This window comes from Moraxella caviae, assembly GCF_002014985.1.
Classification (GTDB): domain Bacteria; phylum Pseudomonadota; class Gammaproteobacteria; order Pseudomonadales; family Moraxellaceae; genus Moraxella; species Moraxella caviae.
Genome location: NZ_MUXU01000033.1, coordinates 1 through 57,671 on the forward strand (window position 1 = coordinate 1; position 57,671 = coordinate 57,671).

The 57,671-nt window shown below is 45.1% G+C and carries 60 protein-coding genes and 3 pseudogenes (1 of these 63 running past the window's edge); 31 read left to right on the top strand and 32 right to left on the bottom strand.

Translation table 11 applies throughout. From position 1 onward, the window contains the following. Window positions 1-293: pseudogene (locus B0181_RS04700) on the bottom strand (IS1595-like element ISEc69 family transposase); the annotation flags it as partial. Window positions 294-307: 14 nt separating this feature from the next. Here B0181_RS04700 and B0181_RS12520 point away from each other — a divergent pair. From B0181_RS12520 to nrdA, 10 genes are all read left to right on the top strand, one after another. Then, entirely contained in the window at window positions 308-721 is a 414-nt protein-coding gene (locus B0181_RS12520; protein ID WP_484197104.1) for a WaaS/CpsH family glycosyltransferase, read from the top strand. A 146-nt stretch (window positions 722-867) separates the two neighbouring features. Then, the gene (locus B0181_RS04710; RefSeq protein ID WP_078276337.1) at window positions 868-2,028 is read left to right on the top strand and encodes a glycosyltransferase family 2 protein; all 1,161 of its coding nucleotides are present in this window, start codon (window positions 868-870) and stop codon (window positions 2,026-2,028) included. Window positions 2,029-2,038: 10 nt separating this feature from the next. Further along, window positions 2,039-4,108 (top strand): glycosyltransferase, encoded by a 2,070-nt coding sequence (locus B0181_RS04715; protein ID WP_078276338.1) that lies wholly within the window; start codon window positions 2,039-2,041, stop codon window positions 4,106-4,108. Between the two features lie 80 nt (window positions 4,109-4,188). After that, window positions 4,189-5,259: an acyltransferase family protein gene (locus B0181_RS04720; protein ID WP_078276339.1), complete on the top strand. Its 1,071-nt coding sequence runs from the start codon at window positions 4,189-4,191 to the stop codon at window positions 5,257-5,259. A 99-nt stretch (window positions 5,260-5,358) separates the two neighbouring features. Continuing rightward, window positions 5,359-6,432, top strand: a complete 1,074-nt coding sequence (gene rfbB / locus B0181_RS04725; protein WP_078276340.1) for a dTDP-glucose 4,6-dehydratase — start codon at window positions 5,359-5,361, stop codon at window positions 6,430-6,432. After that, a complete protein-coding gene (rfbD, locus tag B0181_RS04730; RefSeq protein WP_078276423.1) occupies window positions 6,432-7,343 on the top strand; it encodes a dTDP-4-dehydrorhamnose reductase in 912 nt (303 codons plus the stop codon). The genes rfbB and rfbD overlap by 1 nt, the downstream gene beginning before the upstream one ends. Window positions 7,344-7,537: 194 nt before the next feature. After that, window positions 7,538-8,425, top strand: coding sequence for a glucose-1-phosphate thymidylyltransferase RfbA (rfbA, locus tag B0181_RS04735; protein ID WP_078276341.1), 888 nt, complete (start codon window positions 7,538-7,540; stop codon window positions 8,423-8,425). Further along, window positions 8,425-8,994, top strand: a complete 570-nt coding sequence (gene rfbC, locus B0181_RS04740) for a dTDP-4-dehydrorhamnose 3,5-epimerase (RefSeq protein ID WP_078276342.1) — start codon at window positions 8,425-8,427, stop codon at window positions 8,992-8,994. Before rfbA ends, rfbC begins: the two co-directional genes overlap by 1 nt. Before the next feature lie 341 nt (window positions 8,995-9,335). Then, on the top strand, window positions 9,336-11,168 hold the full coding sequence (locus B0181_RS04745; RefSeq protein WP_078276344.1) for a phosphoenolpyruvate carboxykinase (GTP): 1,833 nt from the start codon (window positions 9,336-9,338) through the stop codon (window positions 11,166-11,168). A gap of 427 nt (window positions 11,169-11,595) precedes the next feature. Beyond that, entirely contained in the window at window positions 11,596-13,872 is a 2,277-nt protein-coding gene (nrdA, locus tag B0181_RS04750) for a class 1a ribonucleoside-diphosphate reductase subunit alpha (RefSeq protein ID WP_078276345.1), read from the top strand. Between the two features lie 169 nt (window positions 13,873-14,041). On the opposite strand, the gene B0181_RS04755 is transcribed toward nrdA, so the two are convergent. After that, window positions 14,042-14,905: a M48 family metallopeptidase gene (locus B0181_RS04755; protein ID WP_078276346.1), complete on the bottom strand. Its 864-nt coding sequence runs from the start codon at window positions 14,903-14,905 to the stop codon at window positions 14,042-14,044. 24 nt (window positions 14,906-14,929) lie between these two features. Beyond that, a complete protein-coding gene (locus B0181_RS04760) occupies window positions 14,930-15,271 on the bottom strand; it encodes a type II toxin-antitoxin system HicB family antitoxin (protein ID WP_078276347.1) in 342 nt (113 codons plus the stop codon). Between the two features lie 108 nt (window positions 15,272-15,379). On the opposite strand from B0181_RS04760, the gene B0181_RS04765 reads away from it, so the two are divergent. From B0181_RS04765 to B0181_RS04780, 4 genes are all read left to right on the top strand, one after another. Then, a complete protein-coding gene (locus tag B0181_RS04765) occupies window positions 15,380-15,949 on the top strand; it encodes a hypothetical protein (RefSeq protein ID WP_078276349.1) in 570 nt (189 codons plus the stop codon). A gap of 30 nt (window positions 15,950-15,979) precedes the next feature. Beyond that, the gene (locus B0181_RS04770; protein ID WP_078276350.1) at window positions 15,980-16,258 is read left to right on the top strand and encodes a BrnT family toxin; all 279 of its coding nucleotides are present in this window, start codon (window positions 15,980-15,982) and stop codon (window positions 16,256-16,258) included. Next, a complete protein-coding gene (locus tag B0181_RS04775; RefSeq protein ID WP_133141457.1) occupies window positions 16,246-16,440 on the top strand; it encodes a hypothetical protein in 195 nt (64 codons plus the stop codon). The genes B0181_RS04770 and B0181_RS04775 overlap by 13 nt, the downstream gene beginning before the upstream one ends. Before the next feature lie 114 nt (window positions 16,441-16,554). Next, on the top strand, window positions 16,555-17,580 hold the full coding sequence (locus B0181_RS04780) for a RelA/SpoT domain-containing protein (RefSeq protein ID WP_078276353.1): 1,026 nt from the start codon (window positions 16,555-16,557) through the stop codon (window positions 17,578-17,580). Between the two features lie 66 nt (window positions 17,581-17,646). Here the strand turns inward: B0181_RS04780 and B0181_RS04785 are convergent, their stop codons facing one another. From B0181_RS04785 to B0181_RS12495, 9 genes and pseudogenes are all read right to left on the bottom strand, one after another. Next, complete coding sequence (locus B0181_RS04785) at window positions 17,647-18,183, bottom strand: hypothetical protein (protein ID WP_078276354.1); 537 nt, start codon at window positions 18,181-18,183, stop codon at window positions 17,647-17,649. A gap of 9 nt (window positions 18,184-18,192) precedes the next feature. Next, complete coding sequence (locus B0181_RS04790) at window positions 18,193-20,859, bottom strand: M23 family metallopeptidase (RefSeq protein WP_078276355.1); 2,667 nt, start codon at window positions 20,857-20,859, stop codon at window positions 18,193-18,195. Between the two features lie 17 nt (window positions 20,860-20,876). After that, window positions 20,877-21,575 carry a hypothetical protein gene (locus tag B0181_RS04795; RefSeq protein WP_143821575.1) on the bottom strand — a complete coding sequence of 233 codons (699 nt, stop codon included), beginning with the start codon at window positions 21,573-21,575 and terminating at the stop codon, window positions 20,877-20,879. Window positions 21,576-21,741: 166 nt separating this feature from the next. After that, entirely contained in the window at window positions 21,742-22,344 is a 603-nt protein-coding gene (locus tag B0181_RS04800; RefSeq protein WP_078276357.1) for a hypothetical protein, read from the bottom strand. A gap of 17 nt (window positions 22,345-22,361) precedes the next feature. Continuing rightward, window positions 22,362-23,255 (bottom strand): hypothetical protein, encoded by an 894-nt coding sequence (locus B0181_RS04805; RefSeq protein ID WP_078276358.1) that lies wholly within the window; start codon window positions 23,253-23,255, stop codon window positions 22,362-22,364. A 16-nt stretch (window positions 23,256-23,271) separates the two neighbouring features. Next, window positions 23,272-24,237, bottom strand: a complete 966-nt coding sequence (locus B0181_RS04810) for a thioredoxin domain-containing protein (RefSeq protein WP_078276359.1) — start codon at window positions 24,235-24,237, stop codon at window positions 23,272-23,274. A 176-nt stretch (window positions 24,238-24,413) separates the two neighbouring features. Then, on the bottom strand, window positions 24,414-25,178 hold the full coding sequence (locus B0181_RS04815; protein WP_078276361.1) for a hypothetical protein: 765 nt from the start codon (window positions 25,176-25,178) through the stop codon (window positions 24,414-24,416). 190 nt (window positions 25,179-25,368) lie between these two features. Then, window positions 25,369-27,681, bottom strand: a complete 2,313-nt coding sequence (locus B0181_RS04825) for a YadA-like family protein (RefSeq protein WP_249024906.1) — start codon at window positions 27,679-27,681, stop codon at window positions 25,369-25,371. Window positions 27,682-27,741: 60 nt separating this feature from the next. Continuing rightward, window positions 27,742-28,038 (bottom strand): annotated as a pseudogene (locus tag B0181_RS12495) (hypothetical protein); the annotation flags it as partial. Here B0181_RS12495 and B0181_RS12360 point away from each other — a divergent pair. Beyond that, window positions 28,031-28,396, top strand: coding sequence for a hypothetical protein (locus tag B0181_RS12360; protein ID WP_242620129.1), 366 nt, complete (start codon window positions 28,031-28,033; stop codon window positions 28,394-28,396). The pseudogene B0181_RS12495 and the gene B0181_RS12360 sit on opposite strands and share 8 nt — an antisense overlap. Before the next feature lie 185 nt (window positions 28,397-28,581). On the opposite strand, the pseudogene B0181_RS12500 reads toward B0181_RS12360, so the two are convergent. The 3 genes and pseudogenes from B0181_RS12500 to B0181_RS12065 form a co-directional block, all read right to left on the bottom strand. Next, window positions 28,582-28,695: pseudogene (locus B0181_RS12500) on the bottom strand (ESPR-type extended signal peptide-containing protein); the annotation flags it as partial. 170 nt (window positions 28,696-28,865) lie between these two features. Further along, a complete protein-coding gene (locus B0181_RS04830; protein WP_158078934.1) occupies window positions 28,866-29,609 on the bottom strand; it encodes an OmpA family protein in 744 nt (247 codons plus the stop codon). 366 nt (window positions 29,610-29,975) lie between these two features. Next, the gene (locus B0181_RS12065; protein WP_158078935.1) at window positions 29,976-30,140 is read right to left on the bottom strand and encodes a hypothetical protein; all 165 of its coding nucleotides are present in this window, start codon (window positions 30,138-30,140) and stop codon (window positions 29,976-29,978) included. 196 nt (window positions 30,141-30,336) lie between these two features. Between B0181_RS12065 and B0181_RS04835 the strand changes: the two genes are divergently transcribed. The 5 genes from B0181_RS04835 to B0181_RS04855 all read left to right on the top strand — a co-directional run bounded on the left by B0181_RS04835 (window position 30,337) and on the right by B0181_RS04855 (window position 34,090). Further along, complete coding sequence (locus tag B0181_RS04835; RefSeq protein ID WP_078276365.1) at window positions 30,337-30,669, top strand: YbaB/EbfC family nucleoid-associated protein; 333 nt, start codon at window positions 30,337-30,339, stop codon at window positions 30,667-30,669. Continuing rightward, entirely contained in the window at window positions 30,669-31,262 is a 594-nt protein-coding gene (recR, locus tag B0181_RS04840; protein WP_078276366.1) for a recombination mediator RecR, read from the top strand. The genes B0181_RS04835 and recR overlap by 1 nt, the downstream gene beginning before the upstream one ends. A 264-nt stretch (window positions 31,263-31,526) precedes the next feature. Next, window positions 31,527-32,846, top strand: coding sequence for a ribonuclease D (locus B0181_RS04845; protein ID WP_242620128.1), 1,320 nt, complete (start codon window positions 31,527-31,529; stop codon window positions 32,844-32,846). A gap of 210 nt (window positions 32,847-33,056) precedes the next feature. Then, the gene (locus B0181_RS04850) at window positions 33,057-33,407 is read left to right on the top strand and encodes a hypothetical protein (RefSeq protein WP_078276367.1); all 351 of its coding nucleotides are present in this window, start codon (window positions 33,057-33,059) and stop codon (window positions 33,405-33,407) included. 2 nt (window positions 33,408-33,409) lie between these two features. After that, the gene (locus B0181_RS04855; protein WP_078276369.1) at window positions 33,410-34,090 is read left to right on the top strand and encodes a hypothetical protein; all 681 of its coding nucleotides are present in this window, start codon (window positions 33,410-33,412) and stop codon (window positions 34,088-34,090) included. Between the two features lie 39 nt (window positions 34,091-34,129). On the opposite strand, the gene B0181_RS04860 is transcribed toward B0181_RS04855, so the two are convergent. The 7 genes from B0181_RS04860 to B0181_RS04890 all read right to left on the bottom strand — a co-directional run bounded on the left by B0181_RS04860 (window position 34,130) and on the right by B0181_RS04890 (window position 40,390). Beyond that, window positions 34,130-35,419, bottom strand: coding sequence for an FAD-dependent oxidoreductase (locus tag B0181_RS04860; protein ID WP_078276370.1), 1,290 nt, complete (start codon window positions 35,417-35,419; stop codon window positions 34,130-34,132). 219 nt (window positions 35,420-35,638) lie between these two features. Beyond that, window positions 35,639-37,048 carry a type I glutamate--ammonia ligase gene (glnA, locus tag B0181_RS04865; protein WP_078276372.1) on the bottom strand — a complete coding sequence of 470 codons (1,410 nt, stop codon included), beginning with the start codon at window positions 37,046-37,048 and terminating at the stop codon, window positions 35,639-35,641. Between the two features lie 119 nt (window positions 37,049-37,167). Next, window positions 37,168-37,473, bottom strand: coding sequence for a hypothetical protein (locus tag B0181_RS04870; RefSeq protein WP_078276374.1), 306 nt, complete (start codon window positions 37,471-37,473; stop codon window positions 37,168-37,170). A gap of 126 nt (window positions 37,474-37,599) precedes the next feature. Continuing rightward, complete coding sequence (locus B0181_RS04875) at window positions 37,600-38,151, bottom strand: hypothetical protein (RefSeq protein WP_078276425.1); 552 nt, start codon at window positions 38,149-38,151, stop codon at window positions 37,600-37,602. Window positions 38,152-38,426: 275 nt separating this feature from the next. Then, window positions 38,427-39,359, bottom strand: a complete 933-nt coding sequence (locus B0181_RS04880) for a branched-chain amino acid transaminase (protein WP_078276376.1) — start codon at window positions 39,357-39,359, stop codon at window positions 38,427-38,429. Window positions 39,360-39,534: 175 nt separating this feature from the next. Further along, complete coding sequence (locus B0181_RS04885) at window positions 39,535-39,984, bottom strand: hypothetical protein (RefSeq protein ID WP_078276377.1); 450 nt, start codon at window positions 39,982-39,984, stop codon at window positions 39,535-39,537. Window positions 39,985-40,192: 208 nt separating this feature from the next. Further along, window positions 40,193-40,390 carry a hypothetical protein gene (locus B0181_RS04890; protein ID WP_078276379.1) on the bottom strand — a complete coding sequence of 66 codons (198 nt, stop codon included), beginning with the start codon at window positions 40,388-40,390 and terminating at the stop codon, window positions 40,193-40,195. 61 nt (window positions 40,391-40,451) lie between these two features. On the opposite strand from B0181_RS04890, the gene B0181_RS04895 reads away from it, so the two are divergent. The 3 genes from B0181_RS04895 (at window position 40,452) to B0181_RS04905 (ending at window position 42,902) form a co-directional block, all read left to right on the top strand. Beyond that, the gene (locus B0181_RS04895) at window positions 40,452-41,243 is read left to right on the top strand and encodes a threonine/serine exporter family protein (protein ID WP_242620131.1); all 792 of its coding nucleotides are present in this window, start codon (window positions 40,452-40,454) and stop codon (window positions 41,241-41,243) included. Continuing rightward, entirely contained in the window at window positions 41,240-41,713 is a 474-nt protein-coding gene (locus B0181_RS04900; RefSeq protein WP_078276382.1) for a threonine/serine exporter family protein, read from the top strand. Before B0181_RS04895 ends, B0181_RS04900 begins: the two co-directional genes overlap by 4 nt. Before the next feature lie 310 nt (window positions 41,714-42,023). Next, window positions 42,024-42,902: a LysR family transcriptional regulator gene (locus B0181_RS04905; protein WP_078276384.1), complete on the top strand. Its 879-nt coding sequence runs from the start codon at window positions 42,024-42,026 to the stop codon at window positions 42,900-42,902. 107 nt (window positions 42,903-43,009) lie between these two features. On the opposite strand, the gene ruvA is transcribed toward B0181_RS04905, so the two are convergent. From ruvA to B0181_RS04925, 4 genes are all read right to left on the bottom strand, one after another. Beyond that, window positions 43,010-43,636 (bottom strand): Holliday junction branch migration protein RuvA, encoded by a 627-nt coding sequence (gene ruvA, locus B0181_RS04910; RefSeq protein ID WP_078276386.1) that lies wholly within the window; start codon window positions 43,634-43,636, stop codon window positions 43,010-43,012. 226 nt (window positions 43,637-43,862) lie between these two features. Continuing rightward, window positions 43,863-44,900 carry a class II fructose-bisphosphate aldolase gene (gene fba / locus B0181_RS04915; protein ID WP_078276388.1) on the bottom strand — a complete coding sequence of 346 codons (1,038 nt, stop codon included), beginning with the start codon at window positions 44,898-44,900 and terminating at the stop codon, window positions 43,863-43,865. Window positions 44,901-45,138: 238 nt separating this feature from the next. After that, window positions 45,139-45,507 (bottom strand): hypothetical protein, encoded by a 369-nt coding sequence (locus B0181_RS04920; protein ID WP_115338193.1) that lies wholly within the window; start codon window positions 45,505-45,507, stop codon window positions 45,139-45,141. Between the two features lie 188 nt (window positions 45,508-45,695). Further along, window positions 45,696-46,898, bottom strand: a complete 1,203-nt coding sequence (locus tag B0181_RS04925; protein WP_078276390.1) for a phosphoglycerate kinase — start codon at window positions 46,896-46,898, stop codon at window positions 45,696-45,698. 358 nt (window positions 46,899-47,256) lie between these two features. Between B0181_RS04925 and B0181_RS04930 the strand changes: the two genes are divergently transcribed. The 6 genes from B0181_RS04930 to B0181_RS04955 all read left to right on the top strand — a co-directional run bounded on the left by B0181_RS04930 (window position 47,257) and on the right by B0181_RS04955 (window position 50,783). After that, entirely contained in the window at window positions 47,257-47,694 is a 438-nt protein-coding gene (locus B0181_RS04930; protein ID WP_078276393.1) for an HIT domain-containing protein, read from the top strand. Between the two features lie 152 nt (window positions 47,695-47,846). Then, window positions 47,847-49,061, top strand: a complete 1,215-nt coding sequence (locus B0181_RS04935; RefSeq protein WP_078276395.1) for a tyrosine-type recombinase/integrase — start codon at window positions 47,847-47,849, stop codon at window positions 49,059-49,061. A gap of 281 nt (window positions 49,062-49,342) precedes the next feature. Continuing rightward, window positions 49,343-49,711, top strand: a complete 369-nt coding sequence (locus tag B0181_RS04940) for a hypothetical protein (RefSeq protein ID WP_078276397.1) — start codon at window positions 49,343-49,345, stop codon at window positions 49,709-49,711. Window positions 49,712-49,752: 41 nt separating this feature from the next. Beyond that, complete coding sequence (locus B0181_RS04945) at window positions 49,753-50,295, top strand: hypothetical protein (RefSeq protein ID WP_174900346.1); 543 nt, start codon at window positions 49,753-49,755, stop codon at window positions 50,293-50,295. Between the two features lie 12 nt (window positions 50,296-50,307). Further along, on the top strand, window positions 50,308-50,595 hold the full coding sequence (locus B0181_RS04950) for a hypothetical protein (protein ID WP_078276399.1): 288 nt from the start codon (window positions 50,308-50,310) through the stop codon (window positions 50,593-50,595). Continuing rightward, window positions 50,592-50,783 carry a hypothetical protein gene (locus B0181_RS04955; protein WP_078276401.1) on the top strand — a complete coding sequence of 64 codons (192 nt, stop codon included), beginning with the start codon at window positions 50,592-50,594 and terminating at the stop codon, window positions 50,781-50,783. The genes B0181_RS04950 and B0181_RS04955 overlap by 4 nt, the downstream gene beginning before the upstream one ends. A gap of 39 nt (window positions 50,784-50,822) precedes the next feature. Here the strand turns inward: B0181_RS04955 and B0181_RS04960 are convergent, their stop codons facing one another. Then, window positions 50,823-51,365: a D-Ala-D-Ala carboxypeptidase family metallohydrolase gene (locus tag B0181_RS04960; protein ID WP_078276403.1), complete on the bottom strand. Its 543-nt coding sequence runs from the start codon at window positions 51,363-51,365 to the stop codon at window positions 50,823-50,825. Between the two features lie 3 nt (window positions 51,366-51,368). Beyond that, on the bottom strand, window positions 51,369-51,695 hold the full coding sequence (locus B0181_RS04965) for a phage holin family protein (protein ID WP_078276405.1): 327 nt from the start codon (window positions 51,693-51,695) through the stop codon (window positions 51,369-51,371). Window positions 51,696-51,828: 133 nt separating this feature from the next. Between B0181_RS04965 and B0181_RS04970 the strand changes: the two genes are divergently transcribed. Continuing rightward, the gene (locus B0181_RS04970; RefSeq protein ID WP_078276406.1) at window positions 51,829-52,083 is read left to right on the top strand and encodes a type II toxin-antitoxin system HicA family toxin; all 255 of its coding nucleotides are present in this window, start codon (window positions 51,829-51,831) and stop codon (window positions 52,081-52,083) included. Between the two features lie 11 nt (window positions 52,084-52,094). Beyond that, entirely contained in the window at window positions 52,095-52,424 is a 330-nt protein-coding gene (locus tag B0181_RS04975; protein WP_078276407.1) for a type II toxin-antitoxin system HicB family antitoxin, read from the top strand. A 10-nt stretch (window positions 52,425-52,434) separates the two neighbouring features. Here B0181_RS04975 and B0181_RS04980 read toward each other — a convergent pair whose 3' ends face one another. The 4 genes in view from B0181_RS04980 to B0181_RS04995 are tightly spaced (at most 10 nt apart) and all read right to left on the bottom strand, a layout consistent with a single transcriptional unit that may run on beyond the window. Continuing rightward, complete coding sequence (locus tag B0181_RS04980; protein ID WP_078276408.1) at window positions 52,435-53,067, bottom strand: hypothetical protein; 633 nt, start codon at window positions 53,065-53,067, stop codon at window positions 52,435-52,437. Next, on the bottom strand, window positions 53,060-53,356 hold the full coding sequence (locus tag B0181_RS04985) for a hypothetical protein (protein WP_078276410.1): 297 nt from the start codon (window positions 53,354-53,356) through the stop codon (window positions 53,060-53,062). The genes B0181_RS04980 and B0181_RS04985 overlap by 8 nt, the downstream gene beginning before the upstream one ends. 10 nt (window positions 53,357-53,366) lie before the next feature. After that, window positions 53,367-57,251, bottom strand: coding sequence for a TipJ family phage tail tip protein (locus B0181_RS04990; RefSeq protein ID WP_078276411.1), 3,885 nt, complete (start codon window positions 57,249-57,251; stop codon window positions 53,367-53,369). A gap of 3 nt (window positions 57,252-57,254) precedes the next feature. Beyond that, window positions 57,255-57,671, bottom strand: partial view of a tail assembly protein gene (locus tag B0181_RS04995; protein ID WP_115338191.1) — the 3' portion only. The gene runs 261 nt beyond the window's last position; 417 of the gene's 678 nt are visible here — the last part of the coding sequence; its start codon lies off the right edge, out of view; it ends in the stop codon at window positions 57,255-57,257.

Below are 57,671 nucleotides of genomic sequence, written 5' to 3' on the forward strand. Positions count from 1 at the left end.
CGTTTTAAAAGACCAAATACGGCAACTTTGCCAGCAGCACCACGCCCACGCTTGCCTTTACGAATGCCACCGAAATAGCTTTCATCCAATTCTACTTCACCGTCAAATAATTCACAAGCTTCAAGGTTTAAGCGATATTCAATCACCAAGCGAATTTTATGATAAAACAAAGCAGCTGAATTGTGATGTATCTCTAACAAATCAGCAGCTGATCTTGCGGTGACTTCAAGCACAAAAAATTCAAGCAGTTTAACTTGAACTTTTTTACTTAATTTACAACGGGTTATCTTCATAAAACTAGTATAGCATTGTTGCTAATCTAGTACAGCCCCAAAAAAAGAGTCGTCAGCAGCTTTACCAAGGTCATGATATTGTATTTTTATCTGATGATGTCAGCTATGATGACAATCTAGCCAAATCAAAAAACTGCGGCGTATTGGTCGACTTTGTTGTCGACGCTCATAAAGGTCTGTCATTTCGCACTTTTGAGGCTTTGGCGTATCAAAAAAAACTCATTACTACCAATAAAGAAGTCATGAAATATGACTTCTACCATCCGAACAATATCTTTGTGTGGGATGGAAAAGTATTAGATGGCAAACAAGTAAAAGCATTTTTAGAAACGCCCTATCAGCGCATTGATGATAAAATTGTCCATAAATATTCATTTGAACATTGGATTTGCAAAGTTTTAGATATTTCAAATCATGCGTCATTCTAACACGATTAAACGCACCGGTTATTGGCGAAATACATAATGGCAAAATGATTGATGCTTGATATTGGCAAACATAAAAAATATTGGCAAGAAGTGGGTATTACAGGAATCTGCGCGCCAATCTAGCTCTTAGTAAGGATGAATATGATATGAATAGTGCAAATAACACACCTTTGGTTTCTATTGTTATCCCGTATTATAACTGCGCCAAATACATTTTAGAAACCTTAGACTCTATCAAATCTCAGACCTACACCAATTATGAAATCATTATTGTTAATGATGGTTCCAATCCGTCCGATACTCAATTTATTGAAAATGTTTTAAAGACTGAATCTAAAATCAAATATATTTATCAAGAAAACCAAGGGGTGTCTGCAGCGCGCAATGCTGGCGGACACATTGCTCAAGGTGAGTTTTTGTTATTTTTAGATGCTGACGATGTCATTAAACCTACTTTTTTGGAAAAAACACTGTCGGCAATGTTGCAAAACCCAAATTGCAAACTGGCTTACACTCGTGTTGAATTTTTTGAAGCGCAAACTGGAGAGTGGAAACTTCCAGCCTATACTGATTTTAAAAATTTATTGATTTCTAACAAAATACCCGCCACTCACGCTTTGCATAAAAAGGTGGATTTTGATGCGGTTGGTGGTTTTGATGAAGGTTTATTAACGCATGAAGATTGGGATTATTGGATTCGTTTATTAAAAAATGGTGGTGATGTTATCCGCCTTGACGAGATTTTATTTAAATACCGTAAACGCAATGATAATTCATCATTAATTAACCAATTATCTGCCAATCCTGATAAAAACCGCCGAAATTGGCAAGCTGTTTGTAACAAACACCAATCTCTGCTGCTTGAGAATAATCTAGGGTATGTGGATTTAACTACCCAAAATTCTGAGCTTCAAAATGAAAAAGAAAATCTACAACAAGATATTGTAAATTTGAATGATGACATTGCTTCGTTAAAAGATCGTATCGGCTCGTTAGAACAAAACAATAAAAACTTAGCTTATCAATTAAGTAAGAATAAGCAGAATCAGATTTCAATACCTGCGCTGCAAAGCATGGGAGGCGGCCGTGATAAATTGAGTTATATTTACAAAACACCGAGCTATAAAATTATTCGTGGTTTTAGACGGTTGAATTGGAAATTAAGAGGAAGACCCAAAAAACCACATTTTAATTCCTTAGACGATCAACAAAATTTTAACGAAGCATTCCGCATCTTAAATTCTTTTGCTTGGAATATTCTATCTCCGATCCACATTTTATACAAATTGTTTAAACGAAATAAATAATCTTATCGTTATGAAAACCTTGCAGCGCAGTCGTCCTATTCAGCCCAGTGAATCCGAATGGACTTCACTAAAAAGCAACTATACTGCCAATTACCGCAATGCGGTTGTTGATGTTTTAATTCCCGTTTATGGCGCCCCTGATGATACGCTTCGCTGCATTTACAGCGTATTAACCGCTCGAACTAAAACGCCATTTAATCTTTTGGTCATTGAAGATAGAGGTCCAGATGATAATTTAAGGGTTAAACTTCGTGAACTTAGTCAGAAATTTCAGTTTGAGTATCACGAACACAAAGAAAATAAAGGTTTTGTACTAACCTGCAACTACGGTTTTGATCTTCATCCTGACCGCGATGTGGTTTTGTTAAACTCCGACACAGAAGTATATGACGACTGGCTGGATAATCTGTTGGCTTGCGCAGACAAAAATCCTACCGCAGGCACAATTACAGCAATGTCAAATAGCGCAACCATTTGCAGCTATCCCACCTTTGTAGAGGATTATCCCTACCAATATGACATTTCCGATGCCGAACTCAGCAAATTATTCATAGAAGCCAATCAACTAGAGGTTGTGGATGCGCCAACAGGCGTGGGATTTTGCATGTATGTCCGCCGGGCATGCCTAAATCAAATCGGTTACTTTGACTATGAATCATTTGGCAAAGGATACGGTGAAGAAAATGACTTATGCGTAAGAGCGGAAAAAGCAGGATGGCGCAATTTAATCGCTGGAGGTGTTTTTGTCCGTCATCATGGCAGCAGTTCATTCAGCTCAGAAGTCAGAGAAGAGCGTGTTAAGCACGCCATACAAGTTATTAAAAAACTGCATCCAAATTACTTAAAAGATGTATCAAGCTTTATTGAATCTGATACACCGTTTGTATTTAGAAATCGAGTAGATATGAAGCGCCTAGAAAACTTTATCCAAGATAAACCCGTTATACTATTTGTGACACATAACTTGGGTGGTGGAACAGAAAAACATCATTTGGAAATGGTGGAAAAACTTAAAGCGGAAGGATTTGCCGTTATTTCAATCAAACCAAATAAACGAAAGCGAGCTGCCATTTACCTAGATGGTATCTACGCTTTGCCCAATATTAAAGTGCCTACCGACACCGAGCAACTTGTTGCATTTTTAACCAATTTTGATTTATTACAGTTCGTACACTTCCAGCACATCAAGGGTTATTCTGTTGATTTTATAAATAATTTAATTGATGCACTTGGGCGTACGAATATCGCTTACTATTACACCGTACACGATTACCTACCAATCTGCCCGCAAATCACACTGATCAAACCCAATGAATTTATCTTTTGCGGCGAACCAAAAGAGCAAGAATGCAACGCCTGCATCGCCAGCAACGAAGATGCACAGCCTTTTGGTTGCGATATTCAAAAATGGCGACAATGGTATGACAATATCTTGAAAGGCGCTAAAAAAGTTTTCGTGCCTGATGAAGATGTTAAATGGAGATTGCAGCGATATTTTAAAGATTTGCCAATTTATGTACGCCCTCATTTTGATACTTGGCCATCTGCCACGCATCAAAAACAGCGTTCTGATATGCGCAATACAAGAAGGATTGGTATTCTTGGAGCCATTGGCCCTCACAAAGGTTTTTACCTCCTGTTAAATATTGCGAGAAAATGCAAGGAACTTGATTTAGATATTACCTTTGTTGTAATTGGCTACACCGCAGACAATGATATGCTAACATCATTAGGCAATGTAGAAATTTTGGGAGAATACCAAGATAACGAATTGCAAGAAAAAATCAATCAAGCCAATCTAGATGTAATCTGGTTTCCTGCCGTTTGGCCAGAAACCTATTCTTACACTTTAAGTGCGGCACTTAGCATTCATAATATGCCGATTATAGCGTTTGACTTTGGCGCGATTGCCAGAAGACTTAAAGAGGTTGGCGGTACTCTGATTCCAATTGAAAAAATGCTCAATCCTGCACAGATCATTCCCTATTTACTTTTGGATTTTCAGCATTGCCAATTCAATAATATAACTGTCAGCAATAGTTACAACTCCATGTATGATGACTACTATGCTGAAAAATGATTTTTAAATACAATTTCTTTTATTCAAAGAAAAAAATCAATCGTTTTGGCACTAATTAATAAAGCTTTTAATACACTACCATGTCCCAAGCTCATCACAAAAAGACGCAAGTCCTGTCTTACTTCCTAAAAAAAGGCAATAATAACTTTGATTTGTTAAGATTATTGGCTGCAATCATGGTTATTTACGCTCATAGCTTTCCTTTAGCCTATTCCGAAGGATATAAAGATGTTATTTTATCCTTATCAAAAGGTCTTTCTGATGGTGGGGCGCTAGCAGTTAAATTCTTTTTCTTTTTAAGCGGTTTGCTGGTTACCAATAGTTTATTAAACAACCCCGATATCAAGCGGTTTGTTATCGCTCGATTTTTCCGCATCTATCCAGCCTTTATTTTTGTCGTCCTTTTTGGTGCTTTGGTGATTGGCCCATGGGTTACCACATTGTCTTCTACCGATTATTTCAATCACGAAGGCACTTGGGCGTATATTTGGCATACCATTCGTCTTAAAATAGCATTTTTTTTACCCGGCGTATTTGAAGATAATATTTATCAAAATTCAGTGAACGGCTCGCTATGGACAATTCCTTTTGAAATAGCCGCCTACACGTTATTGCTAGCGTCCTATATATTTACCTTGTTTAGCAAGAACCAAACACGCATTTTAACCTTATGCTTATTAGCGATTATTATTCTGCCAGTATTTAATATTGGAAATGGTCTATTTTTTGATAAAGATAACCTATCTACTTCTCTGTTAGCACCATGTTTCGCATTAGGCGCCCTATTCACCCTACATAAGGATGAGATTGAAGTCTCGTTAAAATACCCCTTAGCTTTTCTGGCGGTTTCTTACTTGACTCATGACCTCTATTTGAAGCATATGATGTTCTTTTTCTTTTGCTCTACTGCATTTTTATATTTAGGCACTACTAAGACTTTTCAAAAAATCAAGATTGAGCATGATATTTCATATGGTGTGTATTTATGGGGCTTCTTGGTGCAACAGACGGTATTTCATCTTATGCCGAACCTACATTTATTTGTCAACCAAATATTCTGCATCGCAATATCCATCGCATTAGCCATTCCAACCTTTATCTTGTTGGAAAAACCAGCAATAAACTTGGGAAGAAAATTAGCTAATAAATAAGTCGATTAAATAAACCTTTTATTTTAGATGAAGGCAATCTTGCTCAATATTGCAAAACCTTATACAATAGATTATATGATATTTTAAATAGGAAACCCCATGAAACTTTTAATCACAGGCGGTGCTGGCTTTATCGGCTCGGCACTGATTCGCCATCTTATCAATCATACCGACCACACGGTTTTAAATGTGGATAAGCTCACTTATGCAGGCAATTTGCAGTCGCTTGCCAGCGTGGCAGATAATCCGCGCTATCAATTTAGCCAAAGCGACATTTGCGATAAAGACAAAATGCGCGCCCTATTTGCCGATTTCGCCCCTGATGCGGTTATGCACCTAGCGGCAGAAAGCCATGTGGATCGCTCCATCACAGGCTCGCAGGATTTTATCCAGACCAACATCATCGGCACTTACACCCTGCTAGAAGCGGCGCGCCAGTATTTTAATGAGCTAGATGACGACAAAAAACGCCACTTTCGCTTTCATCACATCTCCACTGATGAAGTATTTGGCGATTTGCACGGCACGGACGATTTATTCACCGAAAGCACGCCTTACGCCCCAAGCTCGCCCTACTCAGCATCTAAGGCAAGCTCCGATCATTTGGTGCGTGCATGGCACAGAACCTACGGCTTGCCTGTGCTGATTACCAATTGCTCAAACAATTACGGCTCGCACCATTTTCCTGAAAAGCTCATTCCGCTGATGATTTTAAACGCCCTAAACGGCAAGCCTTTGCCCGTCTATGGCGATGGCAAGCAAATCCGCGACTGGCTGTATGTGGACGACCACGCACGCGCCTTGTACACGGTGCTGACCAAGGGTAAGATTGGTGAAACTTATAACATTGGCGGGCACAACGAGCAAAAAAACATTGACGTGGTGCATAAAATTTGTGAACTTTTAGAAGAGCTTGCGCCAAACAAGCCTGCTGGCGTGGCGCAGTATAAAGACTTAATCACTCACGTCAAAGACCGTGCTGGGCATGATGTGCGCTACGCCATTGACGCTGGCAAAATTGAGCGAGAATTGGGCTGGCGACCTGCCGAGACCTTTGAAACAGGACTTCGCAAAACCGTGCTTTGGTATCTGAACAACCAAGACTGGGTGCAGAATGTACAAAGTGGCGAGTATCAAAATTGGCTAAACAAACAGTACGGAGATAAGGTGTGATAACGATTTTGCTACTCGGCAAAAACGGGCAGGTCGGCTATGAATTGCAGCGTGCTTTATCGCCACTCGGCAATCTTATCGCCCTTGACCGCAGCACAAACACACAAGGACTGTGCGGTGATGTGTCAGATTTTGCTGCCATACGCCACGCATTTGATGTTGTGCAGCCTGACGTCATCGTCAATGCCAGCGCCTATACTGCCGTGGATAAAGCCGAAAGCGAGCAAGAAAATGCCAATCTTATCAATCACTTAGCTGTGGCTCATTTGGCAAACTGTGCCAAAAATGCAAACGCCTTGCTCATTCATTATTCTACCGATTATGTGTTTGATGGCACGGGCAGCACCGCTTGGGTGGAAACCGACAGCACCAATCCCATCAATATTTACGGTGCAACCAAACGAGATGGCGAACTTGCTCTTGCCGAGAGCGGCGCGGATTTTATGAATTTTCGCACCAGCTGGGTGTATGGCGTGCATGGCAATAATTTTATCAAAACCATGCTCAATCTTGCCAAAACCAAAGACACGCTTAGCATTATTAACGATCAAATCGGTGCGCCAACATCCGCACATCTCATTGCCGACACCACCGCCCACGCCATCGCTCATTATCTCAATCATGACGATAAAAAAGCGCTTGTTGGGCATTATCACCTTGCGCCACAAGGCGAAACGTCTTGGTATGACTACGCCAAGCTGATTTTTAAAACTGCGCGTTCGTTGGGAGCGGATTTGGCAATTCAAACCGTCAATCCCATCGCCACAAGCGACTACCCCACGCCCGCCAAGCGTCCGCACAATTCACGGCTAAATACCCAAAAACTTGAACGCACTTTTGGTATCGCCCTGCCGAATTGGCAAGATGAAGTGGTGCGCACGGTGGCGCTCTTGGTGCAAAAAGCGGTTTGATTTTTTAGTAAACTTAAATTGCACTGATTGTAAATTTTCGTTTGCCCCAAGTTTGCCAAAGGGTGCGAAAATCGCCATGGTTTGACAAGCTCACCACGAACGGTTTTCTAATTTTGCGCACAGTTTTATTTACGCACAGTTTTTAATTTACACTGACGATTTTCATTATTTAACACTTTTACAAGGAAAATTCAATGACACGCAAAGGCATTATCCTAGCAGGCGGCTCTGGCACTCGCCTATATCCGATCACCATGGGCGTCTCCAAGCAGCTTTTGCCCATTTATGACAAGCCGATGATTTATTATCCGCTGTCGGTGCTGATGCTCGCTGGCATTCGTGAGATTTTAATCATCTCAACGCCAGAAGATTTGCCTAATTTTGAAAAACTTTTGGGCGATGGCGCACAATTTGGCATCAGCCTGTCTTATAAAGTGCAGCCCAGTCCTGATGGCTTGGCGCAGGCGTTCATCATCGGCGAAGAATTTATCGGCGACAGCCCTGTGTGCTTGATTTTGGGCGACAACATCTTTTATGGGCAAAGTTTTGGGCAGCAGCTACAACGTGCCAACGCCAAAGATGGCGCGACCGTGTTTGGCTACTATGTCAATGACCCAGAACGCTTTGGCGTGGTGGAATTTGACCAAACTGGCAAGGCAGTGAGCATTGAAGAAAAACCTGACGCACCAAAGTCAAATTATGCAGTAACAGGGCTTTATTTTTACGACAATGACGTGGTGCAAATCGCCAAAAACATCAAGCCATCACCACGCGGCGAGCTTGAAATCACCGATGTCAATAACGAATATTTACAGCGTGGCAAATTGGGCGTGGAACTTTTGGGGCGTGGTTTTGCGTGGCTTGATACAGGCACGCACGACAGCTTGATTGAAGCCAGCCAATTTGTGCAAGTGATTGAACACCGCCAAGGCTTAAAAGTCGCCTGCCTAGAAGAAATCGCCTATCATCACGGCTGGATTGACGATGACAAACTGCTTGAACGTGCCGAATTGTTCAAAAAAACAGGCTACGGACAATACCTGTTCAAACTCCACCAAGAAAAACTTAAAAAAGGTGCATGATGAACGTCATTGAAACCAAAATCCCAGAATTACTCATCTTTGAGCCGCGCGTGTTTGGCGATGAACGTGGTTGGTTCATGGAAAGTTTTAACGAAAAAACCTTTGCCGCCGCCCTAAGCGAGCGTGGTTTTGACGTGCCGCACTTTGTGCAAGATAACCACTCATTTTCCGCCAAAGGCGTGCTGCGTGGGCTGCATTATCAGCTTAATCCGCACGCCCAAGGTAAGCTGGTGCGTGTGGTGTCAGGGCGTGCGTGGGACGTGGCGGTGGATATTCGTAAAGACAGCCCTACTTTTGGGCAATGGGTGGGTGTGGAGCTGAGCGCCGACAATCACCGCCAATTTTGGATTCCTGCTGGCTTTGCGCATGGCTTTATCGCCCTAGAAGACGGCACGCAGTTTTTGTACAAAACCACCAATTTTTATCACAAAGACAGCGAACGCAGCATTGCGTGGAATGACGCAGATTTGGCGATTGATTGGCAATTTGCTGGCGAGCCGCTTTTGACTGACAAAGACAAACTTGCGCCAACTTTGCACGAAGCCAAAGCCTTGGGCGATGTATTTTGATTGGTTTTTAATCAGTTTTTAATCCGTGTGCAAGCGTAGTAATGCGCCAAGCTGCGCTAAAACCACACCAAAACCGTACCGAAAACCGTCCAAAACTTTGTCAAAATCCGTACCAAATATGACGATTTTATGGCAATTTGATGACGATTTGATAACAATTTAAAAAATACCATCATTTTTTTGCGTGATAGTACTTATCATTTTAGTTAAATTATGGTTTAATATCGCACGAATTGCGCAGTAGTGTATCAACAAAACATTCATGAAAAATGAATTTTTATAATTGACTGCTGCATTTTTGATGGCTTGCCATCGCCCATTTTCACGATTGAGATTTCATCATGACTGCAACGATTACTGCACCAGAATTTGTCAAACATCAAGCCCTGATTGATTGGGTTGCCAAGATTGCCGAACTCACCAAACCTGCGAAAGTTGAATGGTGCGACGGCTCAGAAGAAGAATATCAACGCCTGATTGATCTGATGATCGCAAATGGCACCATGATCAAGCTAAATGATGAAAAACACCCAAATTCTTACCTAGCTTGCTCTGACCCATCAGACGTGGCGCGCGTAGAAGACCGCACTTTCATCTGCTCACAAAAGCAAGAAGACGCAGGCGCGACAAACAACTGGGAAGAGCCAGCCGCCATGCGCGAAAAGCTAAACGGTTTGTTTGATGGCTGCATGGCAGGTCGTACCATGTACGTTGTGCCGTTTTCTATGGGTCCATTGGGCAGCCACATTGCGCACATCGGTATTGAAATCACCGACTCGCCTTATGTGGTTGTCAGCATGAAAAAAATGGCACGCATGGGCAAAGAAGTGTATGACGTGCTGGGCGCAGATGGTGAATTTGTGCCATGCGTACACTCTGTTGGCAAGCCTTTGGCAGCTGGCGAAAAAGACGTAACTTGGCCTTGCAACGATGACAAATACATCGTGCATTATCCAGAAACTCGTGAAATTTGGTCGTTCGGTTCTGGCTACGGCGGTAACGCCCTGCTTGGCAAAAAATGCCTAGCTTTACGCATTGCTTCAGCCATGGGTCGTGAGCAAGGCTGGTTGGCTGAGCATATGCTAATTTTAGGCGTAACCAACCCACAAGGCAAAAAACACTACATCGCCGCTGCATTCCCATCAGCGTGCGGTAAGACCAACTTCGCCATGCTAATCCCACCAGCAGGCTATGAAGGCTGGAAAGTTGAAACCGTGGGCGATGACATCGCTTGGATTAAGCCTTCTGAAGACGGCAAGCTGTACGCCATCAACCCAGAAGCTGGCTTCTTTGGCGTGGCTCCGGGTACCAACACCAAAACCAACTCAAACTGCATGAGCACGCTAAAATCAGACGTAATTTACACCAACGTGGCAGTAACCGCTGATGGCGAAGTTTGGTGGGAAGGCAAAACCAAAGAAACCCCTGCCAACCTGACCAACTGGAAAGGTCAGCCGCACACAGGCGAAGAAAAAGCATCTCACCCAAATGCTCGCTTCACCGTATCAGCCGCACAATGCCCATCGATTGACCCTGAATGGGAAAATCCAGCAGGCGTGCCGATTTCAGCCTTCATCTTTGGTGGTCGCCGTGCCGACACCGTACCTTTGATTGCCGAAGCCTTTGACTGGGTAGATGGCGTGTACAAGGCTGCGACCATGGGTTCTGAAACCACCGCTGCCGCTGTGGGCGCACAAGGCGTGGTACGCCGTGACCCATTCGCCATGCTGCCATTTGCTGGCTATAACATGGCAGATTACTTCACACACTGGCTAGAAATGGGCGAATCGGTAGGCAAAAAAGCCGCTGCTGCTGGCAATGCCTTGCCAAAAATGTTCCAAGTAAACTGGTTCCGCCGTGATGAAAATGGCGACTTCGTATGGCCGGGCTTTGGTCAAAACATGCGTGTACTACAATGGATTATTGAGCGCTGCGAGGGCAATGCCAATGCGGTACACACGCCGATTGGTCTTGTGCCGACTTATGCGGATCTAAACTGGGATCAATCAGACTTCACCGAAGCACAATTCGCCAAAGTAACCAGCCAAGACAAAGAATTGTGGCTTAAAGAACTACAAAGCCATGCTGAGCTGTTTGACAAGCTGGGCGAGCGTATGCCGCAAGCACTAAAAGCACATAATGCCAAATTGGCTGCAGACGTACAAGCGTCTTAATCCGCTCTTTGAGTGAATTTAATCCCCCGACCGTTTGGTTGGGGGATTTTTTATCAGGCTTTTAGAGAATTTTTTACTGCTTGAGTTTTTATATATTGTTAAGAAAAACTTACCAATTCACCTAATTGATAGCCGCTCTTTTTAGTTACAAAAAAGTTTTTTGCCACCTTTTCGCCCCTAGCCCTTGTCTCGTCTTGCTTTTGGCAAAATACTCAAAAATAAATCACAAAGCGCAAAAAAATACAAGTAGAAATTTTTTTGATTTTAGAATATATTGTGCTTCGTAAAAAAGCAATCCACTAGATATAGTGATTAAATTTCGCCCAAGTCCAAGACAAAAAATGACTTGGTTTGGCGCAGAACATATTCATTTTAAACGAATTTTTCTTATATTTAACTCACAATTTATTTTTGCGGACACCAAAAGATGACACACATTGACAAAATCAAAGTAACCAAACGCGACGGCAGACTTGAACCGATTGATTTAGAAAAAATTCACAAAGTCATCACTTGGGCAGCGCAAGGGCTGAACAATGTGTCTGTATCACAAGTGGAGCTAAAATCACACATTCAGTTTTATGATGGCATTCGCACCAAAGACATTCACGAGACCATCATTAAGGCGGCAGCCGACCTAATCTCCGTACAAACGCCAGATTATCAGTATTTGGCAGCACGTCTGGCGATTTTTCATTTGCGTAAAATTGCCTATGGCGAGTACGAGCCACCACATCTGTTTGACCACGTCTCAAAGCTGACCGCAGCTGGCAAATACGATGCGCACATTTTGCAAGATTACAGCCGTGAAGAATTTGATGAGTTAAACGCTTACATTGAGCATGACCGTGATTTAAACCTTGCTTATGCTGCTGTTGAGCAGATGATGGGCAAATATCTGGTGCAAGACCGTGTCAGCAAGCAAGTCTTTGAAAGTCCGCAGTTTTTGTATATGCTGGTGGGTATGTGCTTGTTCGCAGGCTATGACAAAGGTGTGCGCCTTGATTTTGTGAAGCGTTTTTATGACGCTACGTCCAATTTCTACATTTCTTTACCAACACCCATCATGTCAGGTGTGCGCACGCCAACACGCCAGTTTAGCTCGTGCGTGCTGATTGAGTGCGATGACAACCTAGACAGCATCAACGCCACCACGTCAGCCATCGTACGCTACGTTTCTCAGCGTGCTGGCATTGGTGTGAACGCTGGCGCAATCCGTGCGCTGGGCAGCCCAATTCGTGGCGGTGAAGCGCAGCACACTGGCTGTATTCCGTTTTTTAAGATGTTCCAAGCAGCGGTGAAATCCTGCTCACAAGGCGGTGTGCGTGGCGGTGCGGCAACCTTATTCTACCCAATGTGGCATTTGGAAGTAGAAAGCCTTTTGGTGCTAAAAAACAACCGTGGCGTGGAAGACAACCGCGTGCGCCACATGGATTATGGCGTGCAAGTCAACAAAACCCTGTACGCGCGCCTACTTAAAAATGCAGACATCACGCTGTTTTCACCATCAGACGTACCGGGCTTGTATGACGCATTTTTCGCCAATCAAGAAGAATTTGAGCGTCTGTACACCAAATACGAAGCCGACCCAAGCATTCGTAAGCGCAGTATCAGCGCGCGTGAGCTGTTTAGCCTAATGCTACAAGAGCGTGCCAGCACAGGCCGCATTTATATTCAAAACGTGGACCATTGCAACACGCACAGCCCATTTGACCCAAGCGTTGCGCCTGTGCGTCAGTCTAATTTGTGCATGGAAATTGCCCTACCAACCAAGCCACTTGACAACATCAACGATGAAAACGGTGAAATCGCCCTTTGTACGCTGTCTGCCATCAACCTTGGCAAAATCAACAGCCCAAGCGACATCAAAGAGCCTGCCGAGCTGATTGTGCGTGCGCTTGACGCTTTGCTGGATTATCAAGACTATCCTGTGCTTGCCGCCAAAAATGGCAGCCTAAACCGCCGCACCCTTGGCGTGGGTGTGATTAACTACGCTTATTTCCTTGCCAAAAACGGCACACGCTACTCAGACAGCGCAGCGCTTGGCTTGACGCACCGCACCTTTGAAGCCTTGCAATATTATCTATTGCAAGCATCAAACACCCTTGCCAAAGAAAAAGGCGCTTGCCCGTGGTTTGAGCAAACGACTTACAGCCAAGGCATTTTGCCGATTGACACTTATAAGGCAGATTTGGACAGCATTTGTCATGAGCCATTGCATCTAGATTGGGAAGGCTTGCGCAGTGAAATCAAAGCGCATGGACTTAGAAACTCAACCGTCTCTGCGCTCATGCCATCTGAAACATCAAGCCAAATCGCCAACGCTACTAACGGCATTGAACCACCGCGCGGCTTGGTGTCGGTCAAGCAGTCCAAAGACGGCATTTTAAAGCAAGTCGTGCCAGACATTAAAAAACTTGCCCATCAGTATGAGCTTTTGTGGCAAATGCCTGACAACAACGGCTATTTGCGTCTGGTTGGTATCATGCAAAAATTCATCGACCAAAGCATTTCTGCCAACACCAACTACGACCCTTCTAAGTTTGAAGGCAATAAAGTGCCGATGAAAGTGATGATTCAAGATTTGCTCACCGCCTACAAACTGGGCGTGAAAACCTTGTATTACCACAACACCCGTGATGGCGCAGACGACACCCAAAGCGACATGGACGATGGCTGCGCTGGCGGGGCTTGTAAGTTGTGAGCTTGGATATAATTATACTTAGTGCGAATAATTTTGTATAAAAAACACCCAAAAGTTATACGCTTTTGGGTGTTTTTTTCTAATGGTGAATTATTCTAAAGTGTTTTTTGGAACGGATATAATAATATCCAATCTAAGCAAATCTCACATAAAACAGACACTACTATATCTATTCTCTCCCCAAAAGCTCTCTTGCTTTTTGTTTGGCTGTCTTTTTGATGTTGGTAGGCACGACGTATTCGTGCGCTCTGCCTTCTAACGCTGCTTGATAATAAGGCATGGCTGCTTCTTGGTATTTTTTCATGGCTTCAATGCGCTTTTTATCCGATGGGTGGCTTGAAATGAAATCACCCACGCTCACCACTCTTTGCCCATTGACGATTCTTGATTCTTTGGTGTGCACACGCATTTTTTCCCAAAGCGTAATGGCGGCAGCTGGATCATAGCCTGCTTGCGCCATTAAAAGCAGCCCCACTCTGTCAGCTTCACGCTCCTTTGATTGAGAGTTCATCACCAAATCACCTGTTTCTGTCGCCATAGCGATATAGCCTAGTGCACCAACACCTGTGTACGCCAAAGCAGTGTAAAATATCTGTTTTGCAGCTTCTGTGCTCATTTTTTCTTTGCCATGCTCTTCTAGGGCGTGCGCCATCTCATGCCCCATCACTGCGGCAATCTCATCGTCTGTCAAATCCAGCTTTTCTACAATGCCGGTATAAAACCCCATGCGACCGCCCGGCAATGCCCAAGCATTTACTTTATCACTGCGAAAAACGCGCAGCTCCCAGTCAAACTTTTGTCCTGTGTTATTGGCTTTATCCGCATAAGGCAAGATGCGCTGATACACTTGACGAATGCGTTTTGAAGTTTGTGAGGTGTTGTCAACCTCCAGTTCATTGGTGTATTTAGAATACAAGTGCTTGGCACTCATGTTAATGGTTTCTCTGTCAATGCCCATAAACTCTTCATAGGCAGCACAGCCTGATAAACCAAGCGCTGAAGACACGGCAAGTACCGCCAATAACTTTTTCATAAAAAAACTCCTTGTCGTTTTAAATCACGCATTTGTTTTGATGGCTTGGGCAAGTAAGCGCTCTACAGCAGCGTTCATGGTAACACCCTTTTCCATCGCATAGATTTGAATTTGTCGGTGCAAGGCTTTATCAATGCGCACGTTAAACATGCCACTTGCCGGCACCAAAGGTTCTACACCTGTATCCGCGCACATTTGCAAATAGCCATCAACCGCCTGCTCAAACGCACCTATAAGCTCGTTGACGGTTTTGCCAGTATACTTAATGTCTTGCGAAATGAACTGCACTTTGCCAAATAGCATTTTACTCTCTAGGCCGTATTCCACAGAACCGTGATAACCTTTATATTTTAATAATTCGCTCATACTATTGTAACCAAAAAACAGTTACATTCATTGTATTGATTTTTTGCTAAAAATGCAATACTATAAATCACAAATATGCAACTTTTTTATGATTTAAAAGGATTAATCATGAACATCATCAAAACCACCCTTGTAGCAGCCACACTCGCTTTCGCTTCTGTGGCGCAAGCGGCTGACTGGACACCCATGTTTCGTCATTTAGAACAAGGCAAGAAAGGTGATGGTGGGAAGGCTTTGAGAGCTTTTGCTACAAACATTGTATCATACAAAGAAAAACCCAATGCCACGCCTGATGATTACTGGCAGTTTTCATTGGTCAAAAAGTATAAACTTTCTGCGCCATATTCTAAGGATGTGCGCCAAGCTATCACCATTGATAAGACCAGTTATAATGCTCTGGCTGAGGCAATTGGTGGTGGAGGAAGCGAAACTGCTTGGGTGCCGACTCAAGGTGCCACACTCTACGGAAAACCGATTAAAGGTTTTATCGTATGGCAATTCCCAGATTCTGACAATGTGGGTTTTTACGTTAATTTTGGGAAAATGAGCCAAAAGTCATTTAACCTGCTAAAAAGAAAGGCTAAATTTGAGCGTTATTACAACGAAATGTACGGTGAGGTGGATTCTACTGCTGAATTTAAGCGTGTGAATGGTTATGCGTTGTTGAGTGTTGAATAACATGATTTGATGGATTGTCTGGAATTATTCATGATTTTTGAATGGGACGAGAACAAGAACCGAAGCAATATCCAAAAGCATAAAGTGTCGTTTGACCAAGCTAAAGATATTTTTGGTGTTCAAACCACAATCTTTGTGCAAGATGAAATTGTAGATGGTGAGCAACGTTGGAAAGCTATAGGCACATACAATGGCATCAGTTATTTGTTGGTAGTTCACACCTACCATAGTGATGATGGCGAAGAATACATTCGCATCATATCAGCAAGAAAACTTAGTACAGGAGAATTGACAAGATGGCTATCGTAAGAGTGAAGCTTGGCGAACATATCCTAAGCGACAAAGAGCGCAAAGTGCTTGATGAGCGTTTGAACGCTCTAACAGATGATGAAATCGAATACACAGAAGACATGCCCAAACTAACCCAAGAAGATTGGGACAATGCAATCACCTATGCCCAATTCAATAATCTTGGACATACCACAGCATAACATTTTTCTTGATTCAAACTGTGCTACGATAGACCGTGAACAACCAAGCATAAAAAATACCTATCACCGAAAATCACCTGTTTAAAGCTGGTGAAAGTAGGCGATGGAGGTTTAATGAGCACCCTAAGCAAAAAACAAGTAAAAAAAGCAGGTGAACAACTTGTAGCAAACCCCAAAGACTCTAACGCCATGCAGATATTATCGCAATGGCGGTCTTTGCATGCCTATCCCATTAACACATTTCAGGCTTTACTGCGTAAACACATCACCAAGCTAAAGCTAAAAGATTCCATGATTGCTCAGCGACTGAAACGCACGCCATCAATCATTCGTAAAATACAACGCTTTGAAGGTATGAACCTAGCTAGAATGCAAGACATTGGCGGTATTCGCGTGATTGTAAGAAGCGTTGATGATGTTTATCGTTTGCATGACAGCCTTATTAAAGGCAGGCATCAACATGAACCGCTGTTGCCGCCTAAAGACTATATCAGCCAGCCCAAGCCAGATGGCTATCGTAGCCTGCACCAAGTCTTTAAGTATAAAGCAACTGCGCATAGTGAATCAGATGGTTTAAATATTGAACTGCAAATTCGCACCAAGCTACAGCACTATTGGGCAACAGCAGTTGAAACGCTGGGGTTGATTGAAAAATCTTCTTTTAAAACAGGGCAAGGCAGTGACGAATACAAGCTGTTTTTTCGTCTTGCCAGCGTTCTGTTCGCCTATGCAGAAAACCAAGCCGTTATTGATGATTTCAAAAACACACCTATTACAGATGTGGTACAGCAATTCACTGCTCTTGAACAAGAACTACAAGCATTTAGCAAACTTCAAGGGCTGATTATCACAGCGCAGCACGTTAATGCTATCAGCAGCAAAGACGCTTTTTACTACCTGATGCAGTTAGATTCAAACAAAGGCGAGGTAAGTATCACTCCGTTTAGCAAAAAACAGCTGTCCATTGCAGAAAGCATTTACCGCTTACAAGAGATAGAAAACGTGGACAATCCACACATTGAGTTGGTGTTAATGAGTGCAGTGAACTTTAAGGATATTAAAAAAGCCTACCCCAACTACTTTTTAGACACCAAAGCGTTCATTGAGAATTTAACTAGGATTTGCAAGGAATTGCATTGAATGAATTCTGAAAATATAAAACCAGCCCGTAGGCTGGTTTTATGTTATATAGATTGAGCCAGTCGCTTACCAATACTGGATACCTTTGGCAAAGAACGTTTTTTCTGCGGGGTCGTAAGTAATAGTAACAGGGGTGGTTTCATTTCCTATACCATTTGAGTTCAAAACACTGCTTACATCGCCATAAACGTATACAGTATTTTGACCTTTGGTGTTATAAGTTACTCTGGTACCTTGCAAAAATTCAAATGGCGCTGTAATAATCTTTTTTGCCTTGGTGTCAATAAGCGCAAAACCTGACACTTTTTCGCCAAAATCATTCAGTTTTAAACCATCGACAATAGCGACCTTGTATTTGCCAGCCATTAAAGGTTTCTTGTTGTTCGCGATAGCAACCATACCTTTCATGGCTTCATTTGTACAAAAATCCACCACACCATGAAAATGCTTACACTCTTCAACCTTGTAACCTTGATAGGTTCGCGTACCTGGGTTAAATTCTTCTAGTTCAATCCACATAGGAAGTTGACTAAATTCAGCATTTGCTGTACTTGCCACAACAGATAGAAGGGCAGTTGCTAAAGTGGTTTTAATCAAATTCATATACATTCCTTATTTTTGACCTTTGTGGATTTTGTCAGCTTGATCTATCAGCGCCCATACCTTCAAGGTAACACCACATTTTGCGGCATTAGCGCCACCGTAGTAACCACGCATTTTGTCGCTGTCCTTCTTGCAAGAATGCTCCTGCCCCGGCACGCCAAGTGAAGCCCAAGTTCTAGCAAGTTGCACTTTGGCCTGGCGAGCTGACATACCCTTATTGTACATGAAATCACCAATTTTGTACATCATTAGAGCTTCTGCAAATTTATTCTGCACTTCAGGAGTGAATTTCGCAGAATCAGGAAGGCCAGTTAGTTTTTGTGTATGCTCAAAGGTGTCTTTGATGAACTGGTATCTACCGGCTGCAAATAATCGACTGCAATCGTTTACGCTCCTTGGACGAGATTGCCCGCTACCACGATAAACCCTCTTCATCTCCCCCAAAGTCATGTTTGTTAGATTCCAAACACCGCCACTTGGTCGTGAACATACGATTTTTTTACCGATAGTCCCGTTGTTAGAGGCGTTCCAGCCACCTGCATTGTTAGCTGATTCTGCCAAGAAAATTGTTTGTAACAGTGCTTGTTTGACACCTTCAAGATCTGTAGGCAGAGGGCCGTTATAAGCACCCATTCCCGGCTCACAATGCACCGCAGATGTAGACCCTGGCGCAGGTAATGATTTAAGACCAGCACCGTATTTCGGATGCGCAGTATCACCGTTTGATGCACCAATCGGTTGATATGAGAATCCAAATTCTGCGGCCAGTTTTCTTAGTTCATCATTGACAGCTTTTGCTTGTGCGCGTGCTTGCGCTTCAGGAATTGCGCGTGAACCTGCCAAACGCTTGACGTTAAAATCGTCCACGATACCTAGCACAACCACATTTGCCACACCAGCATTCTTCAGTGCTTGTAGCTGATCTCTCACCAGTTTGATTGACTTGTTTCTATATTTTGTGGTCTCAAATGGAACTACTGCGTTATTCGCTTCAAGGCGGTAGTTCGCCAAACTGTTGGTCAGACCTGTTGAAAGTACAACGGTTTTACCTTTTAGGTGAGGAGCGGCGCTCTTAATCGCAGTATCCAAAATCCATTCGCCAGATTGTCCGCCATAAGCGTAAGAACCATATTGTTTGCCTGCATTATGACGACCTTTAGGATCGATAGCACCGCCATAACCAACAGCGATAGAATCCCCGATGTAAACAGCACCATCAGAAGATACAGTTTCACCAGAGCCAGCAGTAGGAACACATTGCGCGCCACCGCCATACCCACCAATCCACTCATCGCCTGACGCTTCAAGCTTAAGGTCAATCATGCGTGGCACTGCCCCAGCTTGTGCGGCAATTTGCATGGCTTCAATCTTTTTCTTGTTTTCTTCAAGCGTAGCCATTGTTAGTGTTGCCAGCAGACCTTCGATGCGCGTTCTGACTTGCGATGTTTGTTCACGCACGAAGTTTCGTTGTGCAACAATCATCATTTTTTCAGTTTCAAGACCTTTGGTATTGAGTTTCATCAAATCCCTTTCCCACTGCGCATTACCATATCTGCGCGTGCCAAGCTCAATCACCAGCTCTTTTGGTGATTTTACGGTGATGTCGCCCATTTCCATAAGGCTAGGCATATCAGCAAAGTCTTTACCATCATCAACCAACATAAAGCTCGCTAATGTTCTTTGAGAAAGCCACTGACCGCCAACATTATAACCAGCTGAATCCGCCACCATCGCACCTTCAGCTAATGAACGACGTGCTGCCGCCAGCTCTTCTGGGGTCAAGCCATCACCATTTTCATATTGGGTTTTAAGCTGGTTGAGATACGTTTTAGGTAGTTCAGCCGTAGGTTTTTTAGCGCCTGCACCAAGTGGTAGGTTTGCGCCGTAAAGGGTGTTGAATTGTGTGCGCCACGAGTTGCCGTAATACTTTTCATAAGCAGCCCTAGTTTTCACTTTGGTTGAATTGTATAATTGGTCTCGCGGCATGTATGGTGTTGGGTCTGTATTGTATAGCCCTTTGATGCTTACATTGGAATAAACTTGCCTAGGGCTTAATACCTTTCCGGGATTGTTGGCAGTAATCCATGCACTACGAAGACGTTCTTTTGGAACGCCATAATCCATATGAAGATGTACATCATAATTGCCGCCACTACTTCCTTCATATCCCAATACAGTGCCGCGTGTTATGTCTTGTCCGCTTTTAACAGTCGTGCTGTTTCTCATATGGAGGAAACGAAAACCATCTTGCAACCCTTTACGACGCACAGAAACCCCATTACCACCGGCAGCAAACACACCTGTTCTTACCACTGTACCATCATCAATAGCCATCAAGGGTGTGCCTAGTTTGTTGGAAAGGTCAATACCGTAATGGGGACGACCTTCCCTATCCTCGCCAAAACGCCCACCTGAACGTTTAAACGCTTCATTAGGCATAATTGCAGTACTCACATTGGGCGGTCTGCCAGTGTTGATGAAATACGCCTGCACTTGTGCGTCTGTGTACTGACCGCCAGTGGTATTTGGCGCTTTTGGAGCGTCAGCGGTGGACACCACCTTGCTGGTTTGTCCTGAACTGGTATTGGTTGTGGTGCTATTAGCAGCAGCCGATGTGGCGCATGCGCCAAACAATAAGCATATGCTGATGTACAGTGGATTGAGTCGAAGTTTCATGAGCGCCAGACCTCACATTAGATTTCTACAACTATTGGCTTGCCCTGCTTTTCAAGTTCATACATTTGATCTTCTGTTTTTTGTAATCTGTCGATGTATTCTTGAGAAATTGGGATGTGATAACGATTTTTTAACATTTGCAAAGCCAATGTATTGCTGACTTTTAGCGTTTCTCTGGCATTGTCAAATGTGATTTTTTGGGCATCAATCAAGCCCTGATTAAAAAGTGTGTGCGCCAAAATGTCTGGGTGGGGAACATAGCCTAAAGCATAAGGCAGTTCATCGTTGGCAACCAATCCAGCAACGGGCGCTGGTGTTAAAGTGGATTTAAATAAGCTTATATCACCAAAATACTGATAAAGCATGTGCGGTGTCTCGCCATCGCAAATAACTGGCGTAGCTGGCATGTGCTGCGCATCTATGGTGACAGCAAAATCAAAAGGCAATAACAGTGTCAAGGTGTCTTCTTTGTATAGCTCGTAGTCTTTGCTTAGCGTGTTATGATACCCAAAAAGACGACTAAAAGTGGCGTAGTTTTCGCCAGAAATTGCCATTGCTAAAACAAAAACACCGTCGTGCGCTATGTGTTGCTGTGCCTTTTCATCAAAACTTGTCGGGTTTTGTTGGTAAAACAAACCTGTTTTACCCATGTCGCCCTTTTGAATGTCGCGAAAATGAATGCTGCCATCCTTTAAGAACTCTTCTAGGTAAAACATGCAATCAAGATAGGCAAACGCATCAAAGCCAATGTTTTGTATGGCTGCTTGCATGAGTTTTTTATTGCCGAGCAGATTTGCTTTGGTTTGCGCTTGCAAGCGCTTAACCAATTCTGACACATTGTCATTGCCAAAGTGATGAACGCTGTTTTGCGAACGTACTAAATCAGAAACCGCCAACAGACATACCCTTTTTACCAACTATTTGTGATTGCTTAAGAATGGGTGCGCACACTTCTTGAATGGCAGTGCACACCATCACTTCTTGGTCTGTACCATCTTGAGCAATTTCAATGCGTTTTTCACCCAAGCCTAAAGTAAAAAAACTGATTTTGCCCGAAGTGAGCTTTTCCCACAGTTCATTTGAACGTATTGGAAAACTTAGAATGTATGGATTAAGCTTGTAATCGCCAGCGATGACTTCATACATTTGGATTGCCAAATGCTGATTACGACCTTCTAAGATAGCGATTTTTGGTTTTAAGGGCTTAATCATATCCCATAAGTTTTCTTGTAATAAAAAAGCGATGAATGTCGTACCATTGGGCGCTTTGCCCAAAGCGATGGCACTGCCCTGCACGATCTTATCGGGCATGACAGTACCTGCCACTTCAGAATGCCGTACGGGCTGTAATGTGTTATGGCAGCCGATATGATGGCCTAGCCTAGCAGCCGCTATCAAGTGCGTGCTCTCGAGCTTGGTTCTTTTTTCTGCAATCGCCTTAATTTCAGCAATTTGCGCTGCGTCATTTCTTGAGATGGCAGACATTCTATCGCGTTCCTTTGTTAGTGAACCAAGCAACCTAAGTCTTGGCTTGGCGCACTTGGATCAATACCCATTTCTTGTAGCATTTGCATGGTTGTATCGTGCGTTACACGCGCCATAGCGTCGCTGTTCACCGTGCCATGCCCATTGCTTACAAGATGCTCTGGCGTGCTTATATGGCTTGTCTGCGTTGCTGTAGCGCTTGATTTGGCTTTTGGCGACGCATGGGCGCTACCAAATAAACTTTGGAAAACCATAACGACAATCAATGTGGTTAAAACACTGAGCAAGACAGATCCACCGACAAGCAGTTTTGTCGGTAAAATCTCAAAAAACTCTTTGACAGACAGTTTTTTACTTGACGCTGATTGCATCATTTCGCCATTCATGACACCATGAGTGGCTGCTGTTGGCAAATCTGTCTGCTCTTGCGTTATTTGTGATTTGCTATGTGCTGATACACCTCTTAATGATGCTTTAGCAAAAATAGGGACTTGTCGCCAAATCCGGGCAACTTCAAAGGTTACATCATCAATATCCACGTCTGGTTCATTATCCACCATAGGGAATGCGTACACTGGCGTGATTTTATGTGCCTCACCATTTAGGCGTAGCATTACTGTGCCTGTTACTAGTGCAATCGGTTCTTTATAGTCGTCTGGTGTTGTCTCGATGAATTTATCAAAGCCTGAGATTTCCACCTTTAAGTCAGCGATGGCGGTTTTTGGAACAGCGTGTATAATGGGCGTTGTATATTCATGCTCCTGACTGCCTGTAGCAATAGTGAGTAGTGCTATGTCTGAACTGCCATCATCTGTTTGCTCAAGCGTTACCGATACATTGACACTAGGGCTTGTCGTGAATGTACCATTGAATGATTTGAGCGTTTTGTTTTCTTCAATTTGATTAGTCATTTGTGCCACCTGCTATTTATTCGCGATCACCAAAAATTTGAGAGTATAGTGGCTCGCTGTGTGGGCCTACTACGAATCGGGTTTGCCCGTCATTATCCACATAAACTGCTGAAGGAACGCCTACACCCGCGTTTGGACCATTAAAGTTGTGTGCCAATTCAATAAGTGCTTGCAAGTTAGTATGCACTTGTGCCGCTTGCTCTGGTGTTACACTGTCCACGCCCGGATGTGTGTGGTTGAACATGCTGTCTAAATCAGAACTATTTTTTAATGACAAGCCAGCAGCAGCAACTTTCATGGTGTCGGAATTATCCCCACCTCGATTGCCCAGTGCCACGGTTGGTAGCCACTTAATAGTGCGGCCAGACGCTTTAATATCGCGTGTTTTGTCAAATAGGCTGTGGCAGTACGGGCAACGCGGATCATAAAAGACGTATACGGTATCTTCCATCTTTTTAGATGAATCTTCTTTGTAGCCGCCTAGTTGGTCTACTTGCTCTAGGATATTGCCCATATCAACTTCAGCAGCTGGCGAGTGTTCGCCTGTCGCATTTGCGTTATCACTGCCTTGTTCAGCGTATTTATCAAAAACAAGCGGAAGTTTTTCTTTGGCGTGATACACTGGACCATTAAATAAGAAGCGTCCGTTGTTTGGCGCATAAACAATAAATTCACCGTCTGGGCTGTCTAATAGGAACTCTGTCATGCCATTTTTGGTAGTTTTGTCTTTAATCGTACCGTGTTCTTCTAGTACTGAATCAAGTTGGCTGTTTGGCATCAAAAAAGGAAGACCAGTATAACCACCTACCAAATAACCTGATACACCAAAAATACCTGCCGCAAGAATCGCTGAAGTCAATTTGGACTTGATGAATGATTTTTTTGATGTTGTGATATTATCAATGGTATTTACCGTTTGTTCGGCTTGCACTGTTTGTGGTGTGGTTTGAATGGTTTTTTCTGATTTGCGTTGGATTGCCATAGTGTTTCCTATAAGGACGAAAAGAAAATGAAGACAGATATTAGCTATTCTAAACACTATATTAAGATATGTCAATAAGTGGTATGGCTTGCTGGGAGATTTTGTGCAGAAAAAACTCCGCCTGCCACATTTGGACTGTAGCAAGCGGAAGTCTGACCGATTGTTTGGCTTGCTGGCTAGAATTTTACATAGTAAGCCAGCTTGTATTCGCGATGTTTTGGCTCGTAACTGGTATATCTAACACCATCATCACGCGTTCCTTCAAAAATATCGCCTTTGGGTGATTCGCGGTAGCTAAGACTTACGCCATGGGTTTTGTTATTGCTGTGTTTTTCACCAAAGACAGTGATTCCTTTACCATCGTTTTGTTCTAAACGACCAGCATGTTTTCCTTTATACCAAAAATTTCTTTTTATGGTGTGGTTGTATTGCGCGCCAACTGTGAAATCCTCACCTTTATAGGCTAAGCCAATCACTGCGTCAGCTGCCACCTCAACGCGATGATTGCCGCTTTGAAACTCTGCAAACAGTTCTGCACCTGCAGATGGCTTTAAGCCAGTGGTGGTTGTTTTGGTGATAAGTGCGCGCTGCGTTGCGTTGATTTTGACAAGGGTTTTGGTATCAGAGTAATACGGTTTATCTTTGTCAACATTGCCGGTCATATGAACACGACCTTTGTACCGCCCTACTGCTACGCCATACAAGGAATCGGTTTGTAATTCTACCGCACTTAATGGGCGTGTGGTATGAATGCCTTGCGTAAAGTGTACCATGCGTTTGCCTACGAACTTAGTGTCGTCGTCAAGCGTCTCCAGAAAGTCGCTATAAATGTAATTGCGACTGTATTCTTTACTATTGTTTGTGGCGTGTGCTTGAGCGATGACAAAGAATGACAGCGCGATGATTACAAATGCTTGTAAGTTTCGGAAAATGGACTTCATCTTGAATCTCCTTTTGATTAGGTTTGTCTATAGATTAAGAATAAACCTAAAGGAGAAAACAAAAAGAAAACACTATACCCAAACCCCTGCGCGCGATAGCAGCGCTTTCAAGGTCAAAAAAGACCCCCAGTCCGTTAAGGCTGGGGGTTTGTTGTGCGCCCGAGGTATAGCGCGCAACATGGTTTGCTGATTACCAGAACCAGCCAACACCTACGCTGCCTGATACGTTTTTCTCTGTATTAGCAGCTAGAGTGGCTTTCACGCCCCACTTACCGCCATCAGATAGCGCATTCACGCCAAACGCAATGGCTTGTTTGCTGCCGTTTTGACCGATAGCAACAGAAGCGTTTGATTGACCTGCACGATAACTTTGTAGCAAGCCAGCTACTGCCATAGCAGAAGCGCCTTGAGCTTCTAGTTTATCGTCAAGCTCGCCAAATCTGCGCTCATGTGCGTCTAGGCGATTGTTTACATCACCAAAACGGCTGTCCACATAGGTTTGGTCTGCTTTGCCGTCAATTTTTGCCAAGGCGGCTTTAGTCATGTCTGATAGATCTACGGTTTGAACAGTGGTGTTGTTCGGACCAGCAGTGTTCGTCAAAGACAGATATTCAGAACCTACTTCTGTGGTGTTATTGTGCGCATTCACAGTGTAGATAGACTGACCGTTCTCGCCTTTAGTTTCTACAACGCTTGCGATATTGGTACCTGCCTTAACTTCCGTCTTAGCAGCTTTAACTTCTCTGTCTACATAGGTTTTGTCTGCCTTATTGGCAACATCATCAAGTACAGCTTTGCTCTTGTCTGACAAATCTAGGACGTACTTAGTGGTGTTATCGCCCATATCTACGCCTTCAACAGTAACATAATCAGAACCTGCGTCACTGGTTGAACCTTTGGCGTTTACGGTGTAGATAGACTGGCCATCTGCGCCTTTAGTCTCAACAATACCAGCGATGTTAGAGCCAGCTTTGACTTGTGATTTGGCAGCTTTGATTGCCGCATCTTGCAAGGCATTCTTAGCGTCTACGTCAGCTGTATAGGCTTTTTTGTCTACTTCAGCTAAAGTATCTTTGGTTTTTTGATCCAAAGCTACGGTATAGATAGACTGACCGTTTGCACCAGCGCCTTCAGACACAGCAATGCCATCACCTTGCTTAACTTCAGTCTTGGCTGCTCTAATTGCGTCATCTTGTGCTTTGTCGGTTGCGGCTTGTTCTTGAACTACAGTGTGCAGTTGTGAGCCATTGATAGCATCTTTTGATTCAGCTGAGATGTCGCCATCTTTCACATTCGTCAATGCTACAGGTTCAGCCGCGCCATCACCGCCAAGTGTTACAGAAGTCTTGTCTTTGCTGTCATACTTAACGGCAATGCCGTCAAGCTCTGCAATGTCATCGGCATTTTTGTCGATTGCCGCATCTTGCAAGGCATTCTTAGCGTCTACGTCAGCTGTATAGGCTTTGTTTTTCACATCATCAAGTACAGCTTTGCTCTTGTCTGACAAATCTAGGACGTACTTAGTGGTGTTATCGCCCATATCTACGCCTTCAACAGTAACATAATCAGAACCTGCGTCACTGGTTGAACCTTTGGCGTTTACGGTGTAGATAGACTGGCCATCTGCGCCAGTGGTTTGAGTTACACTTGCGATATTAGTGCCTGCAGCAACTTCAGTTTTTGCGGCTTTAATGTCGCTGTCTTGTCTGCTGTTTTCACTATCAACGTAGTCTTTATCAGCTTTTTTCTCAACCTGCGCCAAAGTATCTTTGGTTTTTTGATCCAAAGCTACGGTGTAGATAGACTGACCGTTTGCACCAGTGCCTTCAGACACAGCAATGCCATCACCTTGCTTAACTTCAGTCTTGGCAGCAGCAATCGCTCTGTCTTGTTCTGCATTTTTAGCGTCATTCGCTGCATTATAAGCATCTTGTGCCGCTTTATTAGCGTCTACCTTAACGTTTAGATTGTTGACCGCTGTGTTAGTTTCGTGTAGCTGTGAACCATTGATAGCATCTGTACTGTCAGCTGAAATATCGCCAGCTTGTACGTTGGTTAGCTTCACTGGAGCAGTTGCGCCAACACCACCAAACGTTACTGACGTTTTGCTTGGGTCATCATATTTAACCAAGTTGTCATCAATCAAAGACACGGTATACACAGACTGACCGTTTGCACCTGTTCTTTCAGTTACATTGATACCATTGCCTTTAGCTACTTCAGTCTTGGCAGCAGTAATCGCTTTATCCTGCGCATCGTTCTTAGCGTCATTTTCTTTGTTGTACTGCGCTTGGGCGTCATTCACAATATCTTGAGCAGCTTTGTTAGCATCTACTTTGATATTTAGTGTATTGATGGCAGTGTTTGTTCCATGCAATTGTGAGCCGTTAATAGCGTCGGTACTGGTAGCAGAGACCTCGCCTGCGCCTACATTTTTAATTTGGCGCTTGATGGTTTCCGAGCCGATTGACAACGCACCTACATTTTCAGTTCCTGATACCACATTATAGGTTGTACCTGCGATGGTATTTGTGGTTACGACTGCATTTGTTGCCGAAACAGCATTAGAGCCTATAGCAACTGAGCCATTGTGTACAGCTTTCGCGTTATCACCAATTGCAATCACTTGTCTAACTGTAGGTTTGTAAGCAAGAAATTCCGAATTGGTTTGAGGTCTAGGTATGCTGAGGCTTTTCTTGATAACCTCAAGATCTGTCACTTCTTTCCCATTTATATCAGTCCAAGAGCCAGCACCAGCAATGGCGTTTGCGCCAAGTGCAATTGCCGAATGAGAGAGAGCTTGTGCGTCTTCACCTATAGCCACAGATGCTCTACCAGTCGCTAAAGATCGAATGCCCAAAGCAGCTGATGCGGGACCAAAGGTAATGTTACTAGCGCCCGCAGCTAATGAATTACTGCCAGAAGCGATATTTGAAGCACCTAAAGAAAAGGCATTTGAACCTGAAGCGATTGTTCTAAACCCATATGCAAAACTTCTACTTGCGTTTGCTTGCGATTCATTTCCACCAACAAAAGAAGCATTCCCTACAGCGGTATTTTCTTCACCCAACGCTACAGCATATCGACCAATCGCATTTGTTTCTTTGCCAGCAGCAAAAGAAAACGTACCAGTTGCTCTAGTTGCGCCACCAAATGCTGCAGCTCCATCACCAGTCGCAACTGAACGAACACGTTTGGGGTCGCTAAAAAACCCGTGATGACACATCCGGCTCGTTACAAAATCATTGTTTGCATGATATTGCCCAGTTCCACAATATGTACCGGTACCTGACCATTCAATGTTGCTATTAGAAATAGACCCATGCCCTGCATATGTTGAACCTGAGCTAAAGCTTGTATTGTCAAAAACGAGACCGGCATTCGCCCCTACCGAACCCAACGCAACTGCACCCACGATGGCGGCTTTTGCACCTACTTTAATGGCAGACTTACCAATTTCAGATACAGCAACGTACTGGCCCAAAGAGTTTCTGACTAGTTTGTATATTTTGTTCATATTTCACCTTCTTGACCCCTCCCACCACTAAACCTTACACCTTTAGTGGGGGAACTCTTTATACAGCGCTAGGTCCTAGCGCATCAGCTATGGTTGTTATCGGATTAGGCTAACCGCTTACATCTCCACCCAAATCAAAGATTATGGATGGAGAATTGCGCGGGTGGGGTTTAATGGCTTATTAAATAGCCATCAATATCAACGGTGACACGACGGTTCGGTGTCAAGCAATCGACTTGTGCTGTTTTAGGCATGTCTGCACGGCAGTGCACCAAAGGCTCAGTCTCGCCTGCGCCCATATGCTTAACAAGATTGGCTGCCACGCCTGCGTGATGGATTAAATAGCGCGCTACAGTATCAGCACGTTTTTGGCTCAAATCCATGTTGTAAGCATCAGTACCAAAATGATCAGTATGACCTACTACAAACACACCTTTTAGGTCGTCAAAATCTTTAAGTGCACGAGCAACTTCATTTAGCTTAGCTCTACCCTCATCTGTCAGATCTGACAATGCGTAACCATCAAAACGGAACGTATCTGTCAATGTAATACGATGCGGTGTTTTTGGTGCTGGCGTTGCAACTACTGGTGCAGCTTGCTCAATGTACTTAACAACAGTCGTTGCTTGCTTTGGCATTGATGCGTTTTCACAAATCGTGCCTTCAGTCACAGGGTTCCAATGGAATGCTTGTGCTCTTTTGTCTTTGTCAAAGCCAATGTTGTACTGACAGGTTTCTACGCCTTGCGCTGTACGGAAATGGAACAGATAAGTCCAATTTTTCACGCGCAAACCTTCATTAAAATGTGGTTCGCCAATCAAATCATAGATTTGTGCGCGGGTCATACCCTCTTTGATTTTTGACAAATCTTCAAGGTTTGGGAATGTGCCTTCATTGTGATTTTGCACATTCATTTTCACCTTGGCAGGGTCTGGAAAATTGACCGCGCGCTCTTGAGCGGTGTGGGAAGCTGTGGTCGCACAGCCAACCATTACGGTTGCGGCAGCACAAGCTGCCAGAGTAAGAATGTTTGGTTTGAGCATTATTACCTCTTAATCGCGCTTTGCGCAGTTTTTGTGGAAAACGCCAAAGGTTTTACAGCCTTTGACCGTCGGCAGAGAGCCGCCTTTGAACGGCTCTTAGATTACTTTAGCAGTACTTACTTTATTATTAAGATATGCTTATAAGGCATTCTATCCGTTTTTAGGTCTACAATCAAGCCCTACACACCCTTAATTTCAATTTTTCTTGAGATTTTATGTATTTTTTTGTCAATATGCTCAAAAATTAGGCATATTCAAACGATTGACTGAATTTTGTACAACATTAAGCTCGCCTTCTTGGTCGATTTCATCAGCCAGTGCATTTCGTTTGGCAATATACATTTCTTCATCAAAAGAATGCGCTCGTCCCCTTTCAAGCTTGCCAATTCTTTCGTCAGGCACATTAACGCCTTCGTCTCTATAAGCGGTATGCTTTGGTACGGTGTAATTTTGCAGATATTTCGGTCTTCAATTTACATCATTACTTATGTTATAATTAGCCGTTTTTTGATGGTGATTGCCGCCAAGCAGCCGTAGCTTTTAATGCCGCAAACCAAGCGCACAATCGCAAGCCATCGCATAATTTCAAGGAGTATTTATGAACATTCAAGCACTCATGCAGCAGGCGCAAGCCATGCAAAAACAAGTAGAAAAAAACGTAGAAGCTGCCAAAGCCAGCCTTGCCACCAAAGAAGTGCATAGCGAAGCAGGCAATGGCTTGGTGAAAGTTACCATGACAGGTCGTCATGTGGTGAAGCGCATCAGCATTGACCCAAGTTTGATGGACGATGAGCCAGACATGATTGAAGATTTGGTGGCTGCTGCCATAAATGACGCAGTGCGCCAAGCGGACGAGCTGCACGAATCAGTAATGGCTGGTGCAACCACTGGCATGGGCTTGCCAAAGAGCATGCAAGGCTTGTTCGGCTGATGCTCACACCAAAATTTGAGCATTTGGTCAAGCAGCTGCAAGTTTTACCGGGCGTTGGGCAAAAATCCGCTCAGCGCATGGCTTTGCATTTGCTTTCCAAAAAACGCCCACAAGGCGTCAGTCTTGCCCAAGCGTTAGAAACCGCCATGTGCGACATCAAAGAGTGCAGCCGCTGCCACTCTTTTAGCGATGATGACATCTGTCCGATTTGTGCCGATGTACGCCGCAGCGACAGCGAACTTTGCGTGGTAGAAAGCGCAGCAGACGTGATGGCAATTGAGCAAAGCGGCGCATTTCGTGGGCGCTATTTTGTGCTGGGTGGGCATTTATCACCCATTGACGGCATTAACGCAGACGATTTACACATTGACGAGCTGATCATCAGACTGAAAAATTCTGCGATTGATGAGCTGATTTTGGCAACTGGCGCAACCGTTGAAGGGCAAACCACCGCCTTTTTCATCAGCGATGCCGCACGCCCTTTCGTGGGGAAAATCACTCGCCTAGCGCAAGGCATTCCGATGGGCGGCGAGCTTGAATTTGTGGACAGCCTAACACTGCACCAAGCCTTACAAAATCGTGCTTTTATCTGATTAGCTTTTATCTGATTAGCTTTTATTTGATTAGCTTTTATTTGATTAGCTTTTATTTGCTTCAAGCCAAGCCACCTAAATACCAACTGGCGTGTTTTGTGTTTGCAGCGGTTCGCTTGTTAAGCGTGAGTTTTTGCATATCTAAACCGCCTTTTTCACTTTTTATCCACCCGCCCAACCAGCAGTTTCCATCATTTCAAAGTTGTCATCGCCAATTAGTCCATTTTCTTAAAACAACGTCTGCCCATTTTAAGTCCATCTTTTATGTCAAAAGTTCAATCCATAAACCCAGAAAATTCAGCAAATCAAGCGCAAAATCCCAATATGCCTGCCACCAATCCCACCACAAACTCCCAAAATTCAACCGATAACGTTAATTCACAAGACCGCTTTACCTTTCCTAAGGCAAGCATTGACCGCATCGCCCTTGAAGAGCTGCCTGTGGTGTGGGTGCGTGATGAAGATGGCTTGTACCAGCTGATTGACGAGATTGATTCGGTGGACGTGGTGGCGCTGGATACTGAGTTTATCAAGCGCACGACTTATTATCCGATTTTGGCGTTAGTGCAGGTGAATACTGGGCGTGCGATTTATTTGGTGGACGCGCCACGCCTTGATTTACAAGACTTTTGGGCGGCGTTGATTGAAGTGCCAACGATGGTTTGGTACGCCTGCGGTGAAGATTTGGGGATTTTTTATCTCTTGGCAAAAAACGCACCGCTTGATAACGTGTTTGACGTGCAAATTGGCATTGCGTATTTGACGGGCAAATTGCAAGCGGGCTACTCGCAAGCGGTGTCTGAAGTGCTGGGCGTGGAACTGGATAAGGGCGAAAGTCAGTCCGACTGGCTGGCACGTCCGCTCACTTATGAGCAAGAATGCTATGCGGCGGACGATGTGCGCTATTTGCTGGCGCTGTACGAAGCCACCAAAGATGCGCTGACGCAAGCGAACACCTTGGATTTTGTCCGTGAAGACAGCACGCTGTACGCCCACGAATTACACAGCACCGCCAACATGAGCGATGATGCGCTGTACCTAGAATTTAGCGCGCCGCATTATACGCCTGTGCAAATCGCCGCCTTGCAACGCATTGTGGCGTGGCGTGAAGTGCTGGCGCGCGCCATCAATGAGCCGCGCACTTTCATCATCAGTCGGCAGGCGCTGCGTGAAATCATTGACACCATGCCACAAACCATTAAAATGCTGGCACGCACCACCATTCACCGCGCATCTTTGCGTAAATATGGCGATGAAATCGTGCGCCTGATTAAAGAGGCGGCGAATTTGCCAGCGAGCGAGTTTCCGCCTTTACCGCCGCCCACCTACCGCAGCAAAGAAAAAACTTTCAAAAAACCGCTAGATAAAGCCGTACAAGCCTACAGCCTTGCCATCAATGTGCCAGAAAATCTGCTGCTGCGTGGCCGCTGGATTAGCGAACTGCTGGTGATGGTGGCGCAGGATTTACCGCTGGATAAACTGCCTGCAGGCTTGCAAGGTTATCGCCACGATTGGGCGGTAAACACCATCTTGCCCCTGCTTTATGACTATAAAACACAAATTCAAGAAGGATTTGAGAGTTAATAAAAATACTCGATGTTCAAAATGGATATTTTTCAGTGTTGAATTTCAGATTTGTGGGCTGGGGTAGCGCAAGCGTAGCCTAACCTACAAAACAGCTCTTGGCTTATTGTTGGGTTTTCGCTTTGCTTAACCTGCAGGCTGTGAAAATGGTGCGGAATATAAACTTTATCTACTACAGCCCCAACTTTTTTATTTTTGATAGGAAATTTAATGAACGCCCTGCTTTTGACAAATCATTTAAAGAACTTTGCCGGCTCTGAAATGCAAATTGTCGAGCTGTATGAGTATTTCAAACAAAATTACCACACTGTAAAAGTCTATGCAAATTGCACAGGTTTGCCTGTGATTGGACTGTTTAATCCGTGCGATGTCATTGACGACATTGAAAAGATTAATTTACATCAATTTGATTTGGTATGGTCGCAACACTGCGTTTTTCCTTTATTGTTCAAAAACAAATTATATGACAATTTAAACATCAAACTCATTTCAGTGCATTTATCTCCCTATGAAATGCTGGAATTGAGTGCATTGTCGCACATGCGCACAAGCCCCCCCTGAACGTGCTGTACGTTGCCAACAGCGAAGAAACCAAGGATAAATTACTGGAATTTACCATCAATGAACATGATATTTTGGTGTCTAATAACGCAGCACCAAATTATTTTATGCAGACCAACACATCTAAGACATTGAATAAAATTTTAGTTGTGTCCAATCATGTGCCGCCAGAAATTTTTCAAGCCGCAGTCTTATTGCAACAAAAGAACATTCAGGTTCATTTTCTTGGCATGGATTTTGGAAATTCCCACAGAGTAACGCCGCAGGTTATATCAAAATATGATGCGATTATTACCATTGGCAAAACGGTGCAATACGCCATACTAAGTCAAAAACCTGTCTATGTGTATGATCATTTTGGCGGCTGCGGGTATTTGTCGGCAGATAATTTTGAAAAAGCGCGTTATTATAATTTTTCAGGGCGTGGATTTTATCAAAAACCAGCGGAGACTATCGCCAAAGAAATCATGCAAGGCTTTGATCAAGCACTTGATTTTATGCTGTCATTTGATGATACCAATCGGTTTGCGCTGGATAAATTTGTAAATCGCATTTTAAACACAGCAAACAAAGCCACCATTGATGTGCGCAGCAGCTACCACTTTAAAGCATCATATCCAATATGTGAAAAAATCTCCGAGTATTACCAAATGCTCAATCCTAATGAAAACTTGCCTGTTTAAATCTGGCACAGCCCCCAAATTTTAAACACCCACCAAAAACTACACCCCGCCCGCCTGACGATTAAAAAACGCCAATAAAGACGGGCTTTTTCCCACCAAGCGCACGGCTTCACTGCGCATAAAACGCAGCGGCTTATATTGCATGACGCTGCTGGCAAAGGCGGCATTGATGGCGGAAAATCCATGCATCATCAGCGCATTATGCCCACGTCTGGCGCGCTCATAACGTGCTAACACCGCTGGGTGATTGATAGGCAAATTGCGTGCCTGCGCCCACGTCAAAATCTCAAGCAATGCCTTAATGTCCAAAAATCCCAAATTCAGCCCCTGACCTGCCAAAGGGTGTACACCATGCGCCGCATCACCCATCAGCAGTGTGTGCGCTGCCGTGTAGCTTTTGGCGGCTTGTGCTGATAAGGGAAAACTTGCCACCGACTGAATCTCGTGAATTTGCCCAAGCTCAAAACCGCTCGTCAACGCCAGCTTTTGCGCAAGCTCATCATAAGAAAGCGCCAAATACGTCTTGGCAAGCTCACTTGGTAGCGTCCACACCACCGATTGCCACAAATCATTATCATCAGCGTGTAAATTCGCCAGCGGCAACAGCGCCAACGTGCCAGTCGGCAGCATGGCTTGGCGCGCGGTGTTTTGGTGCGGTTTTTCGGTGCGAATGGCGCAGCAAATGGCGATCTGCCCATAGTCCAAGCGGTCGCACGCTATACCCATCGCACTGCGCACTACCGAAGCTCTGCCGTCCGCGCCGATGAGCATTTTGGTTTTTATAGTGATTGTATTATCATTACTTTGTAATTTCAATGTAATGCCATCTTTTTGTACGTCCAGCGTGTCGGCGAGCAGTGTCGTGCCGTGAAGTATGCTCAAAAATGGTGCGTATTTGTCATCTTTGGCTTTTTCAAGCAGTGCGTATTCCAGCACCGCAGGCTCAACCATGCAGCCCATGGATTCAGGGATTAAACTTGGCGCAGCAAAACGCAGCTCGCCACGCCCATCGCCTTGCCAGACGTGCATTTGCGTATAATCCGCCTTACGAATCAGCGCATCGTACACACCAATCTCATCAAGCAAGCCGACACTGGTACGGCTTAGCGCAAACACCCGAGCGTCTCGTTTTGCCAGCTTTTCTTGCCATGCACGCTCATCAAATTCAGGCTTGGCATCAATCACACAAACGTACTGCCCACGCTTTGCCAAACTCAGTGCCAGCGTCAAACCCACCGCACCACCGCCAACAATCAGCCAAGTTGTTTGTATTTCTTTGGTGGAATTTACGGCATCGGTAACATTTGGCGTATGGGCAGTGTGTGTCATAGTTATCAAGGTTAAATTAAAAGTTTATCAATAATGATTATAAAAAATACATCAATCCAAGTGCTATCTTAGCACATCTTGAACGACATATTTTAAGAATTTTTAAGATGCAAGGCGATACGTTTTAACACCGATGGTTTTTATGACTTAAAAAGATGGCTTAAAATAAAAAACGCAAGACTCTCGCCCTGCGTTTTTGGTTTGGTGCGTGCAATCATATCACACACGATAATACAAATCAAACTCAAGTGGGTGTACCGCTTCGTTCAGCAGTTGCACTTCTTGGGTTTTCAGCTCAATATAAGACTCAATCATCTCTTTGCTGAACACATCGCCTTTTAGCAAGAACGCATGGTCTTCTTTTAGGGCGTTTAGCGCAGCTTCTAGGTTTTCCGCCACGGTTGGGATCAGCGCTTCTTCTTCTGGCGGCAAATCGTATAGGTTTTTATCCGCTGCCTCACCCGGATCGGCTTTGTTTTCAATACCATCAAGACCCGCCATCAAAAGTGCGGCAAAGCATAGGTACGGGTTGGTTGCAGGGTCAGGGAAGCGTGCCTCAATGCGGCGAGCTTTCGGGCTTGAAACGTGCGGAATACGGATAGAAGCCGAGCGGTTTGACGCTGAATAAGCCAGCTTAATCGGTGCTTCAAAGTGCGGCACAAGACGCTTGTAGCTGTTCACCGTTGGGTTGGTGATGGCGTTTAGCGCACGAGCGTGCTTGATGATGCCACCGATGAAATACAAGGCTTCTTTTGACAAACCTGCGTACTCATCGCCAGAAAAAATGTTCGTGCCATCTTTTGAAATTGAGATATGAACGTGCATACCCGAGCCATTATCGCCCACGATTGGCTTTGGCATGAAAGTGGCGGTTTTGCCAAATTGGTTGGCAACTTGCTGCACCACATATTTAAACTGCTGCACTTCGTCCGCTTTTTTCACCAAAGTGTTAAAAGAAATGCCGATTTCTTGCTGGGCAGACGCCACTTCATGCAGGTGCATTTCCACACGGCCTTCACCCATGATGTCTTCTAGGCGATCGCACATCACCGCACGCATATCATGGAAATGGTCAATCGGCGCAACCACGCCATAGCCGCCTTTCACGCTTGGGCGCTGGGCGTTGTTGCCCCATGGGTAGTCTTTATTGGTTGACCAAGCTGCCGCTTCTGATACGATGGTGCTGCGTGCGCCTGATTGATCCACGTCCCATTTTACTTCATCAAAGACGAAAAATTCAGGTTCTGGGCCAAAAAATGCGGTGTCGCCAATGCCTGTTTGTTGCAAATATTGCTCAGCGCGGCGTGCAATTGAGCGTGGGTCTTTTTCGTAGCCTTGCAAAGTTTCAGGCTCAATCACATCGCAAGTAACCACGACCGTTGGCGCTTCATAAAATGGGTCAAGATATGCCGTTTCTGGGTCTGGTAGCATGATCATGTCAGATGATTCGATGCCTTTCCAGCCAGCCACAGACGAGCCGTCAAACATTTTGCCATCTTCAAGCGTGTCTTCGTCCACCGTGTCGGCTGGGAAAGTCAAGTGGATTTCTTTGCCTTTGGTGTCAGTGAAGCGAAAATCCACCCACTTTGCGCCTGATGATTCAATCAAATCAAACAATTTGTTTGACATAACTTTCTCCTAATAAAATTGTTCTCACCCAAGTACCAAATGATACGCCAAAAAGGCGATGTTGTAAATTCACTTTTTTTGATAAATGCGTTTTTGTGCATAAAATACTTGCCAAACGCTCAATTTGGCAAATTCATCTTTGATGTGTCAGGATTTAGCCCAAAATAAAACACGAAAGTCGCCACCAAGCTATTCACCACGATAAACGCCCAATCCATGCCTTCATGCGCCAAAATAAAGCGACCAATCAGCGCACTCACGATGAGCATAACGCCAAAACACGCCGCCAAATAGCCCAAAATCACAGGGTGCGTCAGTGAATACTCTTCGCCTGCCGCACGCCCTTTGGCAAGTCGTTTTAGGTTGATGAAAAATCCTGCGGTATAAACCACGCCACCCATCAAAAGATAACCCAAAAATCCCATAAATGCTCTTTTATCAATTCGTTTTTAAAATTGTCTGACAAATTTCTCAACTTGCCAATCTGCAATTCATCAATTTTTAAATCGCTGAAATCGCCATTAAATCATTGAAAACGTTTGTTAAATTGTTTAGTGTCCTTGCGCACCCAGCAAATCCGTTGGCGTATCGTCGCACGCCACTTTATAAATGGTATTTGTGCCGCGCACGATGTAAGCGACGTATTCACTGTCTAAAAGCGGATTGACGTTAGCCGCCTCTGCACGCACCTTGGCAAGTGCCATCATGCCATCAGGGCGTGCCACGACAGCCGACACATCTTGACTGTCCAAATCCAGCGCATTGACGTTAAAATACTGCCAGCCCTTTGCCATGCTTAGTGCTTCAAGCGGTTCTGGGCTGTCCCACACGCGCCCTTTATTCGCCGCTTCTTTCATTTGCATGACCAATTTGCCGTCTTTTTCAGACAGTTTGATTTGCGCTGGCTCATCATGGCTGACCGTGTAGCAGCCGATAAAATCTGCGATGACTGATGATAAAGCACCATCGCTTTGCTTGACTAATGGTTGGCTAGACGCAAGTTTTGGTTCGTTTACAGGCTGTGGTTCGCTGCACGCAGCCAGTGTACAGGCAGTGATAATCAAAGAAATGGCACTAAGGCGGGTGAAAAATTTATGTGGCACGGTACTGCTCAAAAGGTTAATCGCCAAATCAGCTTAGGTGATAAATGAATTTGTGTACGCTTGGCAATCATGTGAATATTTGCAAACTGACGCCCAGCGCAATTTAGATTTAGTTTTAAACCGAAACTAAAACGCCCTAAATTATAGCAATTTTGGCAACGTTTATAAATAGCCAAATGGATAATTTGTCAAAAACCACCCACAAAAACCGTCTACAAAAAACGCACCATCATCAAACGATTTGGTGCGTTCTTATTCATTTGGCAAACCAATGATTATTCATCAACAAAACTTAGCCAATGCTTGTATTTGTCGTTGCGGCCTTGTACCACATCAAAGTATAGGCTTTGTAGTTGTTCGGTAATTTCGCCACGTCCGCCCTTGCCAATCACACGGTCATCGTATTCACGGATTGGCGTAACTTCCGCTGCCGTACCCGTCATAAAGATTTCGTCCGCCAAATAAAACTCATCACGAGTAATGCGGCGTTCCACCACTTTGATGCCCAAATCATTAGCAAACTCAATGATGGTGCGGCGTGTGATGCCGTCCAGCGCACCGCCTGCCAAATCAGGTGTGTGCAGCTCGCCATTTTTCACCAAGAACAAGTTTTCGCCAGAGCCTTGGCATACATAGCCTTGCGGGTCCATCAAGATGGCTTCATCGTAGCCGTTGCGTGTAACTTCTTGGTTGGCAAGGATAGACACAGGGTAGTTGCTGGCAGCTTTCGCCTTACACATAGTAACGTTTGGGTGATGGTGCGTGTAGCTTGAAGTCTTAACACGAATGCCGTTTTTGATGCCATCTTCGCCCAAATACGCACCCCAATGCCACGCAGCCACCGCCGCATGAATGGTGTTGTCCTTGGCGGCAATGCCCAATTTCTCAGAACCAACCCAAATCAAAGGACGGATATATGCAGACGCCAAACCATTTTCACGCACCACGTCTTTTTGGGCTTGTACCAGCTCATCAAAGCTGTAAGTAACGTTCATTTGGAAAATTTTTGCCGAGTTTAGTAGGCGTTCGGTATGCTCCGCCAAGCGAAAAATCGCCGTGCGTCCGTCTGGCGTTTGGTAAGCACGCACACCTTCAAACACCGCCAAGCCATAATGCAAGCTGTGCGTCAGTACATGAACTTTGGCTTCTGGCTGCTCAATCAACGCGCCATCTAGCCACATTTTGCCTTGTTGGGTTGCTAAACTCATGATGGTATCCTTAAAAATAAAACGATTTAGCCGATTATAGCACCCTTTTGTGCTTTTGCAATGGGTTTTAATATAAAAAGTTTGTTATGATTGCAATTACCAAATCGTTGGTTATGATTATTGGTTTATTCGTTGATGAACGCTGCAAACGCTAAAATTTACGCCTGTCATCACCTCAAGGCAAAATACGCTTAAATACGGTTGGGCAATTTTCACCTTCGGCATCGCTGCACCACGTCATCACCGTTGGGCTGTGCTTATTATCCAAGCGTACGAAGGCGGCAAAGCCGTCTCCCGTTTGGTCAATTTGCTCGCCAGCGCAATCGGCGGCGTTGTTGTCTTGCTCAGTGGTGGTGGCGATGATGGGCAGCTCGGTCAAATCTTCTGGATACATAAAAGCATAGCTGCCTGTGGTGATTTCTTGGGCGCTCGTGGTGCGCAGTTTGCCATCTTGGGCAAAATTATAGCGCTCATAGCACACGCCATTTTCTGTCGGCACGGCAACTTCCCACAAGCCAGCAATCGCAGGCATTTCATAAGTGCTGATGACAGCGCTGCCCTCTGGCGGATTTGTCCACAAAGCAAAAGCTGCCCACACCGCAGGCATGATGGATAATGTCGCCATAAAATTTCCTTAATTTTTTAACTTATAAACGTACTTTTAAAATGGATTTGCACGGCATTTTAACCCTGCTTAACTTGATGAGTGTAGCACGTTTGTCAAAAATTTCAACCTTTGGGTGTGGCAAGCGGCACCGAACCAGTATTCATCACCACTCTTTCACCTAAAAAACCATACAGCAAAACCTTATAACCAATTTCACAACCAGATTTTATAACCAGATTTTATAACCAATGTTTATAACAACACCCAATCGCAAAACTGTATTATCAAACTTGCAAAATTCCTGAACAAATCCAACAGCGAATTTTAAGCCAAATTTAGCGCAAATCGGCATATTTTTGATGATTTTTCTTGACAAAGGTTTTACAATAGGCGCATAAATTTGTTGTAAGCCAAACCCAATCATGACAACTGCCGCCACTGCGCCAAATCCAGCCAATCCACAAACCAACACCTGCGCCAAACGCCTGCCCTACATCAGCCACGAAGAGCAGCAGCGCATTACTCGGCTTTGCGTGCGCTCTGCCTTATTGTTCATGCAATACGGCGGCGAATCGGCGGTGGTCGTGGATTTGACCAAGCGTCTGGGTCTTGCGCTGGGCGTGGGCGGTGTGGAGTGCGCTTTGTCGTTTAATGCCATCACGCTCACCACACTGTATAATGGACGCTGCATCACCACCGCGCGCAACACCGTCCATCAAGGCATTAACGTCAGCATTTTGGTGCAAATTCAGCAAATCGTCCTGCACGCTGAAGCCACACGCAAAACCGAAAATCTGGTGCAGGAAATTGAAAATCGGCTGGACGCCATTGACCGCAGCGCCTATCCAAATCTACCCATGTCTTTGGCGGTGGGATTATCCTGCGCAAGTTTTGCCTATTTGAACGATGGCGGGCTTTTAGTGGCGTGCATTACGCTGGTGGCGGGCTTTTGCGCCATGCGTACGCGCGTATTTTTATCGGCCCATCATTTCAATCCTTTTGTGGTGGTTATCATCACCGCCTTTGTGGCGACGCTTTTGGGTGCGCTGGCGTACTTTTTGGAGCTTGGGCATAACGCAGACATCGCGGTGGCGGCAAGCGTGCTGCTGCTCGTGCCGGGATTTCCCATCATCAATGCGCTGTCTGACATTCTAAAAGGCTATATTAACATGGGCGTGGGTCGCTGGATGTTTGCCACCATGCTCACCCTGTCAGCGTGCGTAGGCATTGTGATTGCGCTGATTTTATTACAAATTCCACATTGGGGGCTTGAATGATGAATTTGACAGCCATCACCGCCCTATTTGGCGATATTTTACTGTCTTGCTTGATTACGTTTGGCTGGTGTTTGATGTTCACCTTGCCAAGCCGTTACATCGGCTATTGCCTGCTGATGACGGCACTGGGCTTTGGCGCAAAGTCTTTGATGGCGTTGTTTGGCGTGCATTTGGCAGTGGCGACGTTTTTTGGGGCAATGCTGGCAAGTTTTTTGGGTGTGTATTTTGCCCAACGCCTGCGCCTGCCACCAAAGGCGCTCATCGTACCAAGCACCATCTGCCTAATGCCGGGGATTGCGGCGTATAAAGCGATGGTCAGCATGGTGCAAATCGGTTATTTTGGCTTTAGCATGGAGCTGTTTGTTACCATGATGCACCACTTTTTTACGGCAATTTTTATCATCAGCGCTTTGGTGCTGGGTCTATCCATTCCGGGAATTTTATTTTATCGCAGAAAGCCGATTGTGTGATAAAATCGATTGTTTGATAAGGTTGCGATGATTTGGTGATGTTGGTAAGCACAACAAAACCCTGTCAAGCCAAGCCCAACTTGGATAAGACACACCGTAAAGATTGTTGCAGTTTTGCTTGATGTTTTGTAAAATACAAATAAAAGATTTGGTTTGTACGTTTTTTATGCCAAAATTTTTGAAATCGCATTAAAGATAACTCGCACCAGATGTCGGTCATCAAAGCCAAATCGATAATTTGCCAGCCTTGATTTTATCAGCCCATTTTTATTAAATTTACTTTAACAATCAATAACTTAAAGGAAATGACGTGAACACCACCAACCTTGCGACGTTTGTTACCGTCATGCAGACAGGAAGTATTTCTGGCGCGGCTGAAAAGCTATTCATCACGCAGCCTGCTGTCAGTAAGCGCATTAAAAACTTAGAAGATGAATTTGGTGCCACACTCTTTGACACGGTGGGGCGTGGTATCATCGCCACGGCGGCGGCGCACGAGCTTTTGCCCTACGCCAAACGCTGGCTTGATGATTATGAGCAGTGCCGCGCAAGCCTGCAGCATTCTAAGGAAACCGCCACGGGTCGCTTGGTAATTGGCACAAGCCACCACATTGGACTACATCATCTTGCACCTGTGCTTAAGCAGTTTATTCAAATTTACCCTGCCGTGCAGCTGGAAGTACGCTTTATGGACAGCGAAGAAGCGCATAAAGCGGTGCTTGATGGCGAAGTGGCGTTGGCGTTTTTGACCCTGCCACCAATCTTTGATCGCCGCCTAAACTACCACACACTGTGGTCTGATCCGCTGTATTTTGTAACAGGCACACTCAGCCCGCTGGCACAAAAAAGCGAAGTAAGCCTGCTGCAACTGGCGCACCACCCTGCGATTTTACCAGCCGCCAACACTTTTACCAGCCAAATCACGCTTGCAGAATTTGCCAAGCACAATCTGCGCCCTTATGCCACCATGAGCACCAATCCACTAGAATCCATTCGTATGCTGGTGTCCATTGGGCTTGGCTGGTCGGTGCTGCCTGAAACCTTAATCAATCAAGATTTGGTGAAAATTGACATGGCGCAAAGCATTGAACTGCAGCGGCATTTGGGCGTGGTTACCAACCCAAATCTGACACGCTCAGCAAACACGCAAGCGCTTTTAGATATGCTGATGATTGGCGATGTCAATTAAATAGCCAAACTGACCTAATTTCACAGTGATACACACTTCACCAAAAACCGTCTTGCACAAACAAGACGGTTTTTAATTCACTCTGGAAACTGCCATTTAAAACAGCGCTAAAACCCTGACAACTGCTTCAAGGCGGCTTTTAGTAGGCTTTGCGTATCCATCACATCAAGCTCTGGCTGAACTTTCTTGATGGCGTTTTGCGCTTCTTTTTCTTTGTAGCCTAGGCTAATCAGCGCACTTTCTGCTTCGGCAATGGCGTGCATGACGCTCGTGCCAGACATGGCGCTGTCAAAAAACTCGCCTTGTCCACCAAAGTCGCTCGCTTGCCCAAATTCATTAAGCTTGCCTTTTAATTCAATCAATAAACGCTGAGCGGTTTTTTTGCCAATGCCCGGCACGCTCACCAGCGCCGAATCATCGTCCATGTCCACCGCGCGTTTTAGTGCATCGGCTGACAGTGTGGATAAAATCGCCAACGCCATTTTTGCACCCACGCCATTGATTTTAATCAACTTACGGAACACATCGCGCTCTTGTTTTTGTGCAAAACCGAATAGCAGCTGCGCATCTTCACGGACGTGCAAATGCGTGTAAATCGTCGCTTCAGCGTCCAATGCCAGCGTACAAAAAGACGGTACAGGCAGCTCCACTTCGTAGCCAACACCGCTTGTAGTCATTATGCAGGCTTGCGGTGCGCTTAAATACACCACCTTACCGCTAATCATACCAATCATAAATTTTCTACCATATCACTGTATTTGACGAAATTTTGTGCGATTTGTACACAAGGGCAATGGTTAATTTTATACACACAAAGCAATGATTAAGCAATGACAATATCATCACCACACACTTTGCAATTGTTTATCAAGTCAGCACAAAACAAATCGCCAAATAAACAACAAACCCAACAACCTTTCGCAAATGCGTTTGTTGCTGGGTTTGCTTATTTTGCCAAGATTAGCTGTAGTAGCTTACCATGTTTTCAAGGCTGATTGGGCGAATTTTGCTGGCGTTACCCGCTGCGCCAAAGGCTTCGTAGCGCGCCACACAGATTCCTTCCATCGCTTTGATTGACGCAGCCAAATATTTGCGTGGGTCAAATTCAGCTGGATTTTCGTTCAAGAAGCGGCGAATCGCCCCTGTGCTTGCCAAGCGCAAATCGGTATCAATATTGATTTTACGCACACCGTGCTTGATGGCATCAACCAACTGATCCACTGGCACACCGTAAGTTTCGCCGATGTTACCGCCATTTTCGTTGATGATTTGCAGCCATTCTTGCGGTACCGAGCTTGAGCCGTGCATCACAAGGTGCGTGTTTGGCAAGGCTTCGTGAATTTCTTTAATGCGGTCAATCGCCAAAATATCGCCAGTAGGCGGGCGAGTGAATTTGTACGCGCCATGCGATGTACCAACAGCAATCGCCAATGCGTCCACGCCAGTGTCAGCAACGAATTGACGCGCTTCTTCCACTGAAGTCAAAAGCTGGCTGTGGTCAAGCACGCCTTCTGCACCCACGCCGTCTTCTTCGCCTGCCATGCCGGTTTCCAAGCTGCCAAGACAGCCGATTTCACCTTCTACCGACACGCCGCACGCATGCGCCATTTTTACCACTTCGCGAGTTACGCCTACGTTGTAGTCATAATCTGCTGGGGTTTTGCCGTCTTCCTTAAGTGAACCATCCATCATCACCGAGCTAAAACCAAGCTGGATAGAGCGTTGGCAAACGGCTGGACTGGTGCCGTGGTCTTGGTGCATCACCACAGGAATGTGCGGCCACTCTTCAATGGCTGACAAAATCAAATGACGCAAAAACGGTGCGCCTGCGTACTTGCGTGCGCCTGCTGACGCTTGCACAATCACAGGTGAATCGGTCTTATCCGCCGCCATCATGATGGCACGCATTTGTTCTAGGTTGTTTACGTTAAACGCAGGCAATCCATAAGCATTTTCGCCAGCGTGGTCAAGTAGCTGACGCAAAGAAACCAATGCCATAAAGCTCTCCCCTTGGGTTTAAAATGAGAATAAAGGTCTATAAAAGACAGCCATCGCCATTATATCGCTAAGACGGCAAAATTTCAACCATAACGCCTTGCAATAAACGGCCATTTAATAGATGGTTGTTTGGCGATCAACTTCAAAGCAGCTTCCAAAAAACCAAAAAATAAAACCCAATCATCAGACTGGGTTTTATCATCAAATCTGCATTGGCAGATGTGCAATCACGCCAAAATTAGAACTTTTGCTCTTCTGGTACTTGCTCTTCAGCGGTGTGTTCAGCGTGCTCAGCGTCTGATTGTGCATTTTGTGCCATATCTTCAGCTTTTTGAGCCACGTCTGCTGCTGCACCTGCCACTGCTTCGCCAGCATCTTTGTCGGCTTCAGCGGTCTTATCAGCGGCCGCACCCACTGCGTCAGCGGTTGCGTTGCCTGCGTCTTTAGCAGCTTCTTCAGCTTTGGCTGCCACTTCAGCGGTTTTGTCCGCTACGTCAGTTTTTGCAGCTTCCACCGCTTCTGCGGCTTTGTCTTTGGTTTCTTGGCTGCACGCCGCCAATGCCAAAGCAGCGGCTGCGATTGCAGATAGAGCTAGAATTTTTTTCATGATGAAATCTCTTGCAAATTATTGTCTTAAATCATGCCAGTCGTACGATTAAACGCCCATAACTGACAATCATTTCACAAATAGTTTAACGGTTTTTCAATGCTTTCACAAGCACAAAGCCAAAAACGTAACAAAAAATTACAATTCGTCAATTTTGTCCGCTTACGCCTTTGGCTAAAAGGCTGCAATTAAGAAGCGTCCGCCAATGCTGCGATGGCTGGCAAAGTCTTACCTTCCACGAATTCTAGGAACGCGCCGCCGCCTGTAGAAAGGTAGCTCACCCCTGCCGCCACGTCATATTTATCAATGGCTGCCAAGGTGTCGCCGCCGCCTGCAATGCTAAAGCCCGCGCTGTCTTTTACGGCACAAGAAAGCGTTTTGGTGCCTTCGCCAAATTGATCCACTTCAAACACGCCAACAGGGCCGTTCCACAGGATTGTTTTGGCGTTTTTCACCGCTTCGGCGATGCGTGCTGCGCTGTCTGCCGCCACGTCCAAAATCATCTCATTTTCGCCAATTTCACTCACCGATTTGCTGATGGCGTCCGCCTTGGCAAGTAAGCCCAAAAAGTCATCAAAATCAATTTGTGATTTGTCCGCCACCACCACATCGCTTGGCAAGATGATGTTGGTTTTTTGCATGATGGCTTTGGCGGTGTCCACAAGGTCAGGCTCGTACAAAGACGCGCCCACGTTCACGCCAGTTGCCGCAAGGAAAGTATTGGCAATGCCGCCGCCCACCACGATGCTGTCGCACATTTCGCTAAGGCTTGTCAAAACGTCAAGTTTGGTGGAGACTTTTGAGCCGCCCACAATCGCAAGCACTGGCGCTTCTGGATTATCCAGCGCACGAGCCAGTGCATCAAGCTCAGCCGCAAGCAAATGCCCTGCGCACACCGCCTTGCCGTCCGCTGCTGCCGCACGAATCACGCCTTCAGTAGAAGCCTGCGCGCGGTGCGCCGTGCCAAATGCGTCCATGACAAACACATCGCACAAATCGGCATATTTTTTGGATAATTCAGCACTGTTTTTCTTCTCGCCATGATTAAAACGCACGTTTTCTAGCACCACAAGCTCGCCTGCTTTGGCGTCCACGCCATTGTCCAGATAATCTTTTGAAAAAGACACAGGAAAATCTAGGTGCTGCGCCAGATAGTTCGCCACTGGTTCAAGCGAATATTCGTCTGCAGGCTCACCTTCGGTTGGGCGACCCAAATGCGATGCCACCATCACCGCCGCACCTTGCGCCAAAGCGTCCTTGAGCGTTGGCAAGGCAGCCTGCAAGCGCACATCGCTTGTGATTACGCCATTTTTAATCGGCACGTTCAAATCTTCACGAATCAGTACGCGCTTTGCCGTTAAATCCAAATCCTTCATATTAACGATGGTCATATTGCACCTTTTTGTGATGGTTGAGTAAAAGCCGCCATTTGGCTGGCAACATAAAATAAGCTCGCCTTGTCGTTGCAAGGTTTCGCTGTTTTAAGACTGTATAAACGCATTCATTGTAGCACATTTTACTAAGTTCGGCGGCTTAATTTACGAAAAATCCTGTACGCTTAAATTTTCGTGCTAAGCATAAGATTTTATCTAAATTTTGTGCTACAATACCACGTTAATTTGGGTAAAATTTAACCCAGCTGCATTTATGATTTTAAGTTAAGATTTTTGTTGGCGAGCGATTTTGGTTTATGATTGCCGCCGTGTGCGATTTAGAAGTTAAATTTAATAAAAATATCAAGAGTTTACCATGTTTCAACTACACCCAACCTTAGCCAAAGACACGTTTTTGGTGGGCGATTTTCCGCTGTCTACTGTGCGTTTGATGAACGATTGCCAATTTCCGTGGCTGATTTTGGTGCCGCGCGTATCTGGCGTTAAGGAAATTTATGAATTGTCAGCTGCCGACCAAGTGCAGTTTTTGCGTGAGTCTAGCTGGGTTTCTAGCCAGATGGCAAAGATTTTTGGCGCAGATAAAATGAACGTTGCCGCGCTTGGCAATCAAGTGCCGCAGCTGCATTTTCACCACATCGTCCGCTACCAGAACGACTCACGCTGGCCAAATCCTGTGTGGGGCACGCCTGCGATTCCTTACACCGCTGAAGTACTGCAGCATATGCAGCAAACGCTGATGATGGCGCTGCGTGGACACCATGAAATGCCGTTTGACTGGAAAATGACCACATAGTTCTTTGACTGTCGTTCATTGTCTGTAGATGTCTGCTAAATTATTGATTTATTTTGCTTTATTTTCTCTTATCGTCTGTTATTGTCGCTGGCAATCTTTCGGTATAGCGCAATAATAGTAGTAAGATTAGTAGTAAGATTTAAGGCAGAACAATGCGAACCATCAAACCATTAACCAACAAACAGATAGAAATCGCCAAACCAAAAGATAAGCCTTATCGCCTATACGATGGCGCAGGCTTGTCTTTGTGCGTCAGCAGCAAAAAAACTTGGCATTTTAGCTACGCCAAGCCCTACATCAAAAAACGCACCATGATGTCGCTTGGCACTTATCCGCAAATCAGCCTTGTGGACGCACGAGCCTTGCGCGATGAATATAACGCCCTACTTGCCAAAAACATTGACCCGCAAGAACACAAAAGAATGCTGGCGCAAAACGAAGTTAATGTTTTGCAAAATACATTTGCGCGTGTCGGCGAAAAATGGCTATCACAACAAAACTACTCAAGAATAACCCAGCAAAGCGCAGAACGCTACTTGCGCTATGCCAACGCTTATTTGGCGCAAATCCCTGTTGCTAAAATAACCAGCCATGATATTTTGACCATCTGCGAAACCGTTGCAGAAAAACACAGCTCACTTATCGCAAGTTGCGTCAAAACAAAAATCGCCCAAGTGCTAGATTTTGCATTAGGTCGCCGCCTGATTGACACCAATGTGGCACGGCAACTTACCAACACCCACCAAGCACACCAAAAAGGCAATCGCCCTGCGCTGACCGACTCGCAGCAATTTTCACAATTTTTACGCTTCATACACCAAGACAGCTTGCCGGGCTTATCTTTCATCAATCAGCAATTTTTAAAATTAGCCCCCTATCTATTCGTGCGCCCCGGTGAATTGGCGCAAATGCACTGCGATGATATTGACTGGCAACTCAACCAATGGCGATTCACACCCTCAAAAACCAAGAAAAGCACAGGTGTTCAGCTTATCGTTCCTTTATCTCGCCAAGCAATAAAAATCATCAAAGAAACCATCAGTTATCATGGGCAAGACTATGTGTTTTGTTCGGTGCGCCGCAAAGAAGGCTACATTGAAAACCGCACGATTTCCGCGTGGGTGCGAGCAAACGGCTTTCAAGACCTACAAACACTGCATGGGCTTCGTGCCAGCGCAAAAACCATCTTAGAAGAAGTGCTGGAATTTGACCCAAGATACGTTGAAATGCAATTAGGACACGTCGTCAAAGACGCCAACGGTACAGCATATAACCGCACAAAATTTATAAAACGGCGAACAGAAATGATGCAAGCATGGGCGGATTATTTAGATGAGCTTATTGCCAAGCAAAAAGCCAAAGCATAACGCCTCGGCTTTTTTTGGGCTGTTGTATCACTAGCCGTACAATAATATTCTAATTCACACACCCTGTGGCGTGGTCGCTTATCAAGCGCACAAGCATTGGCTTGTACGTACATAGTACAGCAGCCCAAAATTCATGTCAAGCACAATTTTTTTTGAAAAAATTAAAAAATTTTAAAAATAATGCTTGACTTGTAACCATTATCATACTATAATACACACATCAACCAAAGATGGTTGATGGAAAACTGAACTAACACGCCTACTAGGGCAGGAGAAAAATCATGCAAGTACTTATCATTGAAACCAACGAAATCGCAACTCTAAACGAGCTAATTGACCCAAAAAACGGTTGCGACTTACTACAAGATTTCATCGGCAACCACGGCGGATTTGGCGAAAACACCGACAGTCAATTTAAGCCTGTGCATGGCTACATTGGCGATGATTATGTAGAATACATCACAAGCCAAGACAACTATAACTGGTGGAATGCAGTTGTCGCCAATCAGCAAGAAGCCATTGATTTGATTGCACAAATGGCAGATGAACATGGCGAAAAGGTGCATGAAATTGCAGCAGATGCAGGGCAAACAGACCTAGAAGACCAAGCAAGTGCCATTATCCACGCACTAAACCAAGCATTTAACTAAGATAACCAGCCCTGCCAAGTGCAGGGCTTTGGAGCTTAAAAATGGCAAAACCAAGCAACCACGAAACGGCTTTGGCGGCTATGATTGCCCATCAAAAAAACCGCCGCGCCGATTGGGAAAGCGTGGATTGGACAAAGCATAATGACGAGATTGCCCAGCTGCTGAGCCGCCACCCTGATTCGGTGGCAAAAATGCGCACCAAATTTGGCGCACAAGGCATGGCAAAACGCAAACCAAGGCGAAAATATAAGGTAACTCGCAAGGCAGTGCCACCACCGCACACGCAAGAGCTGGCAACAGCCGCCGCCAAAATTAGCCCAAAATCGGGCAGGTATGAAACCAATGTGAATGCCAAACGCTGGCTCATTATATCACCAAGCGGTCAAAGGTTTGAGTTTAGCAACCTACAGCACTTTGTGCGAAATCACCCAGAATTATTTGCCAAAGCCGATACGGTGTGGAAACGTCAAGGTGGTAAGCGTGGCACGGGCGGCGAATATTGCAACGCAAGTAATGGGCTGGCGCAGGCGGCAAGACTAAACATTGGCTGGAAGGGCTGGCAGGCGAAAATTATTAAGGGGTGAAATAAGGAGAATATGAACAAAAAATCCATCAGTCAGCGAGTGCGCCGCATTAACAACCCAAAAGACAAATTAGCACTGGTACAAGAATGGGTAAGCCAGCGCCAAAGTGATTTTTTTAGCGCGTTTGAACAATTAGAATATGCTGTTGGCGTAGATGACTTGCAACAAATCCACGAAGCCATGGACAAAATCAAAGACATCGCCATCAAAAACTACAAAGCCATGCCGAATATCGCAGAGGCTATGCTGGTGAGCAAACATTACACGGTAGATTTGGACGAATACGAGCAGGAAAAATGAGCAAGACACAACTACAGCGCAACCAAGAATATAAAGAACGCAACAACGTTAAAGGCATAAGCGCAAGTTTTAACTTGTCAAAAGACGATGAACGCACGGCTTATGAAATTTGGCAAGATTTGCCAAATAAAAAGCAAGTGTTGATTGATTTGTTGTTGCAATATGACAACGAACGATTTGAAAAATAAAACAAATCCCCCAAGCTGAGAACTTGGGGGATTGTTGTGTTAGCCAATCGTAAAGCTACTTTGCCGCTGCCGCCCACTCGGGTGCTTATACGCCAAATGCACCCAGCTGTTCGGACGCTTTGGGTATTCGATGATGGCTTGGTCAAACTTAATGCCACGCTTTTTAAATTCACGCACCAAAAACGGCACGATTTTGGCTGGCACACCAAAGGCAGGGCAGCTAAAATCAATGGCAAAGCCGTGCTTATGCGCCGAATTACTCGCCCCGCCAATGCGTTTGTTTAGAGCTGGTGAACGATAGCCACTGGTGATACGAATTGGCTGCCCTAGAATGTCACGAGCGGGTTGCCACAAGTTCTCTGCGCTATCAATCAAGTTTTGTAATGTGGCATGGTCTGGCATATTGTCAATGCGGTTGCGTGATGCCGTTTGGCTGGCTAGTAGCTCGTTTAGCGTGATGTTGGGCGTGATTTGAATCACCATGCCATCTGCCAAGGCTTTACGCAGGGCTTTTTTGGACTGCTCGCCCCATTTGCCGTCGGGTGTTGTACCGATTTTTTGTTGAATGTCTTTAATTTGCATGATTTACTCTCCGATTTTAAAACGTTTTTTAACCAAGTCTGTTGCACTGTCAATGGCTCGTCCGCCAGCATGACCGCTGATTGCCACAGCAACGGCGGTATAAAGTGGTTCAATACTCCATGCCTTGCAGATTAAAAATGTGACAATACCTGCAAAGACCGAAATCACAATTTCACTTAATAGGCGAACAAAGATAAAGCCCAAAGGCTGTTTTTCTTTGCTTTCATTAAGCCGTCTGATAAAGCCGACAAATCCACCCAGCACTGCCAAAAACAACACCCAAGGCAGTGCCACAAAAAATTGCAGCCAATCATTTTCGTTGTAGTTCATGTTTGCTCCAATAAAAAAGCCCCGTTTGGGGCGTGAAAAAACCGCTTATTAAGCGGCTGATAAAAAATTGCAAATTGACATATCAATACAAGCCATCTATAATAGCAACTATATTTAGTTGCATATAATCATTATGACCAAATCAGATAAGCTAAAAACCAAATTAAAAGGCGATATTAAAACCTTTGTCTTTGATGACTTGGTAACTTTATTATCCCAGCTCGGCTATCAAATGCACGAACGGGCAGGCAGCCGAGTAGTATTCATTCACCAAGATGACGATAGCGACCGCATTCATCTGCACAAGCCACACCCTGAAAACACCATCAAAGGCGGTGCTTTAAAGGCGGTTAAAACCTATTTACTTGAAAAAGGTCATTTGACCTAAGGTAATACAACATGATGACTTATAAAGGCTATGTTGCCACCTATGAGCTTGATACTGATGATGAGATTTTTTATGGCAAATTGATTGGTATCAATCAGCTGGTTACTTTTGAGGCGACCACTGCCCACGACTTAAAACAAGCCTTTTATGACAGCGTGGATGATTATTTGGCATTTTGTGCCGAAAATAACATCACACCTGATAAGCCATTTAAAGGCTCGTTCAATGTACGCATTGACAGTGATTTACACCGCCGTGCTGTGATGGCAAGTCGTGGCAGCAGCCTAAACGCCTTTGTTGCCGATGCCATCAAAGAAAAGCTGGGCGGTTTATACGCTTAGTTTTTGGTGGTTAAAGCCCTGTTAAATCCACAAGTAGTGGTGGGCTGGTGTAGGCTTCATTATGCGCCCCATGTCTTGTATCAGACTGCCAAAACTGCGTTAGCACCCCTTGATGGTTATACCAAAACATGACATTATAAACATCATATTCATAGGCATAGCCCAAAGCCTGCTGTTCGCCATATTGGATAGGCACAGGGCTGGTATAAAGCAAGCCGTATTGTCTGTTAGCATCTAATCGCATACCCTGTTGGCATACACCCAGCACATTAAGATACTTTAAACGACTGTCAAATACCAGCTCGCCATTTTGGTCGCTGTAAATTTTTAGTCCTGCCTTACCCGTTGCCGCAGCTTCTGATGGGTTGCCAAACAAATAAAACGTGCGACCACTTGGATTGATGACAAACAGTTTTATCCCGCTTTTGTTATTGGTTACAAAGTGATTGCACAATGCAATGGCACTGTCTTTGGTATTGCTAAGCGGTACGACCGCCACCCCAATTTTGTTGAATTGTACGACAGGTGACCAGCCCCTGTCTTTAATCTGGTCGGCTGTGCGTGTGACGGTCTCAATCAATGCCAAATTTTTATGCCGACCGTCAATTAAAATATGCCCGTTGGGTTTATGCAGTTTAATCAATGCTGGATACTCCTACATATAGCGCATAGTTTTTATTGCTGCGATTACTATAAGATAAGCGCTTACCGCCTAAAGTTGCCCGAATGCGTGGGTCAAAGGTCAAATCATTATCATTCCCTTCGCTTTTTAACATAAAAAACCAAAACGGTTTGCCTGTGGTGTCAATGGTAAAATTACCACTGGCACCCGTTGGCAAATCAATCACGGCAAGTAGTCGTGATGTGTTTTTTGACAAATCAAACAAAACCCCACCAGTGGCGGGGTCATAACATCTTACATTTGCACTCAATCATTGCTCCTTATAATAAGCCCATTTCAAGCAGTAGTCGCCCCCGTGGGTCTCGTAGCTCAATCTTAGAACCCGTGTAGGTGAATGTACCACGGCTGTCAGATGTGCGTAATGTGCCGATATTTGCCGACAACGCCGACAGCTCTTTAATGCTTGCTTTGTTGATTTTGGCAACATCGATAGACCCATTTTGGATATACGCACTGTTGATATACGTCCCAGCTGGCACAGACACGCCGTTGATTGTCTGCGCCCGTGTCAGCACAGTAAACGGGCTGGTTTTGCCACCGTTTGCCCACAGGCTAAAACGGTCAGCTTGCACCATGAACTCGCTTTTTTGCCCTTGCATTGCCAAGCCAAAGCCAGTTGCTGCGCCATTAGCGTTCATCTTGACGGTGTATTCGCCTGTGATGCCGTTCAGACTTGCCAAACGCTGCTCAACAGTCATGGTCTTGCCACCGATGGTTGTTGTTGCTTGGGTTGCCTTTTGGGATATTGCTTTGTCAGCCTCTGCTTTGGTGTAGTAATTGGTGGTTAAATTACTTTGCACCGCACTGATTGCGCTGTCGGTATCTTCAGGCGCTGGCGTCCAGTCTGTTGCGATGTTGCCGTATTCTAACTTTGGTTTTTTAAGCTCAATAATACCCCCAACCCAAAACTCAAAGCGTACAAATAAATACTGCAAATCCTCCGCTGTAATCGTGCCTGTTACCACAAGCTTCTGCCAATCGTTTGACAGGTCAAACGATTTACCAACTAAATCATCTTTAAATCCACCCGTGATGCCTTTTCGCATTGCAACAGACAATCTAGGATTTCCAGATATTTTTTTAGCATAGACAGATAGCGTAAAAGTTGTACCATCTTTTAGCCACGCTTCAGCAGTGGCTTTGCTGATGTCATATCCAAAATGCTTCCAAGATGTGTCATTACTTGTCAGGCGTGCTACGCCATCAGCGATAACCATGCTGCTGCCTCGCCTACCACTGGCAAATCGCCATAGTTGGTCTAGGTGCTCGGTATGCTTTAATAAATTACGCCCGCCCACCGCCAAACTATCAAACCGACTGCTCAGCGTATCAAGCTGTGTCGCTTGTCCGCTCTGCGTCTGCTTAATCGCAGTAATCTCACTATTAGCATTGTCCGACGCAGTTTTTAGCTGTGTGTAGCGTTGTGACAACTCACCTGTCGTTACCGCCAAATCACGGATTGAGCCTGTATGACCGCCCACAGTCTGCTTAAGATTAGCGATTTCAGCAGTTTTTGCATTGTCAGACAGTCTTAGCACACCAATATCAGCGATGGCTTGACTGATGCGGTTACGCTCAGTGCCGATGTCACTGATGGCTTTATTGATGTCAAATCTAGCCGATGCCAAACCTGTCTCAAGCCCACCAATCTTATTAATCGGTGCTGTCAAGTCTTGGTGTAGCTGACTTGTGGTGATTTGACCTGTTAATAGCTCAAGCACTTTTTCGGCTTGGGCTTCGGTTGTGCCGCTTGTCCATGCTGTCCAGTCTGACGTATTGCCCAGCTTATCCACAATTCGCCCACGATAAAACTGTGTTAGGTTACCTTGTAGCCCTGTGATTTCGTGCTTGTTAGTGGGGTAGGCAAACGTGCCAAGGGTTGTGATGTTACTTCTGCCGTCTGGCGACACCTGAATTTCTGTATAATTGGTGTCGTCTGATTTTGCGCCAAACGCCCAATCAATCTGCATGCCAAATAACAAACCCTTAGCGGTAAGCCTTGCTGGGCGGTTTGGTTTGCCAACTTTGCCTGTGATGGTGGTTAATTGACTGTAGACAGGCTGGCTTGACACACCAAAGGGACTGATTGCCGTTACCTTAGCCTCATAATTGCCACCATACACGCCGCTGATGTCCGCTGATACGCCTGTTTGTTTTGGCAATACAATCCAGTTGCCACCATCTTTTCGCCACTCGACGATGTAATGACTTGCCATTTGCACCTGCCCCCATGCGATGTTTAGCGTGGTGACAGACTGCCCTTGATGGGTGGCAATGCTTTGGCTAAGCGTCACAAATTCAGGGCTGGCAATGTGATAGCTTTCGTTTACCGTGTGGGGTTTTGGGGCGACTTTGACAGTTGCACCAAATTTGGCAGGCTCATACTGCACCCCTGTGATGTTAAAAGTATCACCATCTTTGGTAATGCTCATCACCCGAAACTGCATTAAACGCAGTTGGCTACTGTCAATCGCCCACACATTGCCAGTACTGACAGTTTCAAAAGCCGCATCTACTGCCACAACGCTCTCGTTTTGATAATCACGCACAAGGCTTCGCTTGGCAATGCCGCTGGCTGTATTGACAACCAACACATCACCACGCTTTGCCGTAACCGCTCTATCAAGGGTAATGGTGCGGCGATTTTGGTTTACCCCTGCGATACGCCCACCATTGGCACGCCCAGCGAAAACTTCGTCAGAGATGTTAATCACATCACCCACCTGTGGAATAAAGCCCTCAAGCCCCGTTTTAAAGCTCACTTGCTTGGTTTCTAATTGCTCGGTCAATAGCGCCCACTGCCCTGCTCGTCTGGCTTGCGCTAGGCTAGTGCAACCAAAAGCGGATAAATCTAATTGTCTGATACCAATGCGGGCGATTGCCGCTTCGTCTTTGACCCATTCATATTCGGTCTGATAGTCGTTATCAGGGTTATCCCAAGCGACTTTAACGACACTGTGGCGGTCACGGGCGCGTGTGCCAGTATAGACAAACAGCCCATCAACCACATTAGCACGGCTGAATGTATAAACAGGGTCTTTTGGCATATCACAATTTACCGTGATTGCCTGACCATTCCAATAAGATAGCCCACGAAATACACCCGCTAATTGGCTAATCACATTAAAAGCGTCCTCGGCTTTTTGTAGATACACATTGATGGCAAAGCGTGGTTCTTTATTGCCGTTGCCATCGTCCACCAGCTCATCGCAATATTTGCCAATCTCATACAGCGCCCATTTATCCACCATAGAAGCGTCCAATCGGCTGCCTAAGCCATAACGCTTAGCAAGCAACAAATCATACAGCACCCACGCAGGATTGTTACTGTAGCTTTCAATGAATGTGCCGTCCCAAAGCCCTGTGTAGGTGCGAGTTTGGGCGTTATAATTGGACGGCACACGGATAATCTTGCCTTTTAGACGCACGGATAGCTTGGCGATATTTTGAAAGCTTTTGGCATCATATTCAAGTGCAAGCAATGCGGTGCAAGGATAGCGCATTTTACTGTCAAACAGTTCTTGCACTGCGTCAATGTACATGGTATCGCTGATTAAATCGCTCGTGCTGTTGGCGGTCAGGCGGCGGACACGGATTTGCCAGCCTGTGCGAGCCTTTGGTAGGTTGATGCGATGGCTTCGGGTGTAGCCTGCCGATGTTTTATCCTGAATAAAGGTGCGTAAAACTTCAATAAACGCCCCATTATCGGTGCGCACATCGATGGCGTAGTCAATGCGATAGCCGCCCACATCGCCGTTGGTTTCTTGCTTGGCTAGTCTGTCCCATTTTAGGCGCACCGCCACCGCTGATAGCTGTTTGTCATTAAACGCACGGATAAATGGCTTGTCGTGTCTTAGCTCAACACCCACGCCAATTTCATTGACCACGCTGTCAAAGCCTGTAATGTGCGCTTGGTCGTTCGTACCTGCACGAAATTCATAGCGCAAAGCGTTAAAATTGGACACGCCATTGGTAACGATTGGCGTGTTCTCAAGACGAATGCTTGATGCACCATTGGCAAGCCCATAAATCTCACCTTCTGCCAAGCCGTATAGGATTTTAACGGTTTGCAAAGATTGTACGCTGTCTTTTTGGATATTGGGCTGTCTTTGGTTGGATTGCCCTTTTTTAAAGCCTGTAATCATTTTTTAAACTCCAAACATTTTGCGCAAGCCATGGCTGGCTTTATTGCCTGTCGTTACACTTTCTCGCAAATCCTCGGTATAAATGCCAGCCGAGCAGATAAAACCGCCCACATCACGCTCACCGTAAAGAATCGGCACAGGATTCCCTTGTGCCACGGTCGTTACCGCACCGCCAAAGCCATAGTTGGCTTTGTTGCCGTCTTGGTCTTGGCTGTCAAGTTTAGGCGTTGGCATTAAAAGAGAGGTTAAGCCACCAATCATCATGCCCACGCCCATACTAAATAGACTGGTTGACATCGCTCCCCATGCCGCCATAGATGCACCACCTGTAAAAAATGCTGCACCGATTAAAGCTGCGCCGGTCAAAATTTGCATAAAACCACCATTACCGCCAGCACCGATGATTTGTGGCACAATGTG

Coding starts and splice junctions, on each gene's coding strand:
- B0181_RS04710 (WP_078276337.1), top strand. CDS start 868: ATGAATAGTGCAAATAACACACCTTTGGTTTCTATTGTTATCCCGTAT.
- B0181_RS04715 (WP_078276338.1), top strand. CDS start 2,039: ATGAAAACCTTGCAGCGCAGTCGTCCTATTCAGCCCAGTGAATCCGAA.
- B0181_RS04720 (WP_078276339.1), top strand. CDS start 4,189: ATGTCCCAAGCTCATCACAAAAAGACGCAAGTCCTGTCTTACTTCCTA.
- rfbB (WP_078276340.1), top strand. CDS start 5,359: ATGAAACTTTTAATCACAGGCGGTGCTGGCTTTATCGGCTCGGCACTG.
- rfbA (WP_078276341.1), top strand. CDS start 7,538: ATGACACGCAAAGGCATTATCCTAGCAGGCGGCTCTGGCACTCGCCTA.
- rfbC (WP_078276342.1), top strand. CDS start 8,425: ATGAACGTCATTGAAACCAAAATCCCAGAATTACTCATCTTTGAGCCG.
- B0181_RS04745 (WP_078276344.1), top strand. CDS start 9,336: ATGACTGCAACGATTACTGCACCAGAATTTGTCAAACATCAAGCCCTG.
- nrdA (WP_078276345.1), top strand. CDS start 11,596: ATGACACACATTGACAAAATCAAAGTAACCAAACGCGACGGCAGACTT.
- B0181_RS04755 (WP_078276346.1), bottom strand. CDS start 14,905: ATGAAAAAGTTATTGGCGGTACTTGCCGTGTCTTCAGCGCTTGGTTTA.
- B0181_RS04760 (WP_078276347.1), bottom strand. CDS start 15,271: ATGAGCGAATTATTAAAATATAAAGGTTATCACGGTTCTGTGGAATAC.
- B0181_RS04765 (WP_078276349.1), top strand. CDS start 15,380: ATGAACATCATCAAAACCACCCTTGTAGCAGCCACACTCGCTTTCGCT.
- B0181_RS04770 (WP_078276350.1), top strand. CDS start 15,980: ATGATTTTTGAATGGGACGAGAACAAGAACCGAAGCAATATCCAAAAG.
- B0181_RS04775 (WP_133141457.1), top strand. CDS start 16,246: ATGGCTATCGTAAGAGTGAAGCTTGGCGAACATATCCTAAGCGACAAA.
- B0181_RS04780 (WP_078276353.1), top strand. CDS start 16,555: ATGAGCACCCTAAGCAAAAAACAAGTAAAAAAAGCAGGTGAACAACTT.
- B0181_RS04785 (WP_078276354.1), bottom strand. CDS start 18,183: ATGAATTTGATTAAAACCACTTTAGCAACTGCCCTTCTATCTGTTGTG.
- B0181_RS04790 (WP_078276355.1), bottom strand. CDS start 20,859: ATGAAACTTCGACTCAATCCACTGTACATCAGCATATGCTTATTGTTT.
- B0181_RS04795 (WP_143821575.1), bottom strand. CDS start 21,575: ATGTTTTACCTAGAAGAGTTCTTAAAGGATGGCAGCATTCATTTTCGC.
- B0181_RS04800 (WP_078276357.1), bottom strand. CDS start 22,344: ATGTCTGCCATCTCAAGAAATGACGCAGCGCAAATTGCTGAAATTAAG.
- B0181_RS04805 (WP_078276358.1), bottom strand. CDS start 23,255: ATGACTAATCAAATTGAAGAAAACAAAACGCTCAAATCATTCAATGGT.
- B0181_RS04810 (WP_078276359.1), bottom strand. CDS start 24,237: ATGGCAATCCAACGCAAATCAGAAAAAACCATTCAAACCACACCACAA.
- B0181_RS04815 (WP_078276361.1), bottom strand. CDS start 25,178: ATGAAGTCCATTTTCCGAAACTTACAAGCATTTGTAATCATCGCGCTG.
- B0181_RS12360 (WP_242620129.1), top strand. CDS start 28,031: ATGCCCAAAGCAGCTGATGCGGGACCAAAGGTAATGTTACTAGCGCCC.
- B0181_RS04830 (WP_158078934.1), bottom strand. CDS start 29,609: ATGAATGTGCAAAATCACAATGAAGGCACATTCCCAAACCTTGAAGAT.
- B0181_RS04835 (WP_078276365.1), top strand. CDS start 30,337: ATGAACATTCAAGCACTCATGCAGCAGGCGCAAGCCATGCAAAAACAA.
- recR (WP_078276366.1), top strand. CDS start 30,669: ATGCTCACACCAAAATTTGAGCATTTGGTCAAGCAGCTGCAAGTTTTA.
- B0181_RS04845 (WP_242620128.1), top strand. CDS start 31,527: ATGTCAAAAGTTCAATCCATAAACCCAGAAAATTCAGCAAATCAAGCG.
- B0181_RS04850 (WP_078276367.1), top strand. CDS start 33,057: ATGAACGCCCTGCTTTTGACAAATCATTTAAAGAACTTTGCCGGCTCT.
- B0181_RS04860 (WP_078276370.1), bottom strand. CDS start 35,419: ATGACACACACTGCCCATACGCCAAATGTTACCGATGCCGTAAATTCC.
- glnA (WP_078276372.1), bottom strand. CDS start 37,048: ATGTCAAACAAATTGTTTGATTTGATTGAATCATCAGGCGCAAAGTGG.
- B0181_RS04870 (WP_078276374.1), bottom strand. CDS start 37,473: ATGGGATTTTTGGGTTATCTTTTGATGGGTGGCGTGGTTTATACCGCA.
- B0181_RS04880 (WP_078276376.1), bottom strand. CDS start 39,359: ATGAGTTTAGCAACCCAACAAGGCAAAATGTGGCTAGATGGCGCGTTG.
- B0181_RS04885 (WP_078276377.1), bottom strand. CDS start 39,984: ATGGCGACATTATCCATCATGCCTGCGGTGTGGGCAGCTTTTGCTTTG.
- B0181_RS04890 (WP_078276379.1), bottom strand. CDS start 40,390: ATGATTGGGTTTGGCTTACAACAAATTTATGCGCCTATTGTAAAACCT.
- B0181_RS04900 (WP_078276382.1), top strand. CDS start 41,240: ATGATGAATTTGACAGCCATCACCGCCCTATTTGGCGATATTTTACTG.
- ruvA (WP_078276386.1), bottom strand. CDS start 43,636: ATGATTGGTATGATTAGCGGTAAGGTGGTGTATTTAAGCGCACCGCAA.
- fba (WP_078276388.1), bottom strand. CDS start 44,900: ATGGCATTGGTTTCTTTGCGTCAGCTACTTGACCACGCTGGCGAAAAT.
- B0181_RS04920 (WP_115338193.1), bottom strand. CDS start 45,507: ATGAAAAAAATTCTAGCTCTATCTGCAATCGCAGCCGCTGCTTTGGCA.
- B0181_RS04925 (WP_078276390.1), bottom strand. CDS start 46,898: ATGACCATCGTTAATATGAAGGATTTGGATTTAACGGCAAAGCGCGTA.
- B0181_RS04930 (WP_078276393.1), top strand. CDS start 47,257: ATGTTTCAACTACACCCAACCTTAGCCAAAGACACGTTTTTGGTGGGC.
- B0181_RS04935 (WP_078276395.1), top strand. CDS start 47,847: ATGCGAACCATCAAACCATTAACCAACAAACAGATAGAAATCGCCAAA.
- B0181_RS04940 (WP_078276397.1), top strand. CDS start 49,343: ATGCAAGTACTTATCATTGAAACCAACGAAATCGCAACTCTAAACGAG.
- B0181_RS04945 (WP_174900346.1), top strand. CDS start 49,753: ATGGCAAAACCAAGCAACCACGAAACGGCTTTGGCGGCTATGATTGCC.
- B0181_RS04950 (WP_078276399.1), top strand. CDS start 50,308: ATGAACAAAAAATCCATCAGTCAGCGAGTGCGCCGCATTAACAACCCA.
- B0181_RS04955 (WP_078276401.1), top strand. CDS start 50,592: ATGAGCAAGACACAACTACAGCGCAACCAAGAATATAAAGAACGCAAC.
- B0181_RS04960 (WP_078276403.1), bottom strand. CDS start 51,365: ATGCAAATTAAAGACATTCAACAAAAAATCGGTACAACACCCGACGGC.
- B0181_RS04965 (WP_078276405.1), bottom strand. CDS start 51,695: ATGAACTACAACGAAAATGATTGGCTGCAATTTTTTGTGGCACTGCCT.
- B0181_RS04970 (WP_078276406.1), top strand. CDS start 51,829: ATGACCAAATCAGATAAGCTAAAAACCAAATTAAAAGGCGATATTAAA.
- B0181_RS04975 (WP_078276407.1), top strand. CDS start 52,095: ATGATGACTTATAAAGGCTATGTTGCCACCTATGAGCTTGATACTGAT.
- B0181_RS04990 (WP_078276411.1), bottom strand. CDS start 57,251: ATGATTACAGGCTTTAAAAAAGGGCAATCCAACCAAAGACAGCCCAAT.